Consider the following 56,244-nt stretch of genomic DNA (forward strand, 5'->3'; position numbering starts at 1 on the left):
GGGCGGATAGCTCCGCCCGACGAAGGACTGGTCGAGCGCCATGTACCCGGTACCTCCTGCGGTCCCTGCTCTGTTCCGGACGTGTCGGGAAACGACGCGAGGCCGCCCCCCGACGGGGGCGGCCTCGCGTACGAGCCTGTTTCAGCGCGTCTCGCGGTGCGCGGTGTGCGCGTTGCAGCGCGGGCAGTGCTTCTTCATCTCAAGGCGGTCCGGGTTGTTACGCCGGTTCTTCTTGGTGATGTAGTTCCGCTCCTTGCACTCCACGCAGGCCAGCGTGATCTTCGGGCGGACGTCGGTGGCAGCCACGTGAGTGCTCCTTGACGGACGGATGGACGGATGGAACGCAGAAATAGTAGCCGATCGAAGGACCGACCCCACAATCGGCTACTGGGAGTAGCGGTGACCGGACTTGAACCGGTGACACAGCGATTATGAGCCGCTTGCTCTACCGACTGAGCTACACCGCTTTGATGTGTGGATCCCTCACCCGAAGGTGAGGATCTCCCCACACCAGAGCCCCAATACGGAATCGAACCGTAGACCTTCTCCTTACCATGGAGACGCTCTGCCGACTGAGCTATTGGGGCGAGCGATGAAGACATTACACGGTCTGCGGCCGTTCACCCAAATCCGTTTGGCCGCGCCCGCGCTCCGTTCCCGGCACCGGCCTCCGGGGCCCCGGGACCGGAACGGGGAGGCGGGGCGGGACGGTCCGGTGGCCCCCGCCGGCCCGCGGACCGGCCGGCGCGCCCCGCGCCGGTACGACTATTGCGCTCCTTCATGAAGCCCGGGTGGCCCCGCCCTAGGCTCGGTCCGCGCCGCGCGGCCCGTCCGCGCGCCCGCCCCGCAGCGCTCCGCGCCCGCCCCGCAGACCCTCGCGACCTCCCGGGAGCCCGATGTCCCCAGACGACCAGCGGCCGCGGGTGCCGGAGGGCGCCGCCACCGGCACCGCCACGCTGCTGTGCGGTGCCCGCCTCACCGACGGGCGGACCGTCGACGTACGGCTCGGCGGCGGACGGATCGAGGCCGTCGGCACGCCCGGCAGCCTCGGCTCCCACCGCGCCCGCGTCGACCTCGCCGGATACCTGCTGCTGCCGGCCCCCGCCGAGCCGCACGCCCACGCCGACACCGCGCTCGGCGGCGACGCGGCAGGCCCGGTCCCGTACGCCGCCGGGGACGTCCAGCGGCGCGCCACGGAGGCGGCCCTGCTCCAGCTGGGCCACGGGGCGACGGCGGTGCGCGCGCACGTGCGGGTCGGGGGCGCCCGGGGGCTGGCGCCGCTGGAGGGCGTGCTGCGGGCGCGGCGTTCGCTGCGCGGGCTGGCCGACCTGACGGCGGTGGCGGTACCCCGGGCGCTGACGGGCGCGGCGGGGGCGGACGGGCTGGCGGTGCTGCGGGACGCGGTGGGGATGGGCGCCTCGGCGATCGGCGGCCGTCCGGACCTCGACCCGGACCCGGCGGGGTACGCGGAGGCGGCACTGGGTCTGGCGGCGGAGCACGGCCGCCCCGTGGACCTGCACACGGACGGCGGCGACCCGACGTGGCTGGCACGGCTGGCGGCGATGGCGGACGGTCTGCGGCAGGGGGTGGTGATCGGCCCGTGCGGCGCCCTGGCGCGACTGCCGTCGGACGCGCGGGCACGGGTGGCGGAGCGGCTGGCGGCGGCCGGGGTGACGGTGGTCTGCCTGCCGCAGGGCGGATGCGCGGGCGCCGGGATGCGGGACGTGGCGCCGGTACGGCTGCTGCGGTCGGCGGGCGTCCGGGTCGCGGCGGGCAGCGGCGCGCTGCGGGACGCGGTGAACCCGGTGGGGCGCGGCGACCCGCTGGAGGCGGCGTACCTGCTGGTGTCGCAGGGCGGACTGCGGCCGGCGGAGGCGTACGGGGCGGTCGGCGGGGCCGCACGGGAGGCGATGGGGCTGCCGCCGGTGCGGGTGGAGGCGGGGTTCCCGGCGGAGCTGCTGGCGGTGCGCGGGGAGCGGCTGGCGCAGGTGCTGTCGCTGGCGTACAGCCGGGTCGTGGTGCACCGGGGGCGGGTGGTGGCGCGTACGAGCGCGGTGCGGGAGTACTGCGACTCGGCGGGGGCACCGGACCTGCCGCGGCAGGTCCGGCCGGACGCGTGTCCGTGAGCGCCACGCACGCGCCCGGGCCGTACGGTCGTGAGCATGCGCATTGTCATCGCTGGAGGACACGGTCGGGTCGCGCGGCGCCTGGAGCGTCTGCTGGCGGCCTCCGGACACGAGGTCGCGGGCATCATCCGGAAGCTGGAGCAGGCGGGCGCCCTGCGCGAGGCGGGCGCCGAACCGGTGCTCCTGGACATGGAGTCGGCGTCCCTGGAGATGGTCGCGGCGGTACTGCAGGGGGCGGACGCGGCGGTCTTCGCCGCGGGCGCGGGACCGGGCAGCGGAGCGGCACGCAAGGAGACGGTGGACCGGGACGCGGCGATCCTGTTCGCCGACGCGGCGGAGCGGGCGGGGGTGCGGCGGCACCTGGTGGTCTCCTCGATGGGCGCGGACCCGGAGCACCGGGGCGACGAGGTGTTCGACGCGTACCTGCGCGCGAAGGGGGCGGCGGACGCGCACGTGCGGGGTAAGGACGGCCTGGACTGGACGATCCTGCGCCCGGGGATGTTGACGGACGACGCGGGCACGGGCCTGGTCCGCCTGGAGGCCTCGACGGGCCGTGGACCGGTCCCCCGCGACGACGTGGCGGCGGTCCTGGCGGAGCTCCTGGAGACGCCGTCCACTGCGGGCCTCACCCTGGAACTCGTCTCGGGCCGGACCCCCGTCCCGGTGGCGGTGAGGGCGGCTGCGGGCGGCTGACCGCGCTCCCCGCTCACGGAGACGGTGCCACCGCAGGCGCGAAACGGCCCCCTGAACGCGTTTCCGCTGATCAGAGGGCCGTTTTTCGCGTGGCGGCGCCAGGATTCGAACCTGGGTAGGCTAAGCCGACGGATTTACAGTCCGCTCCCATTGGCCACTCGGGCACACCGCCATGGGATGTCGCCCCGGAGCTTTCCTCGCGGAGGTGCTCCCCGGCAACGACGTAAACAATACCCGATCCCCGAGGGTGGTCCGCCACCGGGTTTGATCAGCATCGGGGGTGGGCGGGATGGCTAGGCTTGGGGGGCGGTCGGCGCTGGGCCGCCGCTCTCCCACCACCCGACGCAAGGAGCCACAGGACATGGCCGACTCCAGTTTCGACATCGTCTCGAAGGTCGAGCGGCAGGAGGTCGACAACGCCCTCAACCAGGCGGCGAAGGAGATCTCCCAGCGCTACGACTTCAAGAACGTGGGGGCGTCGATCTCCTGGTCCGGCGACAAGATCCTGATGCAGGCGAACTCCGAGGACCGGGTCAAGGCGATCCTCGACGTCTTCGAGTCCAAGCTGGTGAAGCGGGGGATCTCCCTGAAGTCGCTGGACGCCGGCGAGCCGCAGCTGTCCGGCAAGGAGTACAAGATCTTCGCGACGATCCAGGAGGGCATCTCCCAGGAGAACGCCAAGAAGGTCGCCAAGATCATCCGCGATGAAGGCCCCAAGGGCGTCAAGGCGCAGGTGCAGGGCGAAGAGCTGCGGGTCAGCTCCAAGAGCCGGGACGACCTGCAGGCCGTGATCGCGCTGCTGAAGGCCCAGGACTTCGACTTCGCGCTGCAGTTCGTGAACTACCGCTGATCCCGCCGGGGGGCGGGACGGGGGCGGACGCGGCCCGGTGGCCGGTACGCCCCCGTCTCGCGTGCCGGGCACCGGAACCCTCTCGGCGGGCGGCCCGGTCCGGACCGGGGACATGACCTCGCACACGGGAGCCGACGGCCCTCCGGGCGGCACGCCGCCGGTGGGCGGGAAGGCCGCGGACGGGTCCGCGGCGCCCTCGCCGGAGCGGAGGGGCGCCGCCACCGTGCGGGGAGGGCGGCGCCCCGTGCCGGAGGTGTCCGGGTACGTCGCGGGGCGGTCGGGCGACCGCTCCGCGGAGGGGGCCGGGGGTGTCGGCCTCCCGCCGACCGCGCGGGGCGTGGGGGCGGTCGTCGGGCGACGGGTCCGGCGGGTACCGGACGGCCCCTCGTGCGACGTGCCGTAGGACGTGGCCGCCGCGTACGGGGAGGACGGCGGTTACCGGCCCGACGCGGCACTGGTCAACTTCTACGCCGGGGACGCGCGCATGGGCATGCGCCAGGACCGCGAGGAGCGGTCGGCGGCGCCCGTGGTGTCGCTGAGCGTCGGGGACGCCTGCCCCTTCCGGTTCGGCACCGCGGAGGGGCGGGGCCGACCGTACACCGATGTGCGGCTCGGCTCCGGTGACCTGTTCGTCTTCGGTGGGCCGTCGCGGTTCGCGTACCACGGCGTGCCGAAGGCGTACCCGGGTACGGGCGACCCCTCGGCGGGGCCGCGCTCCGGACGGCTCAACTTCACTCCGCGGGAGACCGGGCTCGGCCGCCGGTGGGGCGTCCGGAACGTCGGCGGGGAGGAGCCCTCCCCGCCGGTGCCGTGCGGGCGGCCGCCTCCGGCGGGGGCGGGGCTCAGTAGGGTGCGGCGCATGGCGGAGACTTTGCGACGGTCGCTCGGGGTGTTCGACGCGGTCGTGATCGGCTTGGGGTCGATGGTGGGCGCGGGCGTCTTCGTGGCGCTCGGGCCCGCCGCCGCGGCCGCCGGGAGCGGGCTCCTCGTCGGCCTGGCGCTCGCGGGGGCCGTCGCGTACTGCAATGCGATGGCGTCGGCGCGGCTGGCCGCGCGTTACCCGGCGTCGGGCGGCACGTATGTGTACGGGCGTGAGCGGCTGGGTCCTTTCTGGGGGTACCTGGCGGGCTGGGCGTTCGTCGTCGGCAAGACGGCCTCGTGTGCGGCGATGGCGCTGACGGTGGGGGCGTACGTGTGGCCGGGTCAGGCGCACGCGGTGGCGGTGGCCGCCGTGGTGGCGCTGACGGCCGTGAACTACGGCGGTGTGCAGAAGTCGGCGCTGGCGACACGGTCGATCGTGGCGGTGGTCCTCGCGGTGCTGGCGGCCGTGGTGGTCTCCTCCCTCGGGTCGGGTGCGGCGGACGCCGGGCGGCTGGAGCCGGGCGGCGACGCCTCTCCGGGCGACGTGCTGCAGGCGGCCGGGCTGCTGTTCTTCGCCTTCGCCGGGTACGCGCGGATCGCGACGCTCGGGGAGGAGGTCCGGGACCCGGAGCGGACGATCCCGCGGGCGGTCCCGCTGGCGCTGGGCATCGCGCTGGTGGTGTACGCGTGCGTGGCGGTCTCCGTCCTCTCGGTGCTGGGCGCGGGAAGGCTGGGCGGGTCGGCGGCCCCGGTCGCGGACGCGATGCGGGCGGCGGGCGTGGACTGGATGGTTCCGGTGGTGCGGATGGGCGCCGCGGTGGCGGCGCTCGGCTCGCTGCTGGCACTGATCCTCGGGGTGTCCCGGACGACGCTGGCGATGGCGCGGGACGGCCACCTGCCCCGGGCGTTCGCCGCCGTCCACCCCCGGTTCCGGGTGCCGCACCGCGCCGAGCTGGCGGTGGGGCTGGTCGTCGCGGTGGTGGCGGCGACCTCGGACCTCCGGAGCGCGATCGGGTTCTCGTCGTTCGGCGTGCTGGTCTACTACGCGATCGCCAACGCGTCGGCGTGGACGCTCACCGAACGGACGCGGACGGTGCGGCTCCTGGCCGCCTGCGGGCTGGCCGGGTGCCTGGCCCTCGCCTTCTCCCTGCCGCCGTCGTCGGTCCTGGTGGGCACGGGCGTCCTGGCGGCGGGGGCGGTCCTGTACGCCGTGCGCACCGGGCCGGTGCGGGGACGGGGGCACGAGCAGTAGCCGGGGCGGGCGGCCCTCAGCCGACCGGCGGCCGCGGGCACGTGGTCGCCGCCCGTGCGCGGTGGTCCGGCCAGGGAACGAGGTCGCCGTCGAACCCCTCCTCCTCGGCGAACCAGCCCGTGCCCTCCGGCCACGCCGCGAACCAGGCGGCCACCGTGGGTGCCAGGACGTACCAGGCACGGTCCGGGTCGCCCGGGTTGGGCTCGAACAGCAGGACCGTGCCCTTCTCCGAGCGGCAGTCCACGCAGGCGAGCATCGCGCAGCCCAGGTCGGCTATCGGCAGCACCCCCTCCGGCCACGGCCGGCCGGCGCCGTCGCCCGGCTCGCGCCGGCGGAGGGCCTCGTACCGGGAGACGGCGTGACGCAGGGGGAACAGGCCGTAGTCGGGGCCGAAGCCGCCGTCCGCGACCGTCGTGTGGAGGGCCGCGAGCAGTGGGGGCGGCCGGAACCCGAGGGTGTCCCGGGCGGCCTCGACCTCGGCGGCGGGGAGGGGAGGGGGCGGGTGACCGGTCCTGCCGGCCCACGAGCGGTCGCCGTCGGCCGTGGCCGCGGCGATACGGGCGATCAGCTCTGCGTGTTCGTTCACGTGGTCACGGTGGCACACGCCGCAGACATTCCGCTCGGCCTGTGGACAACCCGGTCGCCGGCGCCCCGCGGGGGCCGGCCACCGGTGACGGCGCCGCCCTCCGGCGGAGGCGCGGGGGCCGGAACCGGCTCGGGGCGGGGGTGCCGTGCGGTACGTCGACGGCCGTGGCGCACCGGGTGGTACCCGTGACGGCGCGGCCGGGGTGGGCCGTCGGCGGAGGGCGGGGCGGCCCCGCCCCGGCGTTCGGGGAGGGTGCGGCCGAACGGCCGGAGCGCCCGCTCTCCGCATGGGAGGCGTCGCGCGGGACGCGGTGGCGCGCGGCGGGAAGGACCCGGGCCGCGCGGCAGGGGGACGGCCGCCGGACGGCGGGGGAGGGCCGGACGGCGTCTCCCGGACCGGTCTCACGGCCGGTGGCCCGCCATCTGCTCCAGCCGGGCGATACGTTCCGCCATCGGCGGGTGGGTGGAGAACAACCGGGCCATGCCCTGCCCCGGCCGGAACGGGTTGGCGATCATCATGTGGCTCGCCGTCTCGATGCGCGGCTCGGGCGGCAGCGGCAGCCGCCGCGTCCCCGCCTCCAGCTTGCGCAGCGCGCTCGCCAGGGCCAGCGGATCACCGGTGAGCCGGGCCCCGGAGGCGTCCGCCTCGTACTCCCGGGAGCGGCTGACCGCCAGTTGGACCACCGAGGCGGCGACCGGGCCCAGGATCATGATCAGGAGCATGCCGAGGAGGCCGGGGCCCTCGTCGTCGTCGGAACGGCCGATCGGGACGAGCCAGGCGAAGTTCGCCAGGAACACGATCACGGAGGCGAGGGCGCCGGCGACCGAGGAGATCAGGATGTCCCGGTTGTGGACGTGGCTCAGCTCGTGCCCGATGACGCCGCGCAGCTCGCGCTCGTCGAGGAGGCGCAGGACGCCCTCCGTGCAGCACACCGCGGCGTTGCGCGGGTTGCGGCCGGTCGCGAAGGCGTTGGGGGCCTGTGTCGGCGAGATGTACAGCCGCGGCATCGGCTGCCGGGCCTGCGTGGACAGCTCGCGGACCACCCGGTACAGCTGCGGCGCCTCGAACTCCCCGACCGGGCGGGCGCGCATCGCGCGCAGGGCCAGCCTGTCGCTGTTCCAGTACGCGTAGGCGTTCGTCCCGAGGGCGAGGAGGACGGCGGCGACGAGACCCGTGCGTCCGAAGGAACCGCCGACCAGGATGATCAGCGCGGACAGTCCTCCGAGGAGTGCGGCGGTCCTGAGCCCGTTGTGCCGGCGGTGCACGGTGCGCCCTCCAAGTGGTGCGGCAGGGGAACCCTTCGCTGGTGTCGCTCCACTCTCCAGTGGACCCTCCCGTACTGGTCAACGCCAGGTGGGGGTGGCGGGTTCCCTGCCGCGCTCCGGGCGGACGCTGAGCCGTTCGGGTGAACGGCGCGGGCCGTCAGAAGAGGGTCGCCGCCGCGAAGCGGAGGACCCACTGCGGGTAGCCGGACAGCAGCACGCCGACGGAAGCCGTCAGCGCGATCGCCACGGCCACCGGGGCGGGCGCGCGGCGCCCCGCGGGGGCCTCTCCGGGGGCGTCCGGGGCCCGGAACAGCAGGGCCGTCCAGCGCAGGTAGTAGTAGAGGGCGACCACCACGTTCACGCCCATGACCGCGGCCAGCCAGCCGAGGCCCGCGTCGACGGCGGCGGAGAAGACGACCACCTTGGCGAACAGGCCGATGACGCCGGGTGGCAGACCGGCCAGGCACAGCAGGAAGAAGCCCAGGGCGAGGGCGGCGGCCGGCCGGGTGGCGTACAGGCCCCGGTAGTCCGCGATCCGGTTGGCCGGGCGGGTACGGGCGACGAGGGCGGCGACCGCGAAGGCGCCCAGGTTCACCACGGCGTACACCAGGGCGTACGCCACGGTGGCGCCGATCCGGCCGTCGCCGGGGTGCGCGGCGGCGGCGATCGGCACCAGGAGGTAGCCGGCCTGGCCCACGGACGACCAGGCGAGGAGGCGGACCGCGCTCCGCGCGCGCGTGGGGGCCTGCCGCAGCGCGGCGACGTTGCCGGCGGTCATGGTGAGCGCGGCGAGCACGGCGAGGGCCGGCCCCCACACGTCCGCGTACGGCGGGAAGGCGACGACGGTCACGAGGACGAGGCCGGTGAAGCCGACGGCCTTGCCGACGACGGACAGGTACGCGGCGACGGGCAGCGGGGCGCCGACGTACGTGTCGGGCACCCAGAAGTGGAACGGCGCGGCGGCCGTCTTGAAGGCGAAGCCGACCAGGGTGAGGGCGACCCCCGCCGCGGCGAGGGTGCCGAGCTGCGCGGGGACGTCGTCGAGCAGCCGGGCGACCTCCGTGAGGTGGAGGGTGCCCGTCGAGGCGTACACGAGGCTGACGCCGAGGAGGGTGACGGCGGTCGCGGTGACGGAGGAGAGGAAGAACTTCAGCGCCGCCTCGCCGGACATGCGGTCGCCGCGCTTGAGGCCCACGAGCGCGAAGGCGGGGAGGGAGGCGACCTCCAGGGCGACCACGAGGGTGGCGAGGTCGCGGGCGGCGGGCAGCAGGGCGGCACCGGCCGCGGAGGACAGCAGCAGGAACCAGAACTCGCCGGCGGGGAGCTCCTCCCCGGTGTCCGCGACGGACAGCAGGGCGGTCAGGAGGGCGCCGCCGAAAACGAGGAGCTGGACGGCGAGGGTGAAGTGGTCGGCGGTGTAGCTGCAGGCGCCGGGGGCCCCGGTGAGGCAGAACGTCGACCGGTCGCCGGAGCGGAGCGGTACGAGCGCGAGGAGCGCGGCGGCGAGGCCGGCGAGGGAGGTCCAGGCGAGGAGGGGCTTGCGGGCCCGCGGGAGGAACAGGTCGGCGACGAGGACGGCCAGGGCGGCGACGGCGGCGACGGTCGGCGGGGCGACGGCGCCCCAGTCGACGGACTGCACGAGGTCGCCGTGGGCGGGCGCCGCGGCCGGGGCGGTGGGGGCGGTCACGACTTGCCTCCTGCGAGGAGCTGCTGCACGGCCGGGTCGGTGAGGCCGAGGAGGACCGCGGGCCAGAGGCCGGCGAGGACGGTGAGGGCGGCCAGTGGGGTCCAGGCGGCGAACTCGTACCCCCGGACGTCGGCGATCGGCGGCCGGTCGGCGGCCGGTCCGGCGCCCATGCAGACGCGGCGGACGACGACGAGGAGGTACGCGGCGGTGAGCAGCGTGCCGAAGCAGGCGACGGCCGCGTAGGTGACGAACGCCGGCCGGCTGAGGCCCTCGGCGGGCCGGAACGCGCCGAACATGGCGAGCATCTCGCCCCAGAACCCGGCGAGGCCCGGCAGGCCGAGGGAGGCGACGGCGCCGAAGGCGAGCAGTCCGCCGAGGCGGGGGGCGCGGCCGTACAGGGCGGCTCCGGTCGCGCCCGCGAGGGTGTCGAGGTCGGCCGTGCCGCAGCGGTCCTTGATCGCGCCGACGAGGAAGAAGAGGAGACCGGTGATCAGGCCGTGGGCGATGTTGGCGAACAGGGCGCCGTTGACGCCGGTGGGGGTCATGGCGGCGACGCCGAGGAGGACGAAGCCCATGTGGCCCACGGAGGAGTAGGCGACGAGCCGCTTCAGGTCGCCCCCGGCCCCGGTCCGGGCGAGGGCGAGGCAGGCGAGTGACCCGTAGACGATCCCGGCGACGGCGAAGGCGGCGAGGTACGGGGCGAGGACGCGCATGCCCTCGGGGGCGATCGGCAGGGCGATCCGGACGAACCCGTAGGTGCCCATCTTGAGGAGGACGCCGGCGAGGAGGACGGAGCCGACGGTGGGGGCCGCGGTGTGCGCGGCGGGGAGCCAGCTGTGCAGCGGCCACATCGGAGTCTTCACCGCGAGCCCGATCCCGATCGCCAGAACGGCGGTGACCTGCAGGGACGTACCGAGGCCGCGGCCGTTGTCAGTGGCGAGCGCCACCATGTCGAAGGTGCCCGCCTCCAGCCCGACGAGGAGCAGGCCGAGCAGCATGACGACCGATCCGAGCAGGGTGAAGAGGATGAACCTCCAGGCGGCGGGCTGCCGTCCCTCACCGCCCCAGCGGGCGATGAGGAAGTACATCGGGACGAGCACCGTCTCGAAGGCGAGGAAGAACAGCAGCAGGTCGAGGACGGCGAAGGTCGCGAGCGTGCCGGCCTCGAGGAGGAGCAGCAGCGCGACGAAGGCCTTCGGGGAGGGGCCGGCGGGCGGCTTGAAGTAGCCGTGCAGCGCGCAGAGGAAGGTCAGCAGCGCGGTCAGGACCAGGAGGGGGAGCGAGATGCCGTCGACACCGAGGTGGATCCGCACGTCGAGTGCGGGGATCCAGCTGATGTCCGTCGTGGCCTGCATCCTCGACGGCCGGTCGTGGTCGAAGCCGAGCGCGAGGGCGAGGGCGGCGGCGAGGACCGCGCCGGTGACGGTCACCCCGTGGCGGCGCACGGCCTGGTCGGGCGACTTCCCCTTCAGTCCGGGCGGGGCCGGCAGGAGGGCCGCCGCGGCGCCGAGGAGCGGGCCGGCGACGAGGAACGCGAGGAGGAACTGCATCACGGATTCGCTGATGTCGATCACGGTTCACGCTCCGGCGGCGGCGAGGACGGCGGCGACCGCCAGGACGACGGAACCGGCGAGCAGGACGCTGAGGTAGGTCTGCACGTTGCCGGTCTGGGCACGGCGCACGGCCGCGCCGAGCAGGCCGGTCGCGGCGCCGGCCCCCCGTACGTACGTGTCGACGACCTCGCGGTCGAGGAAGCGGACCAGCGAGGCCGCCGCGCGGACGGGGCGTACGAACAGGGCGGTGTACACGGCGTCCAGGTGGAAGCCGGTCGCGGCGTGCCGGTGGAGCGGGCCGAGGAGGAGACGGCCGGGGTCGGCCGGGTCGGGGGCGGAGGCGATCGACCCGTATGCCGGGGTGTGGGCGGCGATGGCCTCGGCCTCGGAGACGGCCGGGTCGGCTTCGGGGTGGGCGGCGACGGCGCCGAGGGGCGCGTGCGCGGCGCGGGCGGCGGCCCGGTGCCAGGCGGCGTGGGTGATCAGGCCGCCGGCGAGGGCGAGGCCCGTGCCCAGGACCGCGGTGGTGGTGGTCGGGGTGAGGGTGTTGCCGTCGAACCAGTCGTCGAGGGAGGCGGCGGCCAGGCCGAAGGCGAGGGAGGGGATCGCGAGCACCCACAGGACGGCGTCCATGGCGGCGGGACGGCGCCGTCCGTGGTCGGGGGCCTCGGCGCCCCTCCCGCGGAAGGCGAGCAGCCACAGCCGGGTCGCGTAGGCGGCGGTGAGGAGGGCGGTGAGCAGTCCGGCGGCGAGGACGATCCAGCCCGCGCCGGCCGGGGCCGCGTCCCGGTCGCCGAGGGCGGTGTGCTCGGCGGCGACGAGGACGGCCTCCTTGGAGAAGAAGCCCGCGAACGGCGGGACGGCGGCGAGCGCCAGGAGGGCGACCGTCATCGTCCAGTACGCGTCGGGGGCGCGCCGGGCGAGGCCGCTCGTGCGGGACATGGCGGCGAGCGAGTTGGTGCCCGCGGCGTGGATCACCACGCCGGCGGCGAGGAACAGCAGTGCCTTGAACGCGCCGTGCGACAGGAGGTGGAAGACGGCGGCGCCGCGGTCGCCGACGGCCAGGGCGCCCGACATGTAGCCGAGCTGGCCGATGGTCGAGTAGGCGAGGACGCGCTTGACGTCGTCCTGGGCGAGCGCGGCGAGGGCCGAGCCGACCATGGTGAGCGCGGCCGTCACGGCGAGGGCGGTCAGGGCCGCCGCGGAGGCGGTGAAGACGGGCAGGAGGCGCGCGACGAAGTAGACGCCGGCGGCGACCATCGTCGCGGCGTGGATGAGCGCGGAGACCGGCGTGGGGCCGGCCATCGCGTCGGGCAGCCAGGTGTGCAGCGGGAGCTGGGCGGACTTGCCCGCGACCCCGGCGAGGAGCAGCAGCGCCACGAGGGTGGGGTGGTCGAGGCCGCCCGCGGCGACGGCGCCGAGGACGCCGGTGATCCGGAACGTGCCGGTCTCCGCGGCCAGCGCGAACAGGCCGATGAGGAACGGGACGTCACCGAGCTTGGTGACGAGGAACGCCTTGAGGGAGGCGGCCCGTGCCTCGGGGGTCTCCCAGTAGTGGCCGACGAGGAAGTACGAGCAGATGCCCATGACCTCCCAACCGACCAGGAGCACCATCAGGTCGCCGGAGTAGACGACGAGCAGCATCGCGGAGGTGAAGAGGGAGACGAGCGCCGCGTACGAGGGGTAGCGGGGGTCGTCGCGCAGGTAACCGGTGGAGTAGACCTGCACGCAGGAGGCGACGACGGCGACGAGGACGGCCGTGAGGGCGGCGAACCCGTCGAGGTGGAGCGCCAGTTCGATCGGGACGGAACCGGTCGGGGTGAGCTGGGTGGCCGCGTCGACGGCCTTCCCGCCGCCCTGCCGTGCGGCGACGAGGACGGCGAGGACGAGCGCGGCGACGGTCGGCAGGACGGCCAGGGGGCGTACGAAGCCGGGGGCGGCGCGGCCGAGGAGGAGGCCGGCGGCGGCGCCCAGCAGCGGGAGGAGGGGGACGAGGACGGCGAGGGTCGTGGTGGTCACGCGGTGGCCTCGGCCTTCTCGCCGGTCCGCCCGCGGGCGGCCTCGCCGGCGCCGGAGGTCTCGGGGGTTCCGGGGGGTTCGGCGTTGTCGCGGAGCCGGTCGACGTCGGCGGTGCCGCGGTTGCGGTGGACCATCAGCACGATCGCGAGGCCGATGCCGATCTCGGCTGCGGCGACGGCGATGGTGAACAGGGTCAGCGCCTGGCCGGCGTGGAGGGTGTCGCGGAGCCAGACGTCGAAGGCGACGAGGTTGAGGTTGACGGCGTTGAGCATCAGCTCGACGGACATCAGGACGAGGATCGCGTTGCGGCGGGCGAGGACGCCGTACAGGCCGGTGCAGAAGAGGAGCACGGCGAGGACGGCCGGGTAGGCGAGGTGCATCAGCGCTTCCCCTCCGTGTCCCCGCCGCCCCTGCGGGACAGGACGATCGCGCCGACCAGCGCGGCGAGGAGGAGGACGGAGAGCGCCTCGAAGGGGAGCACCCAGTTCCGGAACAGCATCTCGCCGGAGACCCGGGTGGTGCCCTGCGCGGGGCCGTCGAGGTCGATCCAGGTGGTGCGGAAGGCGTCGGTGACGACCCAGACGAGCGCGGCCGCGGCGGCGACGGCCACGGCGAGGGCGGCGGGCCGGTTGCCCGAGTCGGCGTCCGGGGAGCGGCCGATGGGCGCCCTGGTGAGCATGAGGCCGAAGAGGAGGAGGACGACGACGGAACCGACGTAGATGAGCACCTGGACCCAGGCGATGAACTCGGCGGTGAGGAGGAGGTACTCGACGGCGATCCCGCCGAGGGCGACGACCAGCCACAGGGCGGCGTGCACCAGCTGGCGGGTGGTGACCGCGACGACCGCGGCGGCGAGGGTGACGACGCCGACGAGGAGGAAGGCGACCTCCGCCCCGGTGGGCGAGAGGAAACCGGGGGCGGCGAGGGACAGGGCGGGCGCCGCGGCGGGCGTCATGCGGCACCCCCTCGGCGGTGCCGGGGGCGCCCGGGGTGCGGGGCGTTCCGCCGGAGCCGTCCGGGGCGGGGGCGCCGTCGGCGGCCGCGGCGGCCTCCTGCTCGGCGGCGCGCCGGGCGGCGAGCTTGTCGGCCGCCTTGCGGGCGGCGGTCAGCTCCTTCGGCTCCTCCGCGCCCGGGTCCAGGGCGGGCGGTTCCGGGACCGTCCACATCCACTCGCGGAGCCTGTCCCGCTCGTGGACGAGGTCGCGCATGTCCGTCTCCGCGTACTCGAACTCCGGCGACCAGAACAGCGCGTCGAAAGGGCACACCTCGACGCAGATGCCGCAGTACATGCAGAGGGCGAAGTCGATGGCGAAGCGGTCGAGGACGTTGCGGCTGCGTTCGCGTCCGCCCGGGGCGGCGGGCGGCACCGTCTCCTTGTGGGAGTCGATGTAGATGCACCAGTCGGGGCACTCGCGGGCGCAGAGCATGCAGACCGTGCAGTTCTCCTCGAACAGGCCGATCACGCCGCGGGTGCGCGGCGGCAGCTCGGGCTGGACGTCGGGGTACTGCGCGGTGTGGCTCTTCCTCGTCATCGTCCGCAGGGTGACGGCCAGGCCCTTGGCGAGGCCGGAGCCGGGGATCGGAGGCATTACTGGATCACCACCTTGACGATGCCGGTGAGGGCGATCTGGGCGAGGGCGAGCGGGACGAGCGTGGTCCAGGCGAGCTTCTGCAGCTGGTCCTCGCGCAGCCGCGGGTAGCTCACCCGCAGCCAGATCACGACGAAGGCGAGCACGGCCGTCTTCAGGAGCGTCCACACCCAGCCCAGGCCGTAGGCGCCGAAGGGGCCGTGCCAGCCGCCGAGGAAGAGGACGGTGGTCAGACCGCACAGGACGACGATGCCCGCGTACTCGGCGAGCAGGAACAGGGCGAAGCGCAGGCCGGTGTACTCGGTGTACGCGCCGAAGATGATCTCCGAGTCGGCGACCGGCATGTCGAACGGCGGGCGCTGCAGCTCGGCGAGGCCGGCGACGAAGAAGACCAGGGCGCCGACGATCTGCCAGGGCAGCCACCACCACTCGAACGCGTCGAGGATGCCCGGCAGCGACACCGTGCCGGCCGCCATGGCGACGGAGGCGGCGGCGAGCAGCATCGGCAGCTCGTACGCGAGGAGCTGCGCGGCGGTGCGGAGACCGCCGAGGAGGGAGAACTTGTTGGCGGACGCCCAGCCCGCCATGAGCGAGCCGAGCACGCCCACGCCCATGACGGCGAGGACGAAGAAGACGCCCGCGTCGACGACCACGCCGACGGCGCCCTCACCGGGGCCGATCGGGAGGGCGACGAGGACGAGGAGGTACGGGAGGAGCGCCACGGCGGGGGCGAGCTGGAAGACGCGGCGGTCGGCGTCGGCCGGCACCACGTCCTCCTTCTGCGCGAACTTCACGCCGTCCGCGACGAGCTGCGCCCAGCCGTGGAAGCCGCCCGCGTACATGGGGCCCAGGCGGCCCTGCATGTGCGCCATGACCTTGTGCTCGGTCTGCCCCACGACGAGGGGCATGACGAGGAACACGGCGAAGACGACGGCCAGGCGGAGGGCGACGTCGAGTGCGTCGTTCACGCGTCTCCTTCGGGTCGTCGCCGGTCGGGGTCGGGGTCGGGAGCGGGTGTGGGCCTGGAGTCGGTGGCGGGGGGCGACGCGGGGCCGGGGCGGGGGGTCCGGTCCGGCCCCGAGGCCGGTACGGGACCGGTGGCGGGATCCGGGCCGGTGGCCGACGCGGGACCGGGCACCTGATCCGGACCGGGAGCCGCGGGCGCGCCGGACTTCGAGGGCGCGCCAGACCCCGAAGGCGCGTCCGCGGCCGGCGGCGCGTCCGACGACGGGGTCGCGTCGGGTCCCGGCAGCACCTCCAGGGCCGGGTTCGCCCCCGCGACCGGGTTCGCCCCCGCGGCCGCCGGCGCGTCCGACGACGGGTTCGCCCCCGCGGCCGAGGACGCTTCCGGCGTCGGCGGCGCGTCCGACGGCGGGGGCGCGCCCGGAGCCGGAGACGCGCCCGGAGCCGGGGGTTCGCCGGGCCCCCGGGGCGGGTCGGCCGGCGGGTCGGCCGGCGCGGGGGGCGGGGTGGGTCCGGCCGCGGTGTCGTCGAAGGCCGGGCGGGGGTTGTTCCACGGGGCGTCCGCGCCGCGGGTGCGCGGGGTCGCCGGGGCGGCGGGCCGATCCGGGCCTTCGGGGGCCGGGCCCCCGCCCGGTGGCGCGGCGGCCGTGCGCTGCGTGGCCGAGCCCTCCCCCACCGAGCGGCTGCGGCGCTGCGTGGCCGAGCCCTCCCCCGCCGAGCGGGTACGACGGGGGCGGGGGGCGGCCGCGCCCGGCGCCGAGCCCGCAGCCGGGCTTCCCGCGACCGGGGCCCCCGCCCCCGCGCCCGGGGACTCCGCGGCCGCGGCCCCGGCGGGCCGGGCCTCCGTCCGGGCCGCCGGGCCCTCGCCCGCCGAGCGGGCACGGCGCGGCGGGCGGTCGGCCGCGCCCGCGCGCGGGGCGCGGGCCGGGGCGGCCGGGAGCAGGCCCTTCAGCGGACCCCACTCGTTGGGGTCGGGCACGCCGGGCGGCAGCATCTGGCGCCGCCTGGGACCGCCGTGCTCGGACTCGCCCGGCTCCTTGGCGCCCGGCCACGCCTTGGCGACGCGGGCGGCGAGGACGAAGTCCTTGCGGAGGGGGTGGCCCTCGAAACCGTCGGGGAGCAGCAGGTGCGCCGGATTCGGGTGACCCTCGAAGGCGATGCCGAACATCTCGTGCGTCTCGCGCTCGTGCCAGGCGGCGCCCGCGTACACGCCCACGGCCGTGGGCAGGGCCGGGGCGTCGTGCGGGACGGTCGTCCGGAGGAGGAGGCGGCGCACCCGGCCGCTCTCCACCGCGGCGACGTGGGCGCAGACGCGGAAGCCGCTGCCGGGTTCGTCCACGGCGCTCAGCCAGTCGAAGTAGGTGCAGCCCAGGTCGGTGCGGGCGGTCTCCAGCGCCGGGATCCACGAGCCTGCGGGCACGTCGACCGTCAGCAGGTCGTACGCCAGCTCGGCGGTGGCCTCCGCGCCGAAGACGTCGGCGACGGCGTCGGGCAGCGTGTCGTACGCGTTCACTCCGCACCGCCTCCGGGGGCGGGCGGCGGGGTGACGAGACCGCTGCGCAGGGCGGCGGTGGAGGGGCGGGGCGCGTCCCGGCCGTACCGTTCCCGGAGCGACTCGCGGGCGATCTTCTCCTGGAGCTTCAGGATGCCCTGGAGGAGCGCCTCGGGCCGCGGCGGGCAGCCCGGCACGTACACGTCGACCGGGATGATCTGGTCGACGCCCTTGGTGACGGAGTACGAGTCCCAGTAGGGGCCGCCGCAGTTCGAGCAGGCGCCGAAGGAGATCACGTACTTCGGCTCCGGCATCTGCTCGTACAGGCGGCGCACGGCGGGCGCCATCTTGTCGGTGACCGTGCCGGACACGACCATCAGGTCGGCCTGGCGCGGGCCGGGCGCGAACGGGATCACGCCGAGCCGGATGAAGTCGTGGCGGGCCATCGACGCCGCGATGAACTCGATGGCGCAGCAGGCCAGCCCGAAGTTGAAGACCCACAGGCTGTAGCGGCGGCCCCAGTTCAGGACCACCTTCATCGGTTCGGGCGCCAGCCGGGACAGCACGCCCAGCCGCTGCGGCCCGGTCGGCGGCGCGGGCTCGGCCGGCACGCCCGCGGCACCGGCCCCGGGAGTCACGTCCATGTCAGGACGCCCTTCTTGTACGCGTAGAGCAGTCCCACGGCCAGGAAGCCGAGGAAGACGAACATCTCCACCAGTGTGGTGGCGCCGTACCCCGGCTCGGCGAAGACGGTCGCCCACGGGAAGAGGAAGATCGAGTCGACCGCGAAGATCACGTAGAGGAAGGCGTAGACGTAGTAGCGGACCTGGGTGTGGGCCCAGCCCTCCCCCACGGGGTCGACGCCGCACTCGTACGTCAGGAGCTTCTCCGGCGTCGGCACGACGGGGCGGAGCAGCCGCCCGGCCGCGAACGCGACGGCCACGAAGAGCACGCCGATCACGGCGAGGAGTCCGACGGCCGAGTAGCCCTGGAAGTAGTCGGCCGCGAGCCCGGTCTGTTCCGGCACGTCCGTCCCTCTCTCTCCCCGCCCCCGCGGGCGCCGATCCGGCGGTCTGTACCCACGGGAGTCTAGGCCCTGGTGCGGCCCGGCCGATCAGCCGAGGCACGCCGGGGGTGGGGCGGTCCCCACCGGCCCCCACCCGGGTACCCCCTGGTGCCGCCGTGTCGCGGCCCGGCAGGCTGGACCTCATGACCACGCGCAGCGGCCGTCCGGCCCCGGTCCCCCGTCCCGCCGCCGGCCGCACCCGGTTCGGGGCGGCCCTGTGGAAGGAGGTCGCCCACCTGCTGTCGAACCTGCCGGTGTCCCTCCCGTCCTTCGCCTACGTGACGGTGACCGTGACGGCCGGGGTGGCGCTGTCCGTCACGGTGGTCGGGCTCCCGCTGCTGGCGGCCGGGCTGGCGGGGGCGCGGCTGATCGGGCGGGTGGAGCGGATGCGGGCCCGGAGCCTGCTGGGCGTGCGGGTGGAGGAACCGGGCCGTCCGCCGCACCGGCCGGGCGGGGGCCTGCCGGGCGCGGTCTGGAGGCTGCTGCGGGACGCGGCGGCGTGGCGGGCGGTGGTGTACGCGTTCGTGCGGCTGCCGTGGGGGGTGCTGACCTTCGCGGTGACCCTGGTGGCCCTGGTGGTGCCGGTGGTGCTGTGGCCCGCGCTGCCGTACCTGGCGCGGGTGATGGCCGATGTCGACCGGGCGATGGTGCGGGGGCTCCTGGGGCCGTCGGGCGAGTTGGAGCGGCGGGTGGCGGAGCTGGAGTCGGACCGGGGGGTCGTCGTCGACGCGGCGGCGGCGGACCTGCGCCGCATCGAGCGGGACCTGCACGACGGCGCGCAGGCCCGGCTGGTCGCCCTCGCCATGGCCCTGGGCCTGGCGCGGGAGAAGGCCGCCGAGGACCCCGGGGCCGCCGCCCGGATGGTCGAGGAGGCCCACGGCGAGGTGAAGCTCGCCCTCCGGGAGCTGCGCGACCTGGCCCGCGGCATCCACCCGGCCGTCCTCACCGACCGCGGCCTGGACGCGGCGCTGTCCGCCGTCGCCTCTCGGTGCACCGCGCCGGTGACCGTGACGGTCGACCTCCCCGAGCGCCCGGCGCGGGCGACGGAGGGCATCGCGTACTTCACCGTGTCGGAACTGCTGCAGAACGTCTCCAAGCACGCCCGCGCCCGGCACGCCACCGTCGACGTCCGGCGCTCCGGCGACCGCCTCCTCATCCGGGTCGCCGACGACGGACGCGGCGGAGCCGACCCCTCCGGGGGGACCGGCCTCGCCGGCCTCGCCGAACGCCTCGACGCCGTCGACGGACGGCTCGTCGTCGACTCCCCGCCGAACGGTCCCACCACCGTCACCGCCGAACTTCCCTGGCGCACTCAAGGACATTTGAACGATGTTCGCCCGTAGGACCGGAGTTGCTGCGATCCTGGTGGCGACGGCGGGAGCAGCCGTCCGGAGCCGATGGGGAACGGAGGGTCGCCGGACCGTGGACGACGGGGTGCGGGTGGTCATCGCGGAGGACTCCGTCCTCCTCAGGGAGGGCCTGACCCGGTTGCTGACCGACCGCGGGCACGAGGTCGTCGCCCGCGTCGGGGACGCGGACGCGCTGGTCGAGGCGGTGGACTCGCTGACCGCCGACGGCGCGGCGCCCGACGTGGTCGTCGCGGACGTGCGGATGCCGCCGACCCACACCGACGAGGGGGTCCGGGCCGCCGTGCGGCTCCGCCGGGACCACCCCGGGATCGGGGTGCTGGTGCTGTCGCAGTACGTCGAGGAGCGGTACGCGACGGAGCTGCTGGCCGACAGCGGCCGGGGGGTGGGCTACCTGCTGAAGGACCGGGTCGCCGACGTCCGCGAGTTCGCGGACGCGGTGGTGCGGGTCGCCCGGGGCGGGACGGTGCTCGACCCGGAGGTCGTGGCGCAGCTGCTGGGGCGGAGCCGCCGGCAGGGCGTGCTGGCGGGGCTGACTCCGCGCGAGCGGGAGGTCCTCGGCCTGATGGCGGAGGGCCGGACGAATTCGGCCATCGCGCGGCAGCTCGTGGTGAGCGGCGGGGCGGTCGAGAAGCACGTTGGCAACATCTTCCTGAAACTGGGGCTCCCGCCGGGTGAGGAGGACCACCGCCGTGTGCTCGCGGTGCTGGCCTATGTGAACTCCTGAACGCCGCCCCGGCCCGGTCCCCGTCCCGATCCGGGGCGGGGGCCGGGCCGGGAGTGCCGCTCCGGTGGAACACGGGGGGAGACGAAGCATGATGTTCCAGGAAGAACGTACGTCTCAGGAGAACGTCCACTATTCGAACTGTTCAAGGAAGGGAACCCTTACCGACGTAGGGTGGGCCTTGGGGGTGGCCGGTCGGTCCGGCCGTCCTCCGAGCGTTCTCCCGCCGACGGCGGGGAGACCCCTTGTCTCAGGGAGGTCCAGTTCAGTGACCAGCCAGGTCAGCAGCCCGGCCGAGCAGACGGGTGAGACGGCGCGCGAGGCCCCGGTGGCCGCCGGGGAACAGCGCGCCGGGGAGGCGCCGGGCACTCCGGTGCAGCGCGTCCCCGCGAAGGAGATCCGCCGCCTGGACCGCGTGGTCATCCGCTTCGCGGGCGACTCGGGCGACGGCATGCAGCTCACGGGCGACCGGTTCACGTCGGAGACGGCGACGTTCGGCAACGACCTGTCGACGCTGCCGAACTTCCCCGCCGAGATCCGGGCGCCCGCCGGGACGCTGCCGGGCGTCTCGTCCTTCCAGCTGCACTTCGCGGACCACGACATCCTCACGCCCGGCGACGCGCCGAACGTGCTGGTCGCGATGAACCCGGCCGCGCTGAAGGCGAACATCGCGGACGTTCCGCGCGGCGGCGAGGTCATCGTCAACACGGACGAGTTCGCCAAGCGGGCCATGGCGAAGGTCGGCTACGCGACCTCGCCGCTGGAGGACGGGTCGCTGGACGGCTACCGCGTCCACCCCGTGCCGTTGACGACCCTCACGATCGAGGCGTTGAAGGACTTCGGCCTGTCCCGCAAGGAGGCCGAGCGGTCGAAGAACATGTTCGCGCTGGGCCTGCTGTCGTGGATGTACCACCGGCCGACGGAGGGCACCGAGCAGTTCCTGCGGAAGAAGTTCGCGAAGAAGCCGGAGATCGCGGAGGCGAACGTCGCCGCGTTCCGCGCGGGCTGGAACTTCGGCGAGACGACGGAGGACTTCGCCGTCTCGTACGAGGTCGCCCCCGCCACCTCGGCGTTCCCCGCGGGCACGTACCGGAACATCTCCGGGAACCTGGCCCTGTCGTACGGGCTGATCGCGGCCGCGCACCGGGCGGACCTGCCGCTGTTCCTCGGGTCGTACCCGATCACGCCGGCCTCGGACATCCTGCACGAGCTGAGCCGGCACAAGAACTTCGGCGTGCGGACCTTCCAGGCGGAGGACGAGATCGCCGGCATCGGCGCGGCGCTGGGCGCGGCGTTCGGCGGTTCGCTGGCGGTGACGACCACCTCCGGGCCGGGTGTGGCGCTGAAGTCCGAGACGATCGGCCTGGCCGTGTCGCTGGAGCTGCCGCTGCTGATCGTCGACATCCAGCGCGGCGGCCCCTCCACGGGCCTGCCGACCAAGACCGAGCAGGCGGACCTGCTCCAGGCGATGTACGGGCGCAACGGCGAGGCCCCGGTGCCGGTGGTGGCGCCGCGCACCCCGGCGGACTGCTTCGACGCCGCCCTGGAGGCCGCGCGGATCGCCCTCGCGTACCGGACGCCGGTGTTCCTGCTGTCCGACGGGTACCTGGCGAACGGCTCCGAGCCGTGGCGCGTCCCGGACCCGGAGGACCTCCCCGACCCGGGCGTCACCTTCACGACGGGTCCGAACCACACCCTGGACGACGGGACCGCGGTCTTCTGGCCGTACAAGCGCGACCCGGAGACCCTGGCGCGGCCCTGGGCGCTGCCCGGCACGCCCGGCCTGGAACACCGGATCGGCGGCATCGAGAAGCAGGACGGCACGGGCAACATCTCGTACGACCCGGCCAACCACGACTTCATGGTCCGCACCCGCCAGGCCAAGGTCGACGGGATCGCCGTCCCGGAGCTGGAGGTGGACGACCCGGACGGCGCCGCGCGGACGCTGGTGCTCGGCTGGGGCTCCACCTACGGGCCGATCACCGCCGCCGTACGCCGGCTGCGCGCGGGCGGCGCCCCGATCGCACAGGCGCACCTGCGGCACCTCAACCCCTTCCCGGCCAACCTCGGCGAGGTCCTGGAGCGGTACGAGACCGTCGTCGTCCCCGAGATGAACCTCGGGCAGCTCGCCACGCTCATCCGCGCGAAGTACCTGGTCGACGCGCGCAGCCATACACAGGTCAACGGCATGCCGTTCAGGGCCGAGCGGCTCGCCGAGGCCCTCAAGGAGGCCATCGATGCCCAGTGAAGCCCTGACCCTGGTGCCCAAGGCCGAGGGCACGCAGTCCATGAAGGACTTCAAGTCCGACCAGGAGGTCCGCTGGTGCCCGGGCTGCGGCGACTACGCGATCCTCGCCGCCGTGCAGGGCTTCATGCCCGAGCTGGGGCTGGCGAGGGAGAACATCGTCTTCGTCTCCGGGATCGGCTGCTCCTCGCGCTTCCCGTACTACATGAACACCTACGGGATGCACTCCATCCACGGCCGCGCCCCCGCCATCGCCACGGGCCTGTCCACCTCGCGCCGCGACCTGTCGGTCTGGGTCGTCACCGGCGACGGCGACGCGCTGTCCATCGGCGGCAACCACCTGATCCACGCGCTGCGGCGGAACGTCAACCTCAAGATCCTGCTGTTCAACAACCGGATCTACGGCCTGACCAAGGGCCAGTACTCGCCCACCTCCGAGGTCGGCAAGATCACCAAGTCCACGCCGATGGGCTCGCTGGACGCGCCGTTCAACCCGGTCTCGCTGGCGCTGGGCGCGGAGGCCACCTTCGTCGCCCGGACAGTCGACTCCGACCGCAGGCACCTCACCGAAGTCCTGCGGCAGGCCGCCGACCACCCCGGCACGGCCCTGGTGGAGATCTACCAGAACTGCAACATCTTCAACGACGGCGCCTTCGACGCGCTGAAGGACAAGGAGCGGGCCCAGGACGCGGTGATCCGCCTGGAGCACGGGCAGCCGGTCCGCTTCGGCCCGGACGGGTCGAAGGGCGTCGTCCGCGATCCGGCGACGGGCGACCTGGAGGTCGTCGCCGTCACTCCGGAGAACGAGGCGCGGGTACTGGTCCACGACGCCCACGCCGCGTCGCCGACCACGGCCTTCGCGCTCTCGCGGCTGGCCGACCCGGACACCCTGCACCACACGCCGATCGGGGTCCTCCGCAGCGTCCGGCGGCCGGTGTACGACGCGCTCATGGCCGACCAGATCGACGCCGCCGTCGAACGGCGCGGCAAGGGCGACCTGTCCGCCCTGCTCGCCGGCAACGACACCTGGACGGTCGTCGGCTGACGCCGTCCGGGCCGTCCACGGGCCCGGCCCCGGATCCCGCGCGGGTCCGGGGCCGGGCCTTCGCGTACGACCGGCCCCGCTCCGCGGCCCCCCGGCCGGCGGGCGCCCCGGTCCGGGCGCGGCCGCCTCCGGCGGTGCCGCCCGCCGGGACCGGTGACGGCCGCGCCCGGACCGCCCGGCACGGCTCCGTGTGGGACATGTCATGACCGTATGGCGATACGGACATGGCACGCCGCCTCGTGCGGCGTTACCGTCGGGCGGACGGAAAGGCACGGGACGGTGGCGTCCCGGACAGGGAACGGAGCGGCGGGTGGCGGCCAGGAACGGCGGCGGGGGCGGTCGGAGGACGGGGCTCCTCTACGGGGTCGGGGCGTACGGCATCTGGGGGCTCTTCCCCCTGTACTGGCCCCTGCTCGAACCGGCGGGCGCGGTGGAGATACTCGCCCACCGCATGGCCTGGTCGCTGGTGGCCGTGGCGCTCGCGCTGCTGGTCATGCGGCGCTGGGCGTGGATACCCGCGCTGCTGCGGCAGCCGGGGAAGCTGGCGCTCATCACGGGCGCGGCGGTGGTGATCGCCCTGAACTGGGGTCTCTACATCTGGGCCGTCAACGCCGGCCACGTCGTCGAGTCGTCCCTCGGGTACTTCATCAACCCGCTGGTCACCATAGCCATGGGCGTCGTCCTGCTGAAGGAGCGGCTGCGGCCGACGCAGTGGGTGGCGGTCGGCGTCGCCTTCGCGGCGGTGGTCGTGCTGGCCGTCGGGTACGGCAGGCCGCCGTGGATCTCGCTGGCGCTGGCGTTCTCCTTCGCGACGTACGGGCTGGTGAAGAAGAAGGTCAACCTGGGCGGCCTGGAGTCGCTGGGCGCCGAGACGGCGGTCCTCTTCCTGCCGGCCGTCGGGTACCTCGTGTGGCTGGGCGCCCGGGGGTCCGCCACGTTCGGCACGGCGGGGGCGGGGCACATGGCGCTGCTCGCCTCGTCGGGGCTGGTCACGGCGGTGCCGCTGGTGTGCTTCGGCGCGGCGGCGATCCGCGTGCCGCTGTCGACGCTGGGGCTGCTGCAGTACCTGGCGCCCGTCTTCCAGTTCCTGATGGGGGTGCTGTACTTCCGGGAGGCCATGCCGCCGGAGCGGTGGGCCGGTTTCGCGCTGGTGTGGCTGGCGCTGGCGCTGCTCACCTGGGACGCCCTGCGCGGGGTGCGGCGCGCGCGCGTGCGGGCCGCGCGGCCGGCGGCCGGGCCCGCCGTCCAGGCCCCGGCGGAGGACCGGGAGGACCTGGTGAAGGGCCTCGGGGCCCGTTAATCCGCCGTTAGCGGGAGAACAGCGGTTCCTCCTAGCGTCCTTCGTGCACCAGGAGTGCACGACATGACCGCGATGGAGAGGAACCGAAATGAAGGCCCGTTTTGCGACCGCAGCCGCCTCGACGCTGCTCCTGACGGCCGCGCTGGTGTCACCGGCGGCGGCCGGTACCCGGCCCGCCGCCGTCGACGCGCCGACGGCGGCCGCCTGCGCCGGGACCTTGTGGAAGGTCGGTGTCCAGACCTCGGACCTGGGCACGGACCGCTACGTCTACCTGGACTTCTTCCGCAAGGCCAACGGCTACAGCTGGGAGAAGATGGTCGAGCTCGACAACCCGGGCGACACGTTCCAGGAGGACGCCTACGACACCTTCGTGCTGTGCGAGGACAGCGGGCTGGTCCCGTGGAAGTCGAACTACAGCGTCGTCCTGCGCCACGCCGGTTACGGCAAGTCCGACTGGTGGACCGTCAGGTCCGTGGACGTCCAGAACCTCACCACCGGTGAGGAGCAGTGGCACTACCAGTGCGAGGACAAGGTCCTCGGCAAGGAGTCGCAGGGATTCGAGCCGGTGGAATGCGCATGGGTCTCCTAGGCAGCTTCCGCCGGCCGACCGGCGCCGGCGTCACGATCACCGCTCGCACAGCCACCCCTCCTCCGGAAGAAGAGTCCCGATGAAGTACCGCGCCGCCGTCACGTCCGCCGCGCTCACCGCCTCCCTGCTCTCCCTCACCGCGTCCCCCGCCGCCGCCGACGCGCCGCGCGCGGAGGGGACCGGCACGGCCGCCGCCGCGGCCTCCTGCGGCGGCACCGTGTGGAAGGTGGGGGTGAAGACCAGGAACTTCCCCTTCATGGGTACCGACAACACCGTCTACATCGACGTCTACGACAAGGCCGCGGGGTACAAGCTCAAGCGGATGATGGAACTCGACTCGTCGGGCGACGACTTCGAGGAAGGCGCCTACGGCACGTACTACCTCTGCCAGGAGAACGGCCTCGTCCCCTGGAACAACCGGTACAACGTGGTCATCACCGCCTACGGCTCCGTCGAGGGGGGCGACCAGTGGGGGCTGGAGTCCGCCGACGTCACCAACGTCACCCGCGGAGAGGGGCCGTGGCACTACGACTGCGGCGGTGAGATCCTCAATCCGGGTCACGGGGAGTTCTTCTCGGCCGAGTGCAAGTGGGTGAGCTGACCTCCGGGTCCCCCGCCGACGGGACGCGGTGACCGGTACGGACCGCCCGGCCCCCGGCACTCCCCACCCGGCCACCGCGGCCGGTGTCCGCCACGAGCGTGCCGGGGCCCGGGCGGTCGGGGGGTCCGGGCGGTCGGGGGTCCGGGCGGTCGGGGGTCCGCGCCCCTCGGCGGGGACGTCGGTTCCCCGCACCTCCGTTCCCCCGCGGTGTCTCCGCTGCCCGGGGCCGTCCACCGTGCCGGGAGGCGGCGGGAGCCGGCGCGCGTCCGGTGGACGTCGTGGGGCCGGCCCCGGACGGTCAGACGCGGGCGGCGTCCCGTGCGGGCCGCGCGGCGACCACGGGTGGACGCGGACGGGCGCGGGACGGGCCGGTGGGCGCGGGACGGGCGCGGGACGGGCCGGTGGGCGCGGGACGGGCGCGGGACGGGCCGGTGGGCGCGGGACGGGCGCGGGACGGGCCGGTGGGCGCGGGACGGGCGCGGGACGGGCCGGTGGGCGCGGGACGGGCGCGGGACGGGGTGCCCGAGGGTGCGTCCCGCCGCTGGAAACGGATCGCGGGACCTCGGCCTCGCGTTCCGCGCGGACCCCGGCCTGCGAGGAGCACCGGGGGACGGCCGTTTCCGCGTGGGGAGGTCGCCCGCTCCCCGGATTACCACCGTTATGTCCCGCATGCGGCGGTCATCGAGCAGGATCGGCCCTTGACGTACGGCTGAATTGTCGCTGTACATTCAACCCGCACGACCGGACGCCGACCGGAACCGGAAGGCCGGGCGCACCGGTCGCGCACCACAACTCCAGCGCCCCGCGGCACCACCGCCGCGGGGCGTCCCGCACGCTCCGCCACCCATCCCATCCCCACACGGAATCCGGAGCCCCCCATGGCACCCTTCGCGTCCTCCACCCCCAGACGCACCGCCGCGGCCGCCGCCCTCGCCCTCGCGGGCCTGCTCGCCACGGCGGCCCCCGCCGCCACCGCCGCCCCCGCCGCGGCCCGCACGTCGTCCGTCGGCACGGCCGCCGCGCCGGACATCTCGCTGACCGCCGTCAAGGGGCACCTCACCCAGCTCCAGTCGATCGCCACCGCCAACGGCGGCAACCGCGCCCACGGCCGCCCCGGCTACAAGGCGTCCATCGACTACGTGAAGGGCAAGCTCGACGCCGCCGGTTTCACCACCACCGTCCAGCCGTTCACGTACAACGGCGCCACCGGCTACAACCTGATCGCCGACTGGCCGGGCGGCGACACCAACCAGGTCCTCATGGCCGGCTCCCACCTGGACTCCGTCACCTCCGGCCCCGGCATCAACGACAACGGCTCCGGCTCCGCCGCCGTCCTGGAGACCGCGCTCGCCGTCTCCCGCGCCGGGTACCGGCCCACCAAGCACCTGCGGTTCGCCTGGTGGGGCGCCGAGGAGCTGGGCATCATCGGCTCGAAGCACTACGTGGCGAACCTGCCGTCCACCGAGCGCGCCAAGCTCAGCGGCTACATGAACTTCGACATGCTCGGCTCGCCCAACGCGGGCTACTTCGTCTACGACGACGACCCGGTCATCGAGAAGACCTTCAAGGACTACTTCGCGGGCATCGGCGTCCCCACGGAGATCGAGACCGAGGGCGACGGGCGTTCCGACCACGCCCCCTTCATGAACGCCGGCGTCCCGGTCGGCGGGCTGTTCACCGGCGCCAGCCGGGCGAAGACCAGCGCGCAGGCGCAGAAGTGGGGCGGTACGGCCGGACAGGCCTTCGACCGCTGCTACCACTCGTCCTGCGACACGACGTCCAACATCAACGACACGGCGCTGAACCGCAACAGCGACGCCCTCGCGCACGCCGTGTGGACCCTGTCCGCCGGGACGACCGAGCCGCCGACCGGCGGCACGTACCAGAACACCGCCGACGTGGCGATCCCGGACGGCGGCACCGCCGTCACCTCCTCCGTCACCGTCGGCGACCGCACCGGCAACGCCCCCGCCGCCCTGAAGGTCGGCGTCGACATCGTCCACACCTACCGCGGGGACCTCGTCGTCGACCTCGTCGCCCCGGACGGCACCGCGTACCGGCTGAAGAACTCCAGCAGCGGCGACTCGGCCGACAACGTCCGCGAGACGTACACCGTCGACGCGTCGAGCGAGACCGCCAACGGCGTCTGGAAGCTGCGGGTCCAGGACGTGGCGCGGTACGACACCGGCTACGTCAACAGCTTCTCGCTGACCTTCTGAGCCGCCGGCCCCGGACCGGGACGGGCGGCCCGCCGCCCCCTCCCGCGGACGGGGTGCGCACCGGGCCCACCGCCACGACGGCGGTGGGCCCGGTGCCGTACGGGCGGCTACTTCGCGGCGTCGTTCGCCGCGGCGACCAGCGCCTGCTGCGTCACCGCACCGACGTACACCCGGCCGTCGTCCGTCATCAGGGCGTTGACCAGGCGGGTCTTGAAGACCATGCCGGAGCCGAACTCGCCGCCGACCCGCGTGCCCAGCCCGTCCAGGAACTCCGCGGCCCCCTCGGGCAGCGCCCCCGACCCGGCACCCGCCTCCGGCGCGCCGGCCGGGGCGCCGCCCGGTCCGGCCAGCTCGACGACCGTGGTCCAGCCCTCGCCGATGACGTTCGGGCCCGATCCGCCCTTCCCGGGCTCCAGGCCCTCCAGCCCCTTCCGGAGCGCCCCGCCGTCCTTCTCCCGCGCCCCGGCGGCCGGGCCGTTCCCCTCGACGACCTCGGCGCCCTCCGGCGGCGTGAACCGGAACGCCGACGCGTCCGGCTTCCCGAAGTCGACCTCGGTGAAGCCGACGTCGACCGCCGCCGCGCCGCCACCGCTCGGCGTGAGCGTGAACTTCAGCGGCACGCCCTTCTCCGCGTCGACCGCGACCTTCACCGAGCCGATCGTGGACCCGCTCTGCTCGGGCTTCACGACCAGCTGGTACGCGTCGCGCCCGGCGACCCGCGCCGTGCCGCCGACGGTGACCGACGTCGTCCCGTCGACCGCCGCCAGCATCCGGGCCGCGAGCTCCTTCGGCGTGACCGGAGGCCGGGCGGCCTCCCGGCCGTCCGCGCCGCCCGCGTCCAGGCCCTTCTCGTGGTGGACCTCGCCGGACCTGCTGTCGTACGCCCACGCCTCGTCGCCGTCGCGCACGAGGGTGTACTCGCCGTCGCCGTCCAGGACGGTCAGCCGCTGCCGGTCCGGGCCGTCCGCGGCGACCCTCAGCGTGTGCGTGCCGGACGCGAGCCGCATCAGCTGCTCGTCGGCGGACTTCGCCGCGGCCGGGTCCTCGCCCGTCAGGTCGCCGAGGCCGGCGATCGACGGCAGGCCGAGGTCCGTGGTGACCTTCACCGTGCCGGACAGCCGCTGGGCGTCCGCCGCCGCGATCCGCTCGACGAGCTCCTGCGCGGTGATCTCCGGCAGGTCCGGGTCGCCGGAGGCGGCGAGCGCCGGGACGAGCCCGATGGTCGCCGCCGCCACCCCCGCCACCGCGGCCGGGACCGCGTACCGGGCCACCGTCCGCCGCAGGGGCCGCGGGGTCTGTGCGTCGCTGTCGTTCGGTGCCATGTCTGCGCTACCTCCGTGGTCTGGTGTTCCCATTCCACCGGACCGGCGGCGCGAAGACGTCAGACCCGGGCAGCAACCCGGAGTACCTCTCTGGGATGACCCGGCGTCAGGGTCCTCCCCCACACGAGGCCGGGGCTCCGCACGGGCACCCGGTTCAGCCCGCCCGGTGCACCACGAGGTCGCACAGTTCGGCGAGCGCGGCCTTCGCGTACCCGTCCGGCAGCGGGGCCAGCATCGCCCGCGCCTCCCGCGCGTACCGCACCGTGTCGCGGCGGGCCAGCTCCAGCGCCGGGTGGACGCGCAGCCGGCGCAGCGCCTCGGCGTGCCGGGCGTCGTCCGCCAGGTCGCCCTCCAGGAGCTCGACCAGCTCCACGTCCTCGGCCCGGCCGTACCGCTCCGCCAGGGCGCGCAGGTGGAGGACCGGCAGGGTGGCGATGCCCTCGCGCAGGTCGGTGCCGGGCGTCTTGCCGGACTCGTGGGAGTCGGAGGCGATGTCCAGGACGTCGTCGGCCAGCTGGAACGCCACGCCCAGCCGCTCGCCGTACTGCGTCAGGATCTCCGTGAACCGCTCCCCCGCGCCCGCCATCATCGCGCCGAACCGGCCGGAGACGGCGACCAGGGAGCCGGTCTTGCCCGCGATGACGTCCAGGTAGTGCTCGACCGGGTCGCTCCCGTCGCGCGGGCCCGCGGTCTCCAGGATCTGGCCCGTGACCAGCCGCTCGAACGCCTCCGCCTGGATGCGCACCGCTTCGGGCCCGAGGTCCGCCAGGACGTGCGACGCGCGCGCGAAGAGGAAGTCGCCCGTGAGGACGGCGACCGAGTTGCCCCAGCGCGTGTTGGCGCTGTCCACGCCGCGCCGTACGAGCGCCTCGTCCATCACGTCGTCGTGGTACAGCGTGGCCAGGTGGGTGAGCTCGACCACCACGGCCGCGGGGACGATGCCGGGCGCGTGCGGGTCGCCGAACTGCGCGGCGAGTATCACCAGGAGCGGCCGGAACCGCTTGCCGCCCGCCCGCACCAGGTGCTGCGCCGCCTCCGTGATGAACGGCACGTCGCTCTTGGTGGCGTCGAGCAGCCCGGCCTCGACAGCCGCCAGTCCGTTCTGGACATCGGCTTCGAGAGCCTGGTCCCGCACGCTCAGCCCGAACGGCCCGACTGCGGTCACGAGGGGGTCTCCTGTCTGCGGACGATCACACGGATTGTCGACGTGTCGCTGGATTCGCTCACGTCAGCGTATCCGGTCCGGTTCCGATCACCGTGGGCACCTTCCCGCCACCCCCGGTCCGCCCGCGGCCGGCGTGCGCGGCCGGAAGCGCGCCCGTGGAGGGCCGCCGAGCGCCCCCGCGCCCCCGCCCCCTGGTCCCGCCGGGGGCGGCGGACCGCACCCGCGCCCCTCCTTCCCGCCTCCCCTTCGCCTCCTCGCCGCCCTCCTGCCGTCTCCTTGCCGTTCCCGTGCCGGTGCCCCGGCCGGACCCGCCCGGTCCGGTCCGGAGGCCCGTACGAACCGGGCGGCCCGTACGGGCCGGGCGGAGTGACGGCGGGCGGTGGCTGAGGCGGGGGCGGCGTGCGCGGGGCGGGTGGCGGCCCGGAGCGTCCGGTGCCGTCCCGGCGAGGCGCCCGGTGCCGCCCCGGCGGACGGGCCGCGGCGCGCCCCCCGGCCGGGGGAGGCGCGCCCCCCGGTCCGGTGCGCGCGCTCCCCGGGCCGGTGGGGCCGGCGCGCGGCCCGGGGTGACGAGGCCCTCCCCCACCGCGTCTGGGAGAAGCGTGCGCCCCGGCCGTAACGTGTCCCCTACACACGTGGAAAGCGAGGCAAGCACCGATGCCCGAGCAGCCCTCCCCGAGCCCGCTCGACCTGGCCGAAGGCGACCCCTTCGGCCCGCACAACCTCCCGTACGGAGTGTTCTCGACCGCCGCCGAACCCGGCCGCCGCAGGGTCGGCGTGCGGATCGGCGACCACGTCCTGGACGCCGGGGCCGCGGCGCACGCGCTCGGCTCGCCGTACGCCGGACTGCTCGCCCGGCCGTCCCTCAACCCGCTGATGGCCGCGGGCCGCAGGGTCTGGCGCGACGTGCGCCGGGCGCTGACGGCGTGGCTGACGTCGCCCGCGCACCGCTCGGACGTCGAGCCGCTGCTGCACCCGCTGGACGCGGTGGTGCTGCACCTGCCGTACGAGGTGGCCGACTACGTCGACTTCTACGCGAGCGAGCACCACGCGTCGAACGTGGGCCGCATCTTCCGCCCGGACGGCGAGCCGCTCACGCCCAACTGGAAGCACCTGCCGATCGGTTACCACGGCCGCTCCGGCACCGTCGTGGTCTCCGGCACCGACGTGGTGCGCCCCTCCGGGCAGCGCAAGACCCCGGCCGACCCGGCGCCGGTCTTCGGCCCGTCGACGAAGCTGGACATCGAGGCGGAGGTCGGCTTCGTCGTCGGCACGCCGTCGGAGCACGGCCGCCCGGTCGCGCTCGGCGACTTCCGGGAGCACGTCTTCGGCCTGACGCTCCTCAACGACTGGTCGGCGCGCGACGTCCAGGCGTGGGAGTACGTGCCGCTGGGCCCGTTCCTGGGCAAGTCGTTCGCCACGTCGGTGTCGGCGTGGGTGACGCCCCTGGAGGCCCTGGACGCGGCCCGGGTGGCCCCGCCGGCCCGCGACCTCCCGCTGCTGCCGTACCTGGACGACTCCGGCGAGGACGAGCCGGGCGGCTACGAGCTGCACATCACCGTGAAGATCAACGGCGAGGTCGTCGCCGAACCGCCGTTCTCCACCATGTACTGGACGGCCGCGCAGCAGCTGGCGCACATGACGGTCAACGGCGCGTCGCTGCGCACCGGCGACCTGTACGGCTCCGGCACCGTCAGCGGGCCCGAGGCGCACCAGCGCGGCTCCCTGCTGGAGCTGACGTGGAACGGGCGGGACCCGCTCGACCTGTCCACCGGGAAGCGGACGTTCCTGGAGGACGGCGACGAGGTCACGCTCACCGCCTGGGCGCCCGGCCCGGACGGCGTGAAGGTCGGCCTGGGCGAGGTCACCGGCCGGATCACGCCCGCCGCCTGACCCGCCGCGCCCCGGGGCCCGGCACCCGGCTCCGGGTGCCGGGCCCTCCGGCTTCCCCGCGGGGACGCCGTGGCGGCGCGCCGTCCCGGACGCGGCCGGTGCGCGGCGCCGCCGCGGCGGACGGCGCCTTCCGCCCTATGGCCGACTCCGGGTGCGGGCGGCGGCGGCACGGCACATGCTGCTGGGGGCGGGGCGGGGGGCCCGCCCGGACCCGCCGGGTGCCCGGAAGCACCCGCACCCCCGTCCCACGAGGAGTACCGCATGAAGCCGAGAGGGCCCCTGTCCGCCGCCGCCGTCGCCGCCCTGATCCCCCTGACGCTCCTGGCGGGCCCGGCACCCGCGGCGGCCGCCCCCGACGACGACGCCGCCGTGCTCGCCGACCTGATGACGGCGTACAGCGCGACGCAGAAGTACCACCGGGTCGAACGGGCCGTCGAGGACGGCTACCTGCCGCTGCGCGGCTGCATCGCCCGCGCCGGCGAGGGTGGCATGGGCTACCACTACGTCAACAAGGCGTACAACAACACCACCGACCCGGCGAAGCCCGCCGCCCTGATGTACGAGAAGGCGGAGGACGGGACGCTGCGGCTGGTCGGCGTGGAGTGGTTCGTCGAGGACGCCGACCAGGACCTGACGACCGACGACGACCGGCCGACGATGTTCGGGCAGCCCTTCCTCGGGCCGTCCGCGGGAGTGGAGGAGGGCGTGAAGGCCCACTACGACCTGCACGTCTGGCTCCACAAGCCCAACCCCAAGGGGATGTTCCACGAGTGGAACCCCGACGTGCGCTGCGCCGCGGAGAACTGACCCGCACGGGCCGTTCCGCGGGGCCCTTGAGGACCGGGCCGCCCGGAGGGTGATCCCCGCGCGGACGGCCGGGCGGGGCGCGCCACCGCGCCCCGCCCGGCCGTCCGCGTGCGCCCCGGGCTCCTCCGGGGCCGCCGCTACCGGACGAACACCCCCGCCCGGTCCGCGAGGTCCAGGAAGTACTGCGGGGCGAGGCCCAGCACCAGCGTCACCGCGACGCCCACGCCGATCGCCGTCGTCGTCAGCGGCGACGGCACCGCGACGGTCGGGCCCTCCGGGTGCGGCTCGCTGAAGAACATCAGCACGATGACCCGGATGTAGAAGAACGCGGCGATCGCCGACGCGATGACGCCGACCACCACCAGTGCGCCCGCGCCGCCCTCGGCCGCCGCCTTGAACACGGCGAACTTGCCGGAGAAGCCGGAGGTCAGCGGGATGCCCGCGAAGGCCAGCAGGAACACCGCGAACACCGCCGCCACCAGGGGCGAGCGCCGTCCCAGCCCCGCCCACCTGGACAGGTGCGTGGCCTCGCCGCCCGCGTCCCGCACCAGCGTGACCACGGCGAACGCGCCGACGGTGACGAAGGAGTACGCCGCCAGGTAGAAGAGCGTGGACGAGACCCCGGACGGCGTCGCGGCGATGACGCCGGCGAGGATGAAGCCCGCGTGGGCGATCGACGAGTAGGCGAGGAGCCGCTTGATGTCGGTCTGCGTGATCGCGACGATCGCGCCGGCCAGCATCGTGACCACGGCGACGCCCCACATGACGGGCCGCCAGTCCCAGCGCAGGCCCGGCAGGACCACGTAGAGCAGGCGCAGCATCGCGCCGAACGCCGCGACCTTGGTCGCCGCCGCCATGAATCCGGTGACCGGGGTCGGGGCGCCCTGGTAGACGTCCGGCGTCCACATGTGGAACGGCACGGCGCCCACCTTGAACAGCAGGCCCGCCAGCACCATCGCGAAGCCGACGAGCAGCAGCACGTCGTCGCCCGTGGTCGCCGCGAGGGCCGGGGAGACCGTGCCGGCCGCGCCGTCCACGACGTCCGCGATCCGGGCGTACGAGACGGAGCCCGCGTAGCCGTACAGCAGGGCGACGCCGAACAGCAGGAACGCCGAGGCGAACGCCCCGAGCAGGAAGTACTTGACCGCGGCCTCCTGCGACATCAGCCGCTTGCGGCGGGCGACGGCGCACAGCAGGTACAGCGGCAGCGAGAGGACCTCCAGCGCGATGAAGAGCGTCAGCAGGTCGTTGGCGGCGGGGAAGACGAGCATGCCCGCGACGGCGAACAGCATCAGCGGGAACACCTCGGTGGTGGTGAACCCGGCCCTGACCGCGGCCTTCTCGTGGTCGCCGCCCGGTACGGCGGCGGCCTCGGCGGCGAACGAGTCGACGCGGTGGCCGTGACGGGCCGGGTCGAGCCGCCGCTCGGCGAAGGTGAACACCGCGACGAGCGAGGTCAGCAGGATCGTGCCCTGGAGGAACAGCGCCGGCCCGTCGACGGCGACGGCGCCCATCGCCGAGATCCGCGCCTTCGTCGTGCCGTGCCCGGTGAGGGCGAGGCCGACGACCGCGGCGAACGCGCAGGCGAGCGCCGCGCCGCTGAGGAACAGCTGCACGTGGTACCGGGCGCGGCGCGGGACGGCGGCCTCCACGAGGACGCCGAGGACCGCCGCGCCGACCACGATGAGGACCGGGGCCAGCTGGGCGTACTCGATCTCCGGGGCGGGGATCGCGCCGAGCGGTTCGGCGGCCGCCGTCCACGGGCCGTGGAAGTGCGTAGTGCTCACTTGGCCGCCTCCACATCGGGCCGGGGGTCCTTCTGCTGTACGTCGGACATGGTGTGCCGCACCGCCGGGTTGACGATGTCGGTGAGCGGCTTCGGGTAGACGCCGAGGAACAGGAGGAGCGCGATCAGCGGCGCGATCACGGCCAGCTCGCGCGGCCGCAGGTCGGGCATGGCCCGGACCTCCTCCTTCACCGGGCCGGTCATCGTCCGCTGGTACAGCACCAGCGTGTAGAGCGCGGCCAGGACGATGCCGGTGGTGGCGACGACGCCGGCGACCGGGTACCGGGCGAAGGTGCCGGCCAGGACCAGGAACTCGCTGACGAACGGCGCGAGCCCGGGCAGCGACAGCGTGGCCAGGCCGCCGACGAGGAAGGTGCCCGCCAGGACCGGGGCGACCTTCTGCACACCGCCGTAGTCCGCGATGAGGCGCGAGCCGCGCCGGGAGATCAGGAACCCGGCGACCAGCATCAGCGCGGCCGTCGAGATGCCGTGGTTGACCATGTAGAGCGTGGCGCCGCTCTGGCCCTGGCTGGTCATCGCGAAGATGCCGAGGACGATGAAGCCGAAGTGGGAGATCGACGCGTAGGCGATCAGCCGCTTGACGTCCCGCTGGCCGACCGCGAGCAGCGCCCCGTAGACGATGCTGACCAGGGCCAGGACGATGATCACGGGCGTGGCCCACTTCGACGCCTCGGGGAACAGGCCGAGGCAGAAGCGGAGCATCGCGAAGGTGCCGACCTTGTCGACGACGGCCGTGATGAGCACCGCGACGGGCGCCGTGGACTCCCCCATCGCGTTGGGCAGCCAGGTGTGCAGCGGCCACAGCGGGGCCTTGACGGCGAACGCGAGGAAGAAGCCGAGGAACAGCAGCCGCTCGGTGCCGGTCGCCATGTCCAGCTCACCGCTCGCGCGGGCGGCGACGATGTCGGGGAGCGAGAAGTTCCCCGCGGCGACGTACAGCCCGATCACGGCGGCGAGCATGATGAGCCCGCCGGCCAGGTTGTAGAGGAGGAACTTCACCGCGGCGTACGACCGCTGGGCGGCCGCCCTGTCGTCGCCGCCCGCGTGGGCGCGGTCCCCGAAGCCGCCGATGAGGAAGTACATCGGGACGAGCATGGCCTCGAAGAGGATGTAGAAGAGGAAGACGTCGGTGGCCTCGAAGGAGAGGACCACCATCGCCTCGACCATGAGGATCAGGGCGAAGAAGCCCTGTGTGGGCCGCCACCGCCCGTCCACGCGGTCATCGGGGTGTCCCCTGCCCGAAGGGCGTGGGGAAGCGTCGGCGTCGTGCCACCCGGCGAGGATCACGAACGGCACCAGCAGGGCGGTGAGCGCGAGCAGCGCCGCGCCGATGCCGTCCACGCCGAGTTCGTACCGCACGCCGAAGTCCTCGATCCAGGCGTGCGACTCGGTGAGCTGGTAGCGGTCGCCGGCCGGGTCGAAGCGGACCAGGACGGCCGCGGCGAGGGCGAGCGTGCCGAGCGAGAACAGCAGGGCGGTCCACTTGGCGGCGGTGCGCCGTGCGGCGGGCACGGCGGCCGTGACGACGGCGCCGATCGCCGGGAGCGCCGCCGTGGCGGTCAGGAGGGGGAAGGACATCGCGGTCACACCGCCCTCATCAGCAGGGTCGCGGCGATCAGCACCGCAGCACCTCCGAACATCGAGACCGCGTAGGAGCGGGCGAAGCCGTTCTGCAGTTTGCGCATCCGGGCGGAGAGGCCGCCCATCGCCGCCGCCGTGCCGTTGACGACGCCGTCGACGAGGGAGTGGTCGACGTAGACCAGCGAGCGGGTGAGGTGTTCGCCGCCGCGCACCAGGACCACGTGGTTGAAGTCGTCCTGGAGCAGGTCGCGGCGGGCCGCCCGGGTGAGCAGCGAGCCGCGCGGCGCGACCGCGGGCACGGGCCTGCGGCCGTACTGGGCGTACGCGATGCCGGCGCCGGTCAGCAGGACGACGACCGTCGCCGCGGTGACGACGCCCGCGCCCACCGGCGGGTGGCCGTGCTCGAAGTCGGTGACGGGCTCCAGCCAGTTGACGAAGGCGCTGTTCAGGGAGAACAGGCCGCCCGCGAAGACCGACCCGAAGGCCAGCAGGATCATCGGGACCGTCATGGACCTCGGCGACTCGTGCGGGTGCGGCATCGCGCCGGGCGCCGCCTCCGCGCCGGGCTCCACGTCCGCCGTCCGCTCCGGGTCCGGGGCGGGCCGCCAGCGCTTCTCGCCGAAGAACGTCATGATCATCACCCGGGTCATGTAGTACGCGGTGAGCCCGGCGCCGAGCAGGGTGACCGCGCCGAGGATCCAGCCCTCGGTGCCGCCCTTGGCGAACGCCGCCTCGATGATCCGGTCCTTGGACCAGAAGCCCGACAGGCCGGGGAAGCCGATGATCGCCAGGTAGCCGAGGCCGAACGTGGCGAAGGTGATCGGCATGTGCTTGCGCAGTCCGCCGTACCGGCGCATGTCGACCTCGTCGTTCATGCCGTGCATGACCGACCCGGCGCCGAGGAACAGTCCGGCCTTGAAGAAGCCGTGGGTCACCAGGTGCATGATCGCGAAGGCGTAGCCGACCGGCCCGAGGCCGGCGGCGAGGATCATGTAGCCGATCTGGGACATCGTCGAACCGGCGAGGGCCTTCTTGATGTCGTCCTTCGCGCAACCGACGACCGCACCGAAGAGCAGCGTCACCGCGCCGACCACCACGACGGCGAGCTGCGCGTCCGGCGCCGCGTTGAAGACCGCGCCGGAGCGGGTGATCAGGTACACGCCCGCCGTCACCATCGTCGCCGCGTGGATGAGCGCCGACACCGGGGTGGGGCCCTCCATCGCGTCGCCGAGCCAGGACTGCAGCGGCACCTGCGCGGACTTGCCGCACGCGGCGAGCAGCAGCATCAGCCCGATCGCCGTCAGCACGCCCTCGGAGGCCCCGCCGGCCGAGGCGAGCACCGGCCCGAAGGCGAACGTCCCGAACGTGGTGAACATCAGCATGATCGCCACGGACAGGCCGATGTCGCCCACGCGGTTGACCAGGAACGCCTTCTTCGCGGCCGTCGCCGCGCTCGGCTTGTGCTGCCAGAAGCCGATCAGCAGGTACGAGGCGAGGCCCACGCCCTCCCAGCCGAAGTACAGCAGCAGGTAGTTGTCGGCGAGGACGAGCAGCAGCATCGCCGCGAGGAAGAGGTTCAGGTAGCCGAAGAAGCGGCGGCGGCGCTCGTCGTGCTCCATGTACCCGATGGAGTAGACGTGGATGAGCGTGCCGACGCCGGTGATGAGCAGGACGAACGTCATCGACAGCTGGTCCAGCTGGAAGGCGACGTCCGCCTGGAAGCCCTCGACCGGCACCCAGCTGAACAGCCGCTGGTGCAGGGCGCGGTCCTCGGCGCCCCTGCCCAGCATGTCGGCGAAGAGCACCGCGCCGACGACGAAGGAGGCGGCGGCCAGCAGGGTGCCGAGCCAGTGCCCGGCCCCGTCCAGGCGCCGGCCGCCGCACAGCAGGACGGCCGCTCCGAGCAGGGGCGCCGCGACGAGCAGCGCGATCAGGTTCTCCACGATTCAGCGACCCCTCACAACTTCATCAGGCTGGCGTCGTCGACCGAGGCCGAGTGGCGGGCACGGAACAGGGACACGATGATCGCGAGACCGACCACGACCTCCGCGGCGGCGACGACCATCGTGAAGAAGGCGATGACCTGGCCGTCCAGGTTGCCGTGCATGCGGGAGAAGGCGACCAGCGCCAGGTTGCAGGCGTTGAGCATCAGCTCCACGCACATGAACAAGACGATCGCGTTGCGCCTGATCAGGACCCCGGCCGCGCCGATGGTGAACAACAGGGCGGCGAGATACAGGTAGTTGACGGGATTCACTTGGCCGCCTCCTCTCCGTCCCGCCGGCGGCCCAGCCGCTCCTCGGCGCGCTGCTCCAGCGCCCGCAGGTCCTCCAGCGCCCGCGCCGACACGTCGCGGACCTGTCCGCGCGCCCGCAGCGTGCGGTTCACGGTCAGCTCGGACGGGGTGCCGTCCGGCAGCAGGCCGGGGACGTCCACGGCGTTGTGCCGGGCGTACACGCCGGGCGCCGGCAGCGGCGGGACCTGGGTGCCCTCGCGGACCCGCTGCTCCGCCAGCTCCCGCTGGGTGCGGGCCCGCTCGGTGCGCTCCCGGTGCGTCAGCACCATCGCGCCGACGGTGGCCGTGATGAGCAGCGCGCCCGTGATCTCGAAGGCGAAGACGTACCTGGTGAACAGCAGCTCCGCCAGGCCCTCGACGTTCCCCCCGGCGTTCGCCGTGCCGAGGCCTTCGAACGTGTCCAGCGAGGCCCGGCCGATGCCGGCGATCAGCAGGGTGCCGAAGCCGAGCCCGCACAGCAGGGCCAGCCAGCGCTGCCCCCTGATGGTCTCCTTCAGCGAGTCGGCGGCGGTCACGCCGACGAGCATCACCACGAAGAGGAACAGCATCATGATCGCGCCCGTGTAGACGACGACCTGCACGACACCGAGGAAGTACGCGCCGTTGGCGAGGTAGAAGACGGCCAGCACGACCATCGTCCCGGCCAGGCACAGCGCGCTGTGGACGGCCTTGCGCATCAGTACGGTGCACAGCGCGCCGATCACCGCGACCGTGCCGAGCACCCAGAACTGCACGGCCTCCCCGGTCGAGGTGGTGTACGCGGCGGCCAGCGTGTTCGCGCTCATGCCCCGACCACCCTCCCGGACGCGGGCTCGTTCCCGCCGAAGTCCGAGGCGGCCTCCTGCGGGGGCTGCTCGCCCCTGCTGACGGCGACCTGGCGGACCGTGCCGGGCGCGGCCTCGTGGATCAAGCCCCGGTAGTAGTCCTGCTCGTCCATCCCGGGGTGGATGGCGTGGGGCGTGTCGACCATGCCCTCCCGCAGGCCCGCCAGGAGCTGCTCCTTGGTGTAGATGAGGTTCTCGCGGGAGCCGTCGGCGAGCTCGAACTCGTTCGTCATCGTCAGCGCCCGCGTCGGGCACGCCTCGACGCACAGCCCGCACAGGATGCAGCGGGCGTAGTTGATCTGGTAGACGCGGCCGTACCGCTCGCCGGGCGAGTAGCGCTCCTCGTCGGTGTTGTCCGCGCCCTCCACGTAGATGGCGTCGGCGGGGCACGCCCAGGCGCACAGTTCGCAGCCGACGCACTTCTCCAGCCCGTCGGGGTGGCGGTTGAGCTGGTGCCTGCCGTGGAAGCGGGGCGCCGTCGTCTTCCGCTGCTCCGGGTACTGCTCCGTCAGCCGCTTCCTGAACATGGCCCTGAAGGTCACGCCGAAGCCGGCCAGCGGGTTCTGGGAGGGGACCCGTGGGGTCTCCCCCGGGACGACTCAGTGGACACCGTCCGTCTCCTTTCCGTCACTCGCGGTCTCCGCGGGGCCGCTGGCTACCAGCTCGCGCTCACCGCGCGGCCGTCGTCTCGGCACCGGCGGCAGGGTCTGCCCGGGCAGCGGCGGTACCGGGAACCCGCCGGCCGTCGGGTCGAACTCGCCGGTCGCGGAGGTCTCCTCGGGCTCCTCCCCGGCCTTGGCCCTCCGGTCGCGGAACATGTCGGCGACGAAGGACAGCAGCAGCACCCCCAGCACCGCGGCGGCGACGTACAGCACGATCGACTGGAACTCGACGTTCTCGTTGCGCAGGGCGCGCACGGTCGCGACGAGCATCAGCCACACGACCGAGACGGGGATGAGGACCTTCCAGCCGAGCTTCATCAGCTGGTCGTAGCGGACGCGGGGCAGCGTGCCGCGCAGCCAGACGAAGAGGAACAGCAGCAGCACGACCTTGGCGACGAACCAGAGCATCGGCCACCAGCCGTGGTTGGCGCCCTCCCAGAACGCCGAGACCGGGTACGGGGCGCGCCAGCCGCCCAGGAAGAGGGTGACCGAGACGACCGAGACGGTGACCATGTTGATGTACTCGGCCAGCATGAACATCGCGAACTTGATGGAGCTGTACTCGGTGTTGAAGCCGCCGACCAGGTCGCCCTCGGACTCCGGCATGTCGAACGGCGCCCGGTTGGTCTCGCCGACCATCGTCACCATGTAGATCAGGAACGACACCGGCAGCAGCACCACGAACCAGCGGTCCGCCTGCGCCTCCACGATCGCCGAGGTCGACATGGACCCGGAGTAGAGGAAGACGGAGGCGAAGGCCGCGCCCATCGCGATCTCGTACGAGATCATCTGCGCGCACGCGCGGAGCCCGCCGAGCAGCGGGTACGTCGAGCCCGACGACCAGCCGGCGAGGACGATGCCGTAGATGCCGACGGAGGCGACCGCGAGGATGTACAGCATCGCGATCGGCAGGTCGGTCAGCTGCATCGTGGTCCGGTGGCCGAGGATCGAGACCTCGTTGCCCGCCGGGCCGAAGGGGATCACCGCGATCGCCATGAACGCGGGGGGCGGCGGCGACGATCGGGGCGAGGACGTAGACGACCCTGTCCGCCCGCTTGACGACGACGTCCTCCTTCAGCATCAGCTTGACGCCGTCCGCGAGGGATTGCAGGAGGCCCCAGGGGCCGTGCCGGTTGGGGCCGATGCGCAGCTGCATCCACGCGACGACCTTGCGCTCCATCACGATGGAGACGAGCACGGTGAGCATGAGGAAGGCGAAGCAGAAGACCGCCTTGAGCAGCACGAGCCACCAGGGGTCCCGGCCGAACACGGAGAGGTCCTCGGCCGCGAGGAGGGCCGGGTTCATGCGCGCACCTCCGACGGGTCCGTCGAGTCGGGTGAGTGGGGGGCGTCCGGCGCGGCCGGGGAGCCGGCGGCCGGGGCGAGGCGGACCAGGCGGCCGGGGACGGTGCCCAGGTCGGACAGGGCGCCGCCGCCGGTCGAGCGGAGCGGCAGCCACACGACCCGGTCCGGCATGTCCGTCACCCGCAGCGGCAGCTCCACGGACCCGGCCGGACCGGTCACCCGGAGCAGGCCGCCGTCCTCGACGCCGGTCTCCGCGGCGGTGGCGGGCGACAGGCGGGCGAGCGCGGCGTGCCGGGTGCCGGCGAGCGCCTCGTCGCCCTCCTGGAGGCGGCCCAGGTCCAGCAGCATCCGGTGGCCGGCCAGGACGGCCTCGCCCTCGCCGGCGCGGGGCAGCGGCAGCCGGGTCCCGTCGGGGTCGTCGGCCCGTTCGCCGTCCCACGCGCCGAGCCGGTCCATCTCGCGCCGCACGGTCCGCACGTCCGGCAGGCCGAAGTGCACGTCCATGGCGTCCGCGAGCATGTGCAGCACGCGCGCGTCGGACGGCGGCAGCGCGCTCGTCATGTGCTGCGGCCTCAGTGCCGCCTCGAACATCCTGGCCCGCCCCTCCCAGTTGAGGAACGTGCCGGCCTTCTCGGCGACCGCCGCGACCGGGAGGACCACGTCGGCCCGCTCGGTGACCTCGCCGGGCCGCAGCTCCAGGGACACGACGAACGCCGCGTCGAGCGCCTCGCGGGCGCGCGCCGGGTCCGGCAGGTCCGCCACGTCGACGCCGCCGACGAGCAGCGCGGCCAGCTCGCCGGTCGCGGCGGCCTCCACCATCCGGCCGGTGTCGCGGCCGTGGCGGTGCGGCAGCTCCCGCACGCCCCAGGCCGTCGCGACCTCCTCGCGGGCGCGCGGGTCGGTGGCGGGGCGGCCGCCGGGCAGCAGCGACGGGAGGGCGCCCGCCCAGACCGCGCCCGGCTCGCCGGCCCTGCGCGGGATCCACACGAGGCGGGCCCCGGTCGCGGTGGCGGCCCGTACGGCGGCGGTCAGCGCGCCGGGGACGCCCGCGAGGCGCTCGCCGACGACGATGACGGCGCCCTCCGCGCGCAGGGCCTGTGCGGCGGCGGCGCCCGGTCCGTCGAGGTCGGTCCCGGCGGCGAGGGCGTCCAGCCACTCGGTCTCCGTGCCGGGCGCGGCGGGCAGCAGCGTGCCGCCCGCCTTCTCCAGGCCGCGGGTGGCGTACGGGGCGACGGCGTAGGTGCGCTGTCCGTGCCCGCGCCACGCCTTGCGCAGCCGCAGGAAGACGCCGGGTGCCTCCTCCTCGGCCTCCAGGCCGGCGAGGAGCACGGCGGGCGCCTTCTCCAGCGCGCCGTACGTGACGCCCCCGCCGTCGAGGTCCCGGCCGCGGCCGGCGACCCGGGCGGCCAGGAAGTCGGCCTCCTCGGCGCTGTGCGGGCGCGCGCGGAAGTCGACGTCGTTCGTGCCGAGGGCCACGCGCGCGAACTTGGCGTACGCGTAGGCGTCCTCCACCGTGAGCCGCCCGCCGGCCAGGACGCCGGTGCGGCCCCGGACCAGGCCGCGCGCCGCGGCCCGGAGCGCCTCGGGCCACGGCGCGGGCCGCAGGACGCCGTCGTCACCGCGCACCAGCGGGGTGGTGAGGCGGTCGCGGGCCTGCGCGTACCGGAACGCGAAGCGTCCCTTGTCGCACAGCCACTCCTCGTTGACCTCCGGGTCGTCGGCGGCGAGCCGCCGCATCACCTTGCCGCGCCGGTGGTCGGTGCGGGTGGCGCAGCCCCCGGCGCAGTGCTCGCACACGGAGGGGCTGGAGACCAGGTCGAAGGGGCGGGAGCGGAACCGGTACGCCGCGGAGGTGAGCGCGCCGACCGGGCAGATCTGGATGGTGTTGCCGGAGAAGTACGACTCGAACGGGTCGCCCTCGCCGGTGCCGACCTGCTGGAGGGCGCCCCGCTCGACCAGCTCGATCATCGGGTCGCCGGCGATCTGCTGGGAGAAGCGGGTGCAGCGGGCGCACAGCACGCACCGCTCGCGGTCGAGGAGGACCTGGGTGGAGAGGGGGACGGGCTTCTCGTAGGTGCGCTTGCGGCCCTCGAAGCGGGACTCGGCCCGTCCGTGCGAGACGGCCTGGTTCTGCAGGGGGCACTCGCCGCCCTTGTCGCAGACCGGGCAGTCCAGGGGGTGGTTGATGAGCAGCAGCTCCATCACCCCGACCTGGGCCTTCTCGGCGACCGGCGAGGTGAGCTGGGTCCTCACCACCATGCCGTCGGTGCAGGTGATCGTGCAGGAGGCCATGGGCTTGCGCTGGCCCTCGACCTCGACGATGCACTGGCGGCAGGCGCCGGCCGGGTCGAGGAGGGGGTGGTCGCAGAACCGCGGGATCTCGACGCCGATCCGCTCGGCGGCCCGGATGACCAGCGTCCCCTTGGGGACGGACACCTCGATGCCGTCGATGGTCAGCGTGACCAGGTCCTCCGGCGGCACCGGGGCGGCCCCGCCGCCGGCGGGGTTCGATGCCATGACGGTCATGCCGTCACCTCCACGTGGTTGTCCGCCCAGGCGGTCGACCTGGCCGGGTCGAAGGGGCAGCCCCCGCCGCTGATGTGCTCCTCGTACTCCTCGCGGAAGTACTTCAGGGAGGAGAAGATCGGCGAGGCGGCGCCGTCGCCGAGCGCGCAGAACGACTTGCCGTTGATGTTGTCGGCGATGTCGGCGAGCTTGTCGAGGTCGGACGGCCTGCCCCTGCCGGCCTCGATGTCGCGCAGCAGCTGCACCAGCCAGTACGTGCCCTCCCGGCAGGGGGTGCACTTGCCGCAGGACTCGTGGGCGTAGAACTCGGTCCAGCGGGTCACGGCGCGCACGACGCAGGTCGTCTCGTCGAAGCACTGGAGCGCCTTGGTGCCGAGCATGGACCCGGCGGCGCCGACGCCCTCGTAGTCGAGGGGCACGTCGAGGTGCTCGTCGGTGAACATCGGCGTGGACGAGCCGCCCGGCGTCCAGAACTTGAGCCGGTGGCCGGGGCGCATGCCGCCGCTCATGTCGAGGAGCTGGCGCAGGGTGATGCCGAGCGGGGCCTCGTACTGGCCGGGGGAGACGACGTGGCCGCTCAGCGAGTACAGCGTGAAGCCGGGGGACTTCTCGCCGCCCATCGACCGGAACCACTCCTTGCCCCGGTGGAGGATGGCGGGGACCGACGCGATGGACTCGACGTTGTTCACGACGGTGGGGCAGGCGTACAGGCCGGCGACGGCCGGGAAGGGGGGCCGCAGCCGGGGCTGGCCGCGGCGGCCCTCCAGCGAGTCGAGCAGGGCGGTCTCCTCGCCGCAGATGTACGCGCCGGCGCCGGCGTGCACGGTGAGTTCCACGTCCAGCCCGCTGCCGAGGACGTCCCTGCCGAGGTAGCCCGCCTCGTACGCCTCGCGGACGGCCTCGTGGAGGCGGCGCAGGACGGGGACGACCTCGCCGCGCAGGTAGACGAAGGCGTGCGAGGACCTGATCGCGTGGCAGGCGATCACGACGCCCTCGATGAGGGAGTGCGGGTTGGCGAAGAGGAGGGGGATGTCCTTGCAGGTGCCGGGCTCCGACTCGTCGGCGTTCACGACGAGGTAGTGCGGCTTGCCGTCGCCCTGGGGGATGAACTGCCACTTCATCCCGGTGGGGAAGCCGGCGCCGCCGCGGCCGCGCAGGCCGGAGTCCTTGACGTACGCGATGACGTCGTCGGGGGGCATGGCGAGGGCCTTGCGCAGCCCCTGGTAGCCGTCGTGGCGCAGGTAGGTGTCGAGCGTCCAGGAGCGGGGCTCGTCCCAGAAGGCCGACAGGACCGGGGAGAGCAGCTTCTCGGGGCTGGTCTCCCCGACGGCGGGTGCCAAGGTCATCCCTTCCCCTCCTCACCGACCGGGCCCGCCGGGTGGTCCGGGTCGGACGCGGAGGTCTGTTGCGGTGCGTCGTGCGAACTGGGGTGGCCGGGTGCCGGGTCGGGGCCGCGGCCGGTCGCCGGGGCGGGGCCGCGGCGGTCCCCGTCGGCCGTCCGGCCGCGCGGGTGGACGACGCGGGGCGGTACGGCCTCGCCCTTGGCGAGCTTCAGCCCGACGAGGGAGGCCGGTCCCGCGCCGCCGCCCGCCTCGACCGCGCCCGGCCTGGGGTCGGGGAAGCCGGCGAGGATGCGGGCGGTCTCCTTGAACGTGCACAGGGGCGCGCCGCGGGTCGGGGTGACGGGCCGGCCGGCGCGCAGGTCGTCGACGAGGCGCCTGGCGCTCCGGGGCGTCTGGTTGTCGAAGAACTCCCAGTTGACCATCACGACGGGCGCGAAGTCGCAGGCCGCGTTGCACTCGATGTGTTCGAGGGTGACCTTGCCGTCGTCGGTGGTCTCCTGGTTACCGACGCCGAGGTGGGCCTTGAGCTCCTCGAAGATCGCGTCGCCGCCCATGACCGCGCAGAGCGTGTTGGTGCAGACGCCGACCTGGTAGTCGCCGCCCGGCCCGCGCCGGTACATCGTGTAGAAGGTGGCGACGGCGGTGACCTCGGCGGTGGTCAGCCCCAGCGTCTCGGCGCAGAAGCGCACGCCGGTGCGGGTGACGTGGCCCTCCTCGGACTGCACCAGGTGCAGCAGCGGCAGCAGCGCGGAGCGCGCGTCCGGGTAGCGGGCGATCACCTCCCGGGCGTCCGCGTCCAGCCGGGCGCGTACGTCGGCGGGGTAGTCGGGGGCGGGGAGCTCGGGCATGCCGAGACTCGTCGCAGTCACGTCGGTCACCGGTCGACGCCTCCCATCACGGGGTCGATGGACGCGACGGCGACGATGACGTCGGCGACCTGACCGCCTTCGCACATCGCCGCCACGGCCTGGAGGTTGGTGAAGGACGGGTCGCGGAAGTGGACCCGGTACGGCCGGGTGCCGCCGTCGGAGACGACGTGCGCGCCGAGCTCGCCCTTGGGGGACTCGACGGCGGCGTACGCCTGGCCGGGGGGACCCGGAAGCCCTCGGTGACCAGCTTGAAGTGGTGGATCAGGGCCTCCATGGAGGTGCCCATGATCTTCCTGATGTGGTCGAGGGAGTTGCCGAGGCCGTCGGGGCCGAGGGCCAGCTGGGCGGGCCAGGCGATCTTCTTGTCGGCGACCATGACCGGGCCGGGGGCGAGCCGGTCGAGGCACTGCTCGACGATGCGCAGCGACTGCCGCATCTCTTCCAGCCGGATCAGGAACCGGCCGTAGGCGTCGCAGGTGTCGGCGGTCGGCACGTCGAACTCGTACGTCTCGTAGCCGCAGTACGGCTCCGCGCGGCGCAGGTCGTGCGGGAGCCCGGTGGAGCGCAGGACGGGGCCGGTGACGCCGAGGGCCGTGCAGCCGGCGAGGTCCAGGTAGCCGATGTCCTGCATGCGGGCCTTGAAGATGGGGTTGCCGGTGGCGAGCTTGTCGTACTCCGGCAGGTTCTTCCGCATCGTCCTGACGAACTCGCGGATCTGCTCGACGGCGCCGGGCGGCAGGTCCTGGGCGAGGCCGCCGGGGCGGACGAACGCGTGGTTCATCCGCAGGCCGGTGATCAGCTCGTACAGGTCCAGGATCATCTCGCGGTCCCGGAACCCGTAGATCATGATCGTGGTGGCGCCGAGCTCCATGCCGCCGGTGGCGATGCACACCAGGTGCGAGGAGAGCCGGTTGAGCTCCATCAGCAGGACGCGGATGACGGTGGCCCGGTCGGGGATCTGGTCCTCGATGCCGAGGAGCCTCTCCACGCCGAGGCAGTACGCCGTCTCGTTGAAGAACGGCGTCAGGTAGTCCATGCGCGTGACGAAGGTGGTGCCCTGCGTCCAGTTCCGGTATTCGAGGTTCTTCTCGATGCCGGTGTGGAGGTAGCCGATGCCGCAGCGGGCCTCGGTGACGGTCTCGCCGTCGATCTCCAGGATGAGCCGGAGCACGCCGTGGGTGGAGGGGTGCTGGGGGCCCATGTTGACGACGATCCGCTCGTCGTCGGCCTTCGCCGCGGACCGGACGACCTCGTCCCAGTCGCCGCCGGTGACGGTGTAGACGGTGCCCTCGGTGGTCTCGCGGGGCTCGGCCTCAGGGGCGCCGGGGAGGGGCGTCCCCGAGGGACCCGACGGGGGGCGGTGGCCGGGGGACGGGTGGGTGTTGGGGGTGGTCACGAGTACGACCTCCGCTGGTCCGGAGCCGGGATCTGGGCGCCCTTGTACTCGACGGGGATGCCGCCGAGGGGGTAGTCCTTGCGCTGCGGGAAGCCCTGCCAGTCGTCCGGCATCATGATCCGGGTGAGGGCCGGGTGGCCGTCGAAGACCAGCCCGAAGAAGTCGTACGTCTCGCGCTCGTGCCAGTCGTTGGTCGGGTAGACGGGGACGAGGGACGGGACGTGCGGGTCGTGGTCGGGCGCGCTGACCTCCAGCCGCAGGCGCCGCCCGTGGGTGATCGAGCGCAGGTGGTGGACGGCGTGCAGCTCGCGGCCCTCGTCGCCGGGGTAGTGGACGCCGCTGACGCCCAGGCACAGCTCGAAGCGGAGGGCGGGGTCGTCGCGCAGGGTGCGGGCGACGCGGACGAGGTGCTCGCGCGCGATGTGGAAGGTGAGTTCGCCCCGGTCGACGACGGTCTTCTCGATGGCGTTCTCCGGGACGACGCCCTGTTCCTCCAGGGCGCCCTCCAGCTCGTCGGCGACCTCGTCGAAGTACCCCCCGTAGGGGCGGGCGGACGGGCCGGGGAGGCGGATCGAGCGGACGAGGCCGCCGTAGCCGGAGGTGTCCTGGCCGTGCGCGGCGCCGAACATGCCGCGCTGGACGCGGATCTCCTCGCCGAGGTCCCCGCGCTGGCCGGGGAGGTTCTGCGCGCCGATCTCCTCGTCGGGATTCGGCTTGCTCGACTGGTCGGTCACCGCAGCAGCCCCTTCATCTCGATCGTCGGGAGGGCCTTGAGCGCCGCCTCCTCCGCCTCGCGGGCCGCTTCGCGCGCGTTGACGCCGAGCTTGGACGACTGGATCTTCTGGTGGAGCTTGAGGATCGCGTCCAGCAGCATCTCGGGGCGGGGCGGGCAGCCGGGCAGGTAGATGTCGACCGGTACGACGTGGTCGACGCCCTGCACGATCGCGTAGTTGTTGAACATGCCCCCGGAGGAGGCGCAGACGCCCATGGAGATCACCCACTTCGGGTCGGGCATCTGGTCGTAGACCTGGCGCAGGACCGGGGCCATCTTCTGGCTGACCCGGCCGGCCACGATCATCAGGTCGGCCTGGCGCGGCGAGCCGCGGAAGACCTCCATCCCGAACCGCGCCAGGTCGTACCGCCCGGCGCCGGTGGTCATCATCTCGATGGCGCAGCAGGCGAGGCCGAAGGTCGCGGGGAAGAGCGACGACTTGCGCACCCATCCCGCGGCCTGCTCGACCGTCGTCAGCAGGAATCCGCTCGGCAGCTTCTCTTCGAGTCCCATGACTGTGCCCTTCAGCCCCTCAGTCCCATTCCAGGCCGCCGCGCCGCCAGACGTACGCGTAGGCGACGAAGACCGTGAGCACGAAGAGGAGCATCTCCACGAGCCCGAAAAGCCCCAGGGCGTCGAAGGTGACGGCCCAGGGGTAGAGGAAGACGATCTCGATGTCGAAGACGATGAAGAGCATCGCCGTCAGGTAGTACTTGATCGGGAAGCGGCCGCCTCCGGCCGGCGTCGGGGTCGGCTCGATGCCGCACTCGTACGCCTCGAGCTTCGCCCTGTTGTACTTCCTCGGGCCGATGAGCGTGGCCATGACCACGGAGAAGATCGCAAACGCTGCTCCGAGGGCGCCGAGCACGAGGATGGGCGTGTACGCATTCACGCTCCTCGCTCCTTCCAGTCGTCCTTGACCGTTGGACCGCGACGGGCGTCCGCTCGCCGCCTCGGAGGAGCCCCCGGCGGACGGACGTCCTCCGGAAGATCGCTTATATGTGAGGCAGTTCACAAGCCCGACTGGAACGCATCCTATGCCCGTCGATCTGTGATCTGCGACACGGGTGCAGCAGGGAGTTTGTGATCTCCGCCACCTGGCGAACGATCACCAAGCAGGAGGAAGGGCGATCTTCACACCGCCCGTGATCAAGTAGCCACGACATGTGACATTTTCATTGATCTCTGCTGGTAGAAGCGCTCTTGCATTATCAAATACTGTCTAGTACACGCAAATTCGATAGGGGCACCCCTAAGTGATAAAGGGGTCCACCCACCCGCGAGGGGGGCCCGGCGGGACGGAGGTGGACGCGCACACCCGCTCCGGGGCGCGGGCGCCGGACGGCGGGCGCCCCGACGTGACCTGCGCCACTCGCACCCGCGGCGCGGAGGGGCGGTGCTGGCCAACCGCGCCCGCCGGTGGTAGGTCAACGGCAATTCGGACGTTTCGCGGAAAGCCCATGATCACGGGCATGATCACGAGAGACCGAAATGTCCGTCAGGGCGTCAGCGGCGGACGCCGGCAACCGGATTCGGCGACCCGGAAACCAACTGTGGCGGAACACACGTCCCTTGATGGAGGACACTCAAGCCTGATAGCGGTTGTCCTCATGTCCCACACCGCTCACATACCCAGCCACCGGAAGCCCCGCCGCAGCTCGTCGAAGCTCACGCTGCGCGCCGGAGTCGCCGGTGGCGTCCTCAGCACCATCGCGGTGGCCGCGTCCCCGGCCCACGCCGAGCCGGTGACCGAGACCCTCGAGATGCCCGCGCTCACCGACCTGGACCTGTCGGGCGCGCTGTCCACCGCCGTCGCCGCCTCCGCGGAGGCGACCGAGCACGACGCCCTCGCCCAGGACCTGCGTGCGCAGGAGGACGCGGCGGCCGTCAAGGCGGCGAAGGAGGCCAAGAAGGCCAAGGCGGAGGCGGAGCGCAAGGCCGAGGCGGAGCGCAAGGCGAAGGAGGCCGAGGAGAAGGCCCTCGCCGAGGCGCAGGAGCGTGCCTCCCGGTCCGACGGGCGCGACTCGCTGCCCGCGCGGTCCGACGGGGACGGCGGCGACAGCGACCACGTCGGCGCCCCGGCGACCGGCTCGGCCGCCGCCATCGTCGCCTTCGCCCGCGCGCAGGTCGGCGACGCGTACGTCATGGGCGCCACGGGCCCCAACGCCTGGGACTGCTCCGGCCTCGTGCAGGCCGCCTACCGCCAGGCCGGCATCGACCTGCCGCGCGTCTCCAGCTCCCAGTCGAGCATGGGCACCTCCGTCTCCCTGGACGACCTCCAGCCGGGCGACATCCTCTACTGGGGCAGCCGCAGCGGCTCGTACCACGTCGCCGTCTACGTCGGCGGCGGCATGTACGTCGGCGCGCAGAACCCCAGCACCGGCGTGGTCAAGCGCTCCCTGGACTGGGACCGCCCGTCCGGCGCCGTCCGCATCCTCTGACGCGGCCCCGCCGCGCCCGAAGGGCCGTCGCTCCCCCGCTCGGGGCGGGAGCGGCGGCCCTTCGCCGTGCGCCCGGGACGGTTCAGGTCGGGCGCGGCCGGGCGGCGGGCCGCCCGCCCGAGGGGCCGCGGAGCGCCGGGACCCTCCTCCCGGGGATCACCGCGCGCACGTACCCCCACGGTCGCGGGCGCGGGAGCCGCTCCCCCTCCCCTCCGCCGTCCGCCCGCGCGGCGGAGGGCGGGTTCGGGCGGAGGCGGTGGTGCAGCGGGGTGCGCGTGCGCCGCGCGTGCCTTCCCCCGCGCGACGGCCCGGCGAGGACCGTGACGTGCACCGAGTCCCGCCAGCAGTAACAGGTGTACGTGTACCCGCCCCGGTCCAGCGGCGGCGGCGTGAACCCCCGGTGCGGGTTCGGCAGCAGCGCCCACATGATCGACAGCGTGAGCAGCAGGGCGCCCGCGGAGAGGATCAGCGCCCCCCAGAAGGCGTGGCCGTCGGAGATCACGCGGCGTCACCCCCCTCCCGGTCGTTCCGGTCGTCCCGGTCATCCCGGTCATCCCGGTCGACGAGCGTGAAGCGGACCGCCTTCGTACGGTCGTCCAGGACCAGGACGCCCCAGTCGTCGGCGAGGGAGTCGACCAGGAGCAGGCCCCGCCCGTGCTCCTGCCCCGTGTACCGGCCGGAGGGCACGGGCAGCGGTAGCCCGGCGGGCCCGTCGTCGTGTACGAGCACGGCCGTCCGCCGCCCCGCGAGGGCCACCTCGACGGTGATCGACGGGGTGCGGCTGTGCCGGTGGGCGTTGGTGACCACCTCGGAGGTGCAGAGCCGGGCCGGCTCGACGAGCCGCGGGAGGTTCGCGGCCCGCAGGACCAGGACCACCCAGTCCCGGGCGATCTTCGGCGTGGTCGGCAGGTTCGGGGCCGTGAGCCGGTAACTCGCGCCCCCCGTCGGTGGTTCGGGAAGCGGTAAGGCTGCGGTGTTCATGTCGTCGTCTCCCAACGCGGTCTCGTACCCGCGCCGCCGCCCCACCGTGGCCCGGCCGCCCGAGCGCACGCCCCGAAGGGCGCACGCCGACGACTGCACTGCGGGATTACGGACGCGCTGCGCGGTGCTGGGAAGACAGTAGCCTCTCCGTATCAACAGTGGTACTACTTCGGATAACTAGTTGAACGAAGTGGACCCTTGTAGGGACACGAGCCACACTGAGACCCGACAGGAAGGGAACCCATGCCACCCAGGAAGGCCCCGACCGCGCGGCAGCGCCGGCTCGGTTCGGAGCTGCGCAAACTCAGGGAGCACGCCGGCCTATCGCTCGTCGACGCGGGAGCGCTGCTCAGCACCGATCGGACCAGCATCAGCAACACCGAGTCGGGCCGGTTCGGCGTGAGCGCCGAGCGCGTGCGCACGTGGGCGAGCCTGTACGGATGCCCGGACGAGAAGTACGTCGAGGCGCTCGCGGACATGGCCGAGGAACGTGGAAAGGGATGGTGGGAGGACTACCGGAACGACCTTTCCGCCGGTGCACTCGACCTGGCCGAGCTGGAGCACCATGCGCGTGCGCTTCGCGCCGTCCAAATCATGCACGTACCCGGGCTGCTTCAGACCGAGGACTACGCCCGGGCCGTCTTCGAGGAAGCCGTTCCGCCGCTCAGCCCGATAGACCTCCGGCGACGACTTTCGCACCGCTTGAAGCGCCGCGACGTACTCGACCGCCCGAACCCGCCGAGCTGCACCTTCCTCATCCACGAGGCCGCGCTGCGCATGACCTTCGGCGGACCCGAGATCGCCCGTTCCCAACTCGACTACCTGCTCAGGCAGTCCGAACGGGACAACGTGACCGTGCGCGTCATCCCGTTCAGCGTCGGGGGTTTCCCGAACGCCGGAAGCTCGACACTCTATGCGTACGGGGTGGTGCCCCAGCTCGACACGGTGCAGACGGACACGCCGCACGGTCCTGCGTTCCTGGACGCCGAGACGCGTCTCGCCAACTACCGAGCCGTTCTTGACCGGACCGAGGAGAAATCGCTCGACCCCGAGCGAACACGTGACTTTATTCGTGAAGTGGCACAAGGAATATGAAGGCGTGGGAATAATGGAAATAAACTGGCAAAAGTCCTCGTACTCAACGGACTCCGAGGGCAACTGCCTGGAGCTCGCCAAGCACGGCGGCGAGATCCTCGTGCGCGAAAGCGACAACCCCGACGTGATCGTGCGCACGAGCCGCGAGAAGTTGCTCGCCTTCCTGCTGGGCGCGAAGGACGGCGAGTTCGACCACCTGCTCTGACCTCCCCGTACCGGCACGAGCGGCCCCCCCGCCACCCGGCGGGGGGCCGCTCGCGGCTCACGCACCGAAACCTGCCGCCCCACACGATCGGGTCAAACTGTTGATACACATACGTAGCAAACGCTATGTTCCGAGGGTGCGCCGTCCAGGCCGAGCCGCGTAGGGCGAAGCTCCCGACGACGCGCAACTCCCCTTTTGTCCGCTCCAGTCGGGAAGGCCCGTGTCGGTGGCTCCTGCCCGGCGGAATCTCGCACCAGCGGGTAAAGGGCGACATCGACCCACGCACGGCTGAAGGGCAACCCATGTACGTGTCACGCTCCCGAGGGGAACCGCCCGGAACGACCCCGCCGCCGACCGACGTGGCCTTCTGGTGCGAGCGCGTGCGGTACCGCTCACTCGCCGCCGACGGGGCCGACCAGACGACCCGCTACGAGGTCGGCACCCCGGCCGAGGCCGTCCGCCGGGTGCGGACCGAGGTGCGCGCCCTCGCCTCGACCCTTCCCCCGGCGGAACGGAACCGCGCGTTCGAGTGGACCGACAGCGGCGGCTGCCTGCACGCGGTCGCCGCACTGCACCGCCACGAACCGTGCGGCTTCTCGCTCAGCGCCGGTTCGGCCTGGGTGGAGTGGTCGGTCCGGCCGTTCCTCCGCTTCCACGTACCCCACTACCGCCTGCTGCCCCTCCTCCCGCCCTCCGGCTCGCCCGTATGCGGCGAGACGCCCTGAGCCGCCGGAAGCTCCACGCAGGAGCGCATCGCAAGCGTCGACGACCCGAGTACGGTCGGCAAGTCGAGTGCGGTCGGCGAGTCGACCGGAGTCGCAGAGGTCGGCCGGTCGTTGAAAGGCCGTGGCCTCGCCGTCCACACGACGGCCGAGCCCTCGACGAGCGAGCTTGGCGAGTTCACCCGCGCCGGGGCGGATCACCTTCACGGCAGCACCCGCGCCCGCACCGCCGCGGTTGCCGCTCGCGCCAGCTGCACCAGCCGGTCGACAACGTCGGCGTCGTAGGCCTGGATCGCTGAGGTGCGCCACCGTTTGCGCAACTCGGTCAGCAACAGCAGCACCCTCCGCTTGGGCGGGTCCAAGAGTTCCCCCCGCACCACACGGTGCACGCTTCCCTGGACGCCCGCGGTCAAACGGTCGTGCATCTGGCTCCTCGGGAGAGTGGCAGTCGCAGCATAGGACGCAAGGCCGCTCCAGCCGCTAGGGTCACCGTGACTGTCAGCCATATACGCCCCCGGAGGTAGTTATGCCTTCCCCTGATCCGGGTCGACCTGTCGAACTGCTGCAGCACTTCGGCAAGGGAGGTCTAAGGCGGTTCGAGCGAGCCAGTGTGGTTGGTGCCAACCTCCCTGAAGCGGCTCTCATCACGTTGGAGACCGTGGGTGTGCCGCGGAGTGTTGCTCCTTACTTCGAAGCGCCGCAGTCTGGCACCCCAGTGGCTCTCGGCGTGTTTGCTGCGCACTCGTCCCGGTCGCGGGCGTACCCTGCAATGGAGTCCTGGCCCAGGATCGGCGGCGACGGATTGGCCAATCTGTGCATACGACCAGATGGCGCCGTGCAGGCTGTTCTGCTGGAGGATGCTGGCGACGACATGTTCGTGAACATGGACGTATCCAAGTTGAACGCCTCTCTGCTGGCCCTGGACCGGGCCCAGCCGCTGATCGCCACATCCGCCGGGCTGACGGAAGCGGCAGCGGTGTTCCGAGACCTGTACACGGAACTACGGCAAATCGATTCCGTCGCGTTCTCCAATCGAGAGAGCTGGTGGCCACGGGTCTTGGACGACGTGCGACACACCCTGAACTTTCCTTTTTCTGCGGCCTTCGAGTATGTGGATCAGGCTGGGGCCAAGCAGGTGGTCACTGAATCCACGGGACCTGGGCAGCCCCATCCTGAGGAGCTTGCCTGGCGACGCTTGGCCGCTGACGGTGTGAATTCGTCTCAGGTCCGCCGCGTCTATAGCGAACTTGAGCCCTGCCTGATGCCTGGCCACTACTGCGCCGTTTGGCTGCAGGAGATGTTCCCGCACGCCGAGTTCACACACAGCTTCGACTACGGAGGAACAGCTGAGTCACGAGAAGAGGGGTTGAAGCAGCTGATCACTCATGCGGCGCAGCAGGCAAGGAGCCGCTGATGCGCTGGGACCGTCCGGCTGCCGGCCGTGAGCCTGCCGCTGCGGCGCTCTTGGGTTGGCTCGCGGATCCGAAGGCTCCGCGTCTGTGTCTTGTGACCGGCGGTTCGGGATGCGGGAAGTCGGCGCTACTCGCGTGGCTCGTGCATCACGGGACGCAGAAGGACGCTCCTGCTGAGCGGACTGTCCACGCGGTGGTCCCTTTCGCCGGGGAAAGCATGCTGGGCACCCTCTGGTCGCTCGCTGACCAGCTTGGTGTGGTAGCGGGTAGCGTGGTCGAACTTGTAGGTGCGATTGAGAATGACACCCGCCGGACGGTCGTCGTCCTGTCCGATCTGCACTCCGGCAACGTGGCTGAGCTTGTGCCTGCGCTTCTACAGCTGCCGCAAGTCCGGCTGATCGTCGAGACCCGCACCGCAAGTCCTGCGCATCGCCTCCTCAGCGGTCTGCACTGTGCGGAGATGGATCTGGACCTTGACCACTGGCGGGATCAGGAGCGCTACGAGCTATGGCGTGCTTCCGTGTCTGACACGCTTGCAACTGCCGCTGTACACAGGGGCGGGACCATGAATCTGTCAGATCCGGTTTCCGTCTGCCAGGCGGACCCGTGGGAGGTCACCGCTGCGTACGAGCGAGACGACGATGAACACGGAGGCCTGCGTCGCGCATGGTTGATGGTGGGACAGTCCCTGTGCCATGAACGCTCAGCACCTGAGCGTGCGCTGCTTCTTC

At 73.3% G+C, this 56,244-nt stretch carries 50 protein-coding genes, 3 tRNA genes and 4 pseudogenes (2 of these 57 cut by a window edge); 21 read left to right on the forward strand and 36 right to left on the reverse strand.

Annotated features, from left to right (window positions below; translation table 11 throughout):
* The 4 genes from LUW75_RS08970 to LUW75_RS08985 all read right to left on the reverse strand — a co-directional run.
* Positions 1 to 42 carry the 5' portion of a MaoC family dehydratase N-terminal domain-containing protein gene (locus tag LUW75_RS08970; protein ID WP_250335134.1) on the reverse strand. 411 nt of this gene lie to the left of the window's left edge, so 42 of the gene's 453 nt are visible here — the first part of the coding sequence; its start codon is at positions 40 to 42; its stop codon lies off the left edge, out of view.
* A 99-nt stretch (positions 43 to 141) separates the two neighbouring features.
* Complete coding sequence (gene rpmG / locus LUW75_RS08975) at positions 142 to 306, reverse strand: 50S ribosomal protein L33 (protein ID WP_003948671.1); 165 nt, start codon at positions 304 to 306, stop codon at positions 142 to 144.
* An 88-nt stretch (positions 307 to 394) separates the two neighbouring features.
* Positions 395 to 467 (reverse strand) — tRNA-Met (locus LUW75_RS08980).
* 47 nt (positions 468 to 514) lie between these two features.
* A tRNA-Thr gene (locus LUW75_RS08985) sits at positions 515 to 587 on the reverse strand.
* Between the two features lie 309 nt (positions 588 to 896).
* Here LUW75_RS08985 and LUW75_RS08990 point away from each other — a divergent pair.
* Both LUW75_RS08990 and LUW75_RS08995 read left to right on the forward strand, forming a co-directional pair.
* Positions 897 to 2,126: an amidohydrolase family protein gene (locus tag LUW75_RS08990; protein ID WP_250335135.1), complete on the forward strand. Its 1,230-nt coding sequence runs from the start codon at positions 897 to 899 to the stop codon at positions 2,124 to 2,126.
* 36 nt (positions 2,127 to 2,162) lie between these two features.
* Positions 2,163 to 2,819, forward strand: a complete 657-nt coding sequence (locus tag LUW75_RS08995) for an SDR family oxidoreductase (protein ID WP_250335136.1) — start codon at positions 2,163 to 2,165, stop codon at positions 2,817 to 2,819.
* A 90-nt stretch (positions 2,820 to 2,909) separates the two neighbouring features.
* Here LUW75_RS08995 and LUW75_RS09000 read toward each other — a convergent pair.
* A tRNA-Tyr gene (locus LUW75_RS09000) sits at positions 2,910 to 2,991 on the reverse strand.
* 189 nt (positions 2,992 to 3,180) lie between these two features.
* Between LUW75_RS09000 and LUW75_RS09005 the strand changes: the two genes are divergently transcribed.
* The 3 genes and pseudogenes from LUW75_RS09005 (at position 3,181) to LUW75_RS09015 (ending at position 5,782) form a co-directional block, all read left to right on the forward strand.
* On the forward strand, positions 3,181 to 3,669 hold the full coding sequence (locus tag LUW75_RS09005) for a YajQ family cyclic di-GMP-binding protein (RefSeq protein ID WP_250335137.1): 489 nt from the start codon (positions 3,181 to 3,183) through the stop codon (positions 3,667 to 3,669).
* 406 nt (positions 3,670 to 4,075) lie between these two features.
* Positions 4,076 to 4,399, forward strand: a pseudogene (locus tag LUW75_RS24320) (alpha-ketoglutarate-dependent dioxygenase AlkB); the annotation flags it as partial.
* A 129-nt stretch (positions 4,400 to 4,528) separates the two neighbouring features.
* Positions 4,529 to 5,782, forward strand: coding sequence for an APC family permease (locus tag LUW75_RS09015; RefSeq protein WP_250337601.1), 1,254 nt, complete (start codon positions 4,529 to 4,531; stop codon positions 5,780 to 5,782).
* Between the two features lie 16 nt (positions 5,783 to 5,798).
* Here LUW75_RS09015 and LUW75_RS09020 read toward each other — a convergent pair whose 3' ends face one another.
* The 12 genes and pseudogenes from LUW75_RS09020 to LUW75_RS09075 form a co-directional block, all read right to left on the reverse strand.
* Positions 5,799 to 6,368, reverse strand: coding sequence for an SMI1/KNR4 family protein (locus LUW75_RS09020; RefSeq protein ID WP_250335138.1), 570 nt, complete (start codon positions 6,366 to 6,368; stop codon positions 5,799 to 5,801).
* A 401-nt stretch (positions 6,369 to 6,769) separates the two neighbouring features.
* On the reverse strand, positions 6,770 to 7,633 hold the full coding sequence (gene htpX, locus LUW75_RS09025) for a zinc metalloprotease HtpX (protein WP_250335139.1): 864 nt from the start codon (positions 7,631 to 7,633) through the stop codon (positions 6,770 to 6,772).
* A 157-nt stretch (positions 7,634 to 7,790) separates the two neighbouring features.
* Entirely contained in the window at positions 7,791 to 9,320 is a 1,530-nt protein-coding gene (locus tag LUW75_RS09030) for an NADH-quinone oxidoreductase subunit N (protein ID WP_250335140.1), read from the reverse strand.
* Complete coding sequence (locus LUW75_RS09035) at positions 9,317 to 10,894, reverse strand: NADH-quinone oxidoreductase subunit M (RefSeq protein ID WP_250335141.1); 1,578 nt, start codon at positions 10,892 to 10,894, stop codon at positions 9,317 to 9,319. The genes LUW75_RS09030 and LUW75_RS09035 overlap by 4 nt, the downstream gene beginning before the upstream one ends.
* A 3-nt stretch (positions 10,895 to 10,897) precedes the next feature.
* Positions 10,898 to 12,892 carry an NADH-quinone oxidoreductase subunit 5 family protein gene (locus LUW75_RS09040; RefSeq protein WP_250335142.1) on the reverse strand — a complete coding sequence of 665 codons (1,995 nt, stop codon included), beginning with the start codon at positions 12,890 to 12,892 and terminating at the stop codon, positions 10,898 to 10,900.
* The gene (gene nuoK / locus LUW75_RS09045; RefSeq protein ID WP_250337602.1) at positions 12,889 to 13,272 is read right to left on the reverse strand and encodes an NADH-quinone oxidoreductase subunit NuoK; all 384 of its coding nucleotides are present in this window, start codon (positions 13,270 to 13,272) and stop codon (positions 12,889 to 12,891) included. The genes LUW75_RS09040 and nuoK (LUW75_RS09045) overlap by 4 nt, the downstream gene beginning before the upstream one ends.
* Positions 13,272 to 13,847 (reverse strand): NADH-quinone oxidoreductase subunit J family protein, encoded by a 576-nt coding sequence (locus tag LUW75_RS09050; RefSeq protein WP_250335143.1) that lies wholly within the window; start codon positions 13,845 to 13,847, stop codon positions 13,272 to 13,274. The genes nuoK (LUW75_RS09045) and LUW75_RS09050 overlap by 1 nt, the downstream gene beginning before the upstream one ends.
* A 40-nt stretch (positions 13,848 to 13,887) precedes the next feature.
* A pseudogene (locus LUW75_RS09055) lies at positions 13,888 to 14,481 on the reverse strand (NuoI/complex I 23 kDa subunit family protein); the annotation flags it as partial.
* A complete protein-coding gene (locus LUW75_RS09060) occupies positions 14,481 to 15,449 on the reverse strand; it encodes a complex I subunit 1/NuoH family protein (protein ID WP_250335144.1) in 969 nt (322 codons plus the stop codon). The gene LUW75_RS09060 and the pseudogene LUW75_RS09055, both read right to left, overlap by 1 nt.
* Positions 15,446 to 16,957, reverse strand: a complete 1,512-nt coding sequence (locus LUW75_RS09065; RefSeq protein ID WP_250335145.1) for an NADH-quinone oxidoreductase subunit C — start codon at positions 16,955 to 16,957, stop codon at positions 15,446 to 15,448. The genes LUW75_RS09060 and LUW75_RS09065 overlap by 4 nt, the downstream gene beginning before the upstream one ends.
* Positions 16,954 to 17,580, reverse strand: a complete 627-nt coding sequence (locus tag LUW75_RS09070) for an NADH-quinone oxidoreductase subunit B (RefSeq protein WP_250335146.1) — start codon at positions 17,578 to 17,580, stop codon at positions 16,954 to 16,956. Before LUW75_RS09070 ends, LUW75_RS09065 begins: the two co-directional genes overlap by 4 nt.
* Positions 17,571 to 17,963, reverse strand: coding sequence for an NADH-quinone oxidoreductase subunit A (locus LUW75_RS09075; RefSeq protein ID WP_250335147.1), 393 nt, complete (start codon positions 17,961 to 17,963; stop codon positions 17,571 to 17,573). The genes LUW75_RS09070 and LUW75_RS09075 overlap by 10 nt, the downstream gene beginning before the upstream one ends.
* Before the next feature lie 182 nt (positions 17,964 to 18,145).
* Here LUW75_RS09075 and LUW75_RS09080 point away from each other — a divergent pair, with 182 nt between their 5' ends.
* The 8 genes from LUW75_RS09080 to LUW75_RS09115 all read left to right on the forward strand — a co-directional run bounded on the left by LUW75_RS09080 (position 18,146) and on the right by LUW75_RS09115 (position 28,092).
* Entirely contained in the window at positions 18,146 to 19,345 is a 1,200-nt protein-coding gene (locus LUW75_RS09080) for a sensor histidine kinase (RefSeq protein WP_250335148.1), read from the forward strand.
* Positions 19,346 to 19,436: 91 nt separating this feature from the next.
* Positions 19,437 to 20,096 carry a response regulator transcription factor gene (locus LUW75_RS09085; protein ID WP_250337603.1) on the forward strand — a complete coding sequence of 220 codons (660 nt, stop codon included), beginning with the start codon at positions 19,437 to 19,439 and terminating at the stop codon, positions 20,094 to 20,096.
* Positions 20,097 to 20,361: 265 nt separating this feature from the next.
* On the forward strand, positions 20,362 to 22,341 hold the full coding sequence (locus LUW75_RS09090) for a 2-oxoacid:acceptor oxidoreductase subunit alpha (RefSeq protein WP_462933710.1): 1,980 nt from the start codon (positions 20,362 to 20,364) through the stop codon (positions 22,339 to 22,341).
* Entirely contained in the window at positions 22,331 to 23,383 is a 1,053-nt protein-coding gene (locus LUW75_RS09095) for a 2-oxoacid:ferredoxin oxidoreductase subunit beta (RefSeq protein ID WP_250335149.1), read from the forward strand. Before LUW75_RS09090 ends, LUW75_RS09095 begins: the two co-directional genes overlap by 11 nt.
* 310 nt (positions 23,384 to 23,693) lie before the next feature.
* Entirely contained in the window at positions 23,694 to 24,683 is a 990-nt protein-coding gene (gene rarD, locus LUW75_RS09100; protein ID WP_250335150.1) for an EamA family transporter RarD, read from the forward strand.
* A gap of 88 nt (positions 24,684 to 24,771) precedes the next feature.
* Positions 24,772 to 25,272, forward strand: a complete 501-nt coding sequence (locus LUW75_RS09105; RefSeq protein ID WP_250335151.1) for a PLAT/LH2 domain-containing protein — start codon at positions 24,772 to 24,774, stop codon at positions 25,270 to 25,272.
* 79 nt (positions 25,273 to 25,351) lie between these two features.
* The gene (locus LUW75_RS09110) at positions 25,352 to 25,873 is read left to right on the forward strand and encodes a hypothetical protein (protein WP_250335152.1); all 522 of its coding nucleotides are present in this window, start codon (positions 25,352 to 25,354) and stop codon (positions 25,871 to 25,873) included.
* An 878-nt stretch (positions 25,874 to 26,751) separates the two neighbouring features.
* Complete coding sequence (locus LUW75_RS09115; protein WP_250335153.1) at positions 26,752 to 28,092, forward strand: M28 family metallopeptidase; 1,341 nt, start codon at positions 26,752 to 26,754, stop codon at positions 28,090 to 28,092.
* 107 nt (positions 28,093 to 28,199) lie between these two features.
* Here the strand turns inward: LUW75_RS09115 and LUW75_RS09120 are convergent, their stop codons facing one another.
* A complete protein-coding gene (locus tag LUW75_RS09120; protein WP_250335154.1) occupies positions 28,200 to 29,414 on the reverse strand; it encodes a LolA family protein in 1,215 nt (404 codons plus the stop codon).
* Between the two features lie 154 nt (positions 29,415 to 29,568).
* Complete coding sequence (locus LUW75_RS09125) at positions 29,569 to 30,579, reverse strand: polyprenyl synthetase family protein (RefSeq protein WP_250335155.1); 1,011 nt, start codon at positions 30,577 to 30,579, stop codon at positions 29,569 to 29,571.
* 654 nt (positions 30,580 to 31,233) lie between these two features.
* Here LUW75_RS09125 and fahA point away from each other — a divergent pair.
* Positions 31,234 to 32,469 carry a fumarylacetoacetase gene (fahA, locus tag LUW75_RS09135; protein ID WP_250335156.1) on the forward strand — a complete coding sequence of 412 codons (1,236 nt, stop codon included), beginning with the start codon at positions 31,234 to 31,236 and terminating at the stop codon, positions 32,467 to 32,469.
* Between the two features lie 261 nt (positions 32,470 to 32,730).
* On the forward strand, positions 32,731 to 33,276 hold the full coding sequence (locus tag LUW75_RS09140; RefSeq protein WP_250335157.1) for a hypothetical protein: 546 nt from the start codon (positions 32,731 to 32,733) through the stop codon (positions 33,274 to 33,276).
* A gap of 137 nt (positions 33,277 to 33,413) precedes the next feature.
* Here the strand turns inward: LUW75_RS09140 and nuoN are convergent, their stop codons facing one another.
* The 14 genes and pseudogenes from nuoN to LUW75_RS09210 all read right to left on the reverse strand — a co-directional run bounded on the left by nuoN (position 33,414) and on the right by LUW75_RS09210 (position 49,549).
* Positions 33,414 to 35,063, reverse strand: a complete 1,650-nt coding sequence (gene nuoN, locus LUW75_RS09145; protein WP_250335158.1) for an NADH-quinone oxidoreductase subunit NuoN — start codon at positions 35,061 to 35,063, stop codon at positions 33,414 to 33,416.
* Positions 35,060 to 36,661, reverse strand: coding sequence for an NADH-quinone oxidoreductase subunit M (locus LUW75_RS09150; protein ID WP_250337605.1), 1,602 nt, complete (start codon positions 36,659 to 36,661; stop codon positions 35,060 to 35,062). The genes nuoN and LUW75_RS09150 overlap by 4 nt, the downstream gene beginning before the upstream one ends.
* Positions 36,662 to 36,666: 5 nt before the next feature.
* The gene (nuoL, locus tag LUW75_RS09155) at positions 36,667 to 38,607 is read right to left on the reverse strand and encodes an NADH-quinone oxidoreductase subunit L (RefSeq protein ID WP_250335159.1); all 1,941 of its coding nucleotides are present in this window, start codon (positions 38,605 to 38,607) and stop codon (positions 36,667 to 36,669) included.
* A gap of 14 nt (positions 38,608 to 38,621) precedes the next feature.
* On the reverse strand, positions 38,622 to 38,921 hold the full coding sequence (nuoK, locus tag LUW75_RS09160; protein WP_250335160.1) for an NADH-quinone oxidoreductase subunit NuoK: 300 nt from the start codon (positions 38,919 to 38,921) through the stop codon (positions 38,622 to 38,624).
* The gene (locus LUW75_RS09165; protein WP_250335161.1) at positions 38,918 to 39,745 is read right to left on the reverse strand and encodes an NADH-quinone oxidoreductase subunit J; all 828 of its coding nucleotides are present in this window, start codon (positions 39,743 to 39,745) and stop codon (positions 38,918 to 38,920) included. Before LUW75_RS09165 ends, nuoK (LUW75_RS09160) begins: the two co-directional genes overlap by 4 nt.
* Entirely contained in the window at positions 39,742 to 40,311 is a 570-nt protein-coding gene (nuoI, locus tag LUW75_RS09170; RefSeq protein WP_250335162.1) for an NADH-quinone oxidoreductase subunit NuoI, read from the reverse strand. The genes LUW75_RS09165 and nuoI overlap by 4 nt, the downstream gene beginning before the upstream one ends.
* A gap of 72 nt (positions 40,312 to 40,383) precedes the next feature.
* A pseudogene (gene nuoH / locus LUW75_RS09175) lies at positions 40,384 to 41,752 on the reverse strand (NADH-quinone oxidoreductase subunit NuoH).
* Entirely contained in the window at positions 41,749 to 44,277 is a 2,529-nt protein-coding gene (locus LUW75_RS09180) for an NADH-quinone oxidoreductase subunit G (protein ID WP_250335163.1), read from the reverse strand. Before LUW75_RS09180 ends, nuoH begins: the two are co-directional and overlap by 4 nt.
* On the reverse strand, positions 44,274 to 45,623 hold the full coding sequence (nuoF, locus tag LUW75_RS09185) for an NADH-quinone oxidoreductase subunit NuoF (protein WP_250335164.1): 1,350 nt from the start codon (positions 45,621 to 45,623) through the stop codon (positions 44,274 to 44,276). The genes LUW75_RS09180 and nuoF overlap by 4 nt, the downstream gene beginning before the upstream one ends.
* Positions 45,620 to 46,468, reverse strand: coding sequence for an NADH-quinone oxidoreductase subunit NuoE (nuoE, locus tag LUW75_RS09190; RefSeq protein WP_250337606.1), 849 nt, complete (start codon positions 46,466 to 46,468; stop codon positions 45,620 to 45,622). Before nuoE ends, nuoF begins: the two co-directional genes overlap by 4 nt.
* 26 nt (positions 46,469 to 46,494) lie before the next feature.
* Positions 46,495 to 47,885, reverse strand: a pseudogene (locus LUW75_RS09195) (NADH-quinone oxidoreductase subunit D).
* A complete protein-coding gene (locus LUW75_RS09200; RefSeq protein ID WP_250335165.1) occupies positions 47,882 to 48,619 on the reverse strand; it encodes an NADH-quinone oxidoreductase subunit C in 738 nt (245 codons plus the stop codon). The pseudogene LUW75_RS09195 and the gene LUW75_RS09200 overlap by 4 nt, the downstream one beginning before the upstream one ends.
* Positions 48,616 to 49,170 carry a NuoB/complex I 20 kDa subunit family protein gene (locus LUW75_RS09205; protein ID WP_168437140.1) on the reverse strand — a complete coding sequence of 185 codons (555 nt, stop codon included), beginning with the start codon at positions 49,168 to 49,170 and terminating at the stop codon, positions 48,616 to 48,618. The genes LUW75_RS09200 and LUW75_RS09205 overlap by 4 nt, the downstream gene beginning before the upstream one ends.
* A 19-nt stretch (positions 49,171 to 49,189) precedes the next feature.
* Positions 49,190 to 49,549 (reverse strand): NADH-quinone oxidoreductase subunit A, encoded by a 360-nt coding sequence (locus tag LUW75_RS09210; RefSeq protein WP_010470881.1) that lies wholly within the window; start codon positions 49,547 to 49,549, stop codon positions 49,190 to 49,192.
* Between the two features lie 718 nt (positions 49,550 to 50,267).
* Here LUW75_RS09210 and LUW75_RS09215 point away from each other — a divergent pair.
* Positions 50,268 to 51,098, forward strand: a complete 831-nt coding sequence (locus tag LUW75_RS09215) for a C40 family peptidase (RefSeq protein ID WP_250335166.1) — start codon at positions 50,268 to 50,270, stop codon at positions 51,096 to 51,098.
* A gap of 82 nt (positions 51,099 to 51,180) precedes the next feature.
* On the opposite strand, the gene LUW75_RS09220 is transcribed toward LUW75_RS09215, so the two are convergent.
* Complete coding sequence (locus LUW75_RS09220) at positions 51,181 to 51,600, reverse strand: hypothetical protein (RefSeq protein ID WP_250335167.1); 420 nt, start codon at positions 51,598 to 51,600, stop codon at positions 51,181 to 51,183.
* Positions 51,597 to 52,079 (reverse strand): ATP-binding protein, encoded by a 483-nt coding sequence (locus LUW75_RS09225; protein ID WP_250335168.1) that lies wholly within the window; start codon positions 52,077 to 52,079, stop codon positions 51,597 to 51,599. Before LUW75_RS09225 ends, LUW75_RS09220 begins: the two co-directional genes overlap by 4 nt.
* Positions 52,080 to 52,322: 243 nt before the next feature.
* Between LUW75_RS09225 and LUW75_RS09230 the strand changes: the two genes are divergently transcribed.
* The 3 genes from LUW75_RS09230 (at position 52,323) to LUW75_RS09240 (ending at position 54,104) form a co-directional block, all read left to right on the forward strand.
* Positions 52,323 to 53,174: a Scr1 family TA system antitoxin-like transcriptional regulator gene (locus LUW75_RS09230; RefSeq protein ID WP_250335169.1), complete on the forward strand. Its 852-nt coding sequence runs from the start codon at positions 52,323 to 52,325 to the stop codon at positions 53,172 to 53,174.
* A 13-nt stretch (positions 53,175 to 53,187) separates the two neighbouring features.
* Positions 53,188 to 53,379, forward strand: a complete 192-nt coding sequence (locus LUW75_RS09235) for a DUF397 domain-containing protein (RefSeq protein ID WP_250337607.1) — start codon at positions 53,188 to 53,190, stop codon at positions 53,377 to 53,379.
* A 302-nt stretch (positions 53,380 to 53,681) separates the two neighbouring features.
* Positions 53,682 to 54,104: a hypothetical protein gene (locus tag LUW75_RS09240; RefSeq protein ID WP_250335170.1), complete on the forward strand. Its 423-nt coding sequence runs from the start codon at positions 53,682 to 53,684 to the stop codon at positions 54,102 to 54,104.
* A gap of 200 nt (positions 54,105 to 54,304) precedes the next feature.
* On the opposite strand, the gene LUW75_RS09245 is transcribed toward LUW75_RS09240, so the two are convergent.
* On the reverse strand, positions 54,305 to 54,526 hold the full coding sequence (locus LUW75_RS09245; RefSeq protein ID WP_284453821.1) for a hypothetical protein: 222 nt from the start codon (positions 54,524 to 54,526) through the stop codon (positions 54,305 to 54,307).
* Positions 54,527 to 54,627: 101 nt separating this feature from the next.
* Here LUW75_RS09245 and LUW75_RS09250 point away from each other — a divergent pair, with 101 nt between their 5' ends.
* A complete protein-coding gene (locus LUW75_RS09250; protein ID WP_250335171.1) occupies positions 54,628 to 55,515 on the forward strand; it encodes a nucleic acid/nucleotide deaminase domain-containing protein in 888 nt (295 codons plus the stop codon).
* Positions 55,515 to 56,244, forward strand: the 5' end (the start) of a protein-coding gene (locus tag LUW75_RS09255; RefSeq protein WP_250335172.1) for a hypothetical protein. 938 nt of this gene lie beyond the right edge of the window; the window shows 730 of its 1,668 coding nt (coding positions 1–730); the start codon lies at positions 55,515 to 55,517; the stop codon falls past the right edge of the window. The genes LUW75_RS09250 and LUW75_RS09255 overlap by 1 nt, the downstream gene beginning before the upstream one ends.

This window comes from Streptomyces sp. MRC013, from assembly GCF_023614235.1.
In the GTDB taxonomy this organism is placed as follows: domain Bacteria; phylum Actinomycetota; class Actinomycetes; order Streptomycetales; family Streptomycetaceae; genus Streptomyces.

Coding starts and splice junctions, on each gene's coding strand:
- LUW75_RS08995 (WP_250335136.1), top strand. CDS start 2,163: ATGCGCATTGTCATCGCTGGAGGACACGGTCGGGTCGCGCGGCGCCTG.
- LUW75_RS09235 (WP_250337607.1), top strand. CDS start 53,188: ATGGAAATAAACTGGCAAAAGTCCTCGTACTCAACGGACTCCGAGGGC.
- LUW75_RS08990 (WP_250335135.1), top strand. CDS start 897: ATGTCCCCAGACGACCAGCGGCCGCGGGTGCCGGAGGGCGCCGCCACC.
- LUW75_RS09205 (WP_168437140.1), bottom strand. CDS start 49,170: ATGGGACTCGAAGAGAAGCTGCCGAGCGGATTCCTGCTGACGACGGTC.
- LUW75_RS09165 (WP_250335161.1), bottom strand. CDS start 39,745: ATGAGCGCGAACACGCTGGCCGCCGCGTACACCACCTCGACCGGGGAG.
- LUW75_RS09240 (WP_250335170.1), top strand. CDS start 53,682: ATGTACGTGTCACGCTCCCGAGGGGAACCGCCCGGAACGACCCCGCCG.
- nuoK (WP_250337602.1), bottom strand. CDS start 13,272: ATGCACCTCGCCTACCCGGCCGTCCTCGCCGTGCTCCTCTTCTGCACC.
- LUW75_RS09105 (WP_250335151.1), top strand. CDS start 24,772: ATGAAGGCCCGTTTTGCGACCGCAGCCGCCTCGACGCTGCTCCTGACG.
- LUW75_RS09095 (WP_250335149.1), top strand. CDS start 22,331: ATGCCCAGTGAAGCCCTGACCCTGGTGCCCAAGGCCGAGGGCACGCAG.
- nuoE (WP_250337606.1), bottom strand. CDS start 46,468: ATGCCCGAGCTCCCCGCCCCCGACTACCCCGCCGACGTACGCGCCCGG.
- LUW75_RS09050 (WP_250335143.1), bottom strand. CDS start 13,847: ATGACGCCCGCCGCGGCGCCCGCCCTGTCCCTCGCCGCCCCCGGTTTC.
- LUW75_RS09230 (WP_250335169.1), top strand. CDS start 52,323: ATGCCACCCAGGAAGGCCCCGACCGCGCGGCAGCGCCGGCTCGGTTCG.
- LUW75_RS09115 (WP_250335153.1), top strand. CDS start 26,752: ATGGCACCCTTCGCGTCCTCCACCCCCAGACGCACCGCCGCGGCCGCC.
- LUW75_RS09080 (WP_250335148.1), top strand. CDS start 18,146: ATGACCACGCGCAGCGGCCGTCCGGCCCCGGTCCCCCGTCCCGCCGCC.
- LUW75_RS09015 (WP_250337601.1), top strand. CDS start 4,529: ATGGCGGAGACTTTGCGACGGTCGCTCGGGGTGTTCGACGCGGTCGTG.
- LUW75_RS09110 (WP_250335152.1), top strand. CDS start 25,352: ATGAAGTACCGCGCCGCCGTCACGTCCGCCGCGCTCACCGCCTCCCTG.
- nuoF (WP_250335164.1), bottom strand. CDS start 45,623: ATGACCTTGGCACCCGCCGTCGGGGAGACCAGCCCCGAGAAGCTGCTC.
- nuoI (WP_250335162.1), bottom strand. CDS start 40,311: ATGTTCAGGAAGCGGCTGACGGAGCAGTACCCGGAGCAGCGGAAGACG.
- fahA (WP_250335156.1), top strand. CDS start 31,234: ATGCCCGAGCAGCCCTCCCCGAGCCCGCTCGACCTGGCCGAAGGCGAC.
- LUW75_RS09215 (WP_250335166.1), top strand. CDS start 50,268: ATGTCCCACACCGCTCACATACCCAGCCACCGGAAGCCCCGCCGCAGC.
- LUW75_RS09225 (WP_250335168.1), bottom strand. CDS start 52,079: ATGAACACCGCAGCCTTACCGCTTCCCGAACCACCGACGGGGGGCGCG.
- LUW75_RS09140 (WP_250335157.1), top strand. CDS start 32,731: ATGAAGCCGAGAGGGCCCCTGTCCGCCGCCGCCGTCGCCGCCCTGATC.
- LUW75_RS09245 (WP_284453821.1), bottom strand. CDS start 54,526: ATGCACGACCGTTTGACCGCGGGCGTCCAGGGAAGCGTGCACCGTGTG.
- LUW75_RS09070 (WP_250335146.1), bottom strand. CDS start 17,580: ATGGACGTGACTCCCGGGGCCGGTGCCGCGGGCGTGCCGGCCGAGCCC.
- LUW75_RS09120 (WP_250335154.1), bottom strand. CDS start 29,414: ATGGCACCGAACGACAGCGACGCACAGACCCCGCGGCCCCTGCGGCGG.
- LUW75_RS09150 (WP_250337605.1), bottom strand. CDS start 36,661: ATGTCCTTCCCCCTCCTGACCGCCACGGCGGCGCTCCCGGCGATCGGC.
- LUW75_RS09250 (WP_250335171.1), top strand. CDS start 54,628: ATGCCTTCCCCTGATCCGGGTCGACCTGTCGAACTGCTGCAGCACTTC.
- LUW75_RS09180 (WP_250335163.1), bottom strand. CDS start 44,277: ATGACCGTCATGGCATCGAACCCCGCCGGCGGCGGGGCCGCCCCGGTG.
- LUW75_RS09005 (WP_250335137.1), top strand. CDS start 3,181: ATGGCCGACTCCAGTTTCGACATCGTCTCGAAGGTCGAGCGGCAGGAG.